The following is a 56044-nucleotide window of genomic DNA, read 5'->3' as shown; positions in this document are numbered from 1 at the left end:
GTCGGTCTCGCGCATGGACTTGGCGATGGACGTGGCGTCGACCGCGGCCTGGAGGTTGGCGTCATACGTGGCCATCAGGGGCTCCCGAGGGGTAGTCGAAGGGACGAGGTCAGGCGGGCTGCTGGGTGGCGCCGGCGTCGCCGGAGCCACCACCGCTGCCGCCGCGCGAGCGACGACGACGGTTGCGCGAGCGGGACGCGCCGGCAGGCGCGTCGGAGGAAGCAGCCTCGGACGAGCGGGCCGGGGCCTCGGTGGCCGGGGCGGCCTCAGAGGAGGAGGCGGTGCTGCGGGTGCGGGTCCGGCCGCGGTCACGGTCGCCACGGCTGCGCGGGGCACGGTCGCCACCCCCGCCACTGCCACCACGGCGGTCGCCGCGGTCACGGTCGCCACCACGGTCCTCGCGCGGCTTGCGCTCGACCGGGGCGGCGTCGACGATGCGACCCTTCGTGCCCGGCGGGATGCCCTGGTCGTGGTAGAGGTGGTCCGAGGTGGAGTAGGTCTCCTGCGGGTCCGGGAAGGGCAGGTCGAGGGTCTTGTTGATGACCTTCCACCGGGTGAGGTCGGCCCAGTCGACGAACGTGATCGCGATGCCCGAGGCGCCCGCGCGGCCGGTGCGGCCGATGCGGTGGACATAGGTCTTGTCGTCCTCGGGGCAGGTGTAGTTGATGACGTGGGAGACGCCGGCGACGTCGATGCCGCGGGCGGCGACGTCGGTCGCGACGAGCACGCGGATCTTGTCCTCGCGGAACTTCGCGAGCGCCTTCTCGCGCGCGACCTGCGCCATGTCGCCATGGAGGGGGCTGGTGCTGAACCCGCGCTCGGCCAGGTCGTCGGCGACGCGCTGGGCCTGACGCTTGGTGCGGGTGAAGACGATGATCTTGCCGGCGTCTTCGGCCTGGAGGACGCGGCCGATGATCTCGGGCTTGTCGAGGTCGTGGGCCAGGTAGATGAACTGCGCGGTCGCGGGCACCATCGTGGTGTCGTACGACGACTCGGCGCGGATGTTCATCGGGTGGCGCATGTGGGTGCGCGCCAGCGCCACGATCGCGGCCGGCATGGTGGCCGAGAACAGCATCGTCTGCCGGGTCTCGGGGGTCATGCTGAGCAGGCGCTGCACGTCGGGGAGGAAGCCCAGGTCGAGCATCTCGTCGGCCTCGTCGAGGACGACCGCGTGCACGTGGGACAGGTCGAGCGCCTTGCGGTTGGCGAGGTCGATGAGACGACCCGGAGTGCCGACGACGATGTCGACGCCGGACTCGAGCGTGTCGAGCTGGGTGTCGTAGCCGACGCCGCCGTAGACCGTCAGGACCCGGAGACCGAGGTCCTTGCTGGCGAGGTGGAGGTCGTTGGAGACCTGGAGCGCGAGCTCACGGGTCGGGGCCACGATCAGCGCCTGCGGCTTGCCCTGCGGCAGGTTGTCGTAGGCCTTGTCGGTCGACACGACGCTGCGCTGCATCACCGGGATGCCGAAGGCGAGGGTCTTGCCGGTGCCCGTGCGGGCCTGGCCGATGAGGTCGGTGCCCATGAGGGCAACCGAGAGGGTCATCTCCTGGATCGCGAACGGGGTGGTGATGCCGGCGCGGTCGAGGGCGTCGCAGATCTCGGGCAGTACGCCGAGCTCGCGGAAGGTGATGGAAGTCAGTGTCTTTCGCTTTCGTGTGGGATCAGCCAGTCAAGCCGAGTCGAATTCGGTTGCGGCTAATTCACACGTAGCCGCGCACATACGGGCCGCCGGAGGCGGCGCAAGTGAGTTCAGTCTATCGGTAGGGTCGTGCCATGCCTGCATCTCCCGAGATCGACGCCCCGGTGGCCTTCGCAGACCCGGCCTATCGCGAGGCCGTGGTCGACCTGCTGGGCGTGATCGCGTACGGCGAGATCTCGGCGTTCGAGCGGCTCGCCGAGGACGCAAAGCTCGCCCCGACGCTCGAGGACAAGCTGGCCCTCGCGAGCATGGCGGCGGCCGAGCTCCACAAGGTGCAGGCCCTGCGCGACCGGATCACCGAGCTCGGCGCCGACCCGTTCGCGGCGATGGCACCGTTCCGCTCCGCGATCGACCTCTTTCACGCCCACACCGCCCCGGCCGACTGGTCCGAGGGCCTGGTCAAGGCGTACGTCGGCGACGGGCTGGCCAACGACTTCTACCGCGAGATCGCGGCCTACCTCGACCACGACACCCGCGACCTCGTCGTCTCGTCGGTCGACACCGAGAGCAACTCGGCGTTCGTCGTCGAGGCGGTCCGCGAGGCCATTGCCGCCGACCCACGGCTGGCCGGGCGGCTGGCCCTCTGGGGCCGCCGGCTGATGGGGGAGGCGCTGATCCAGGCCCAGCAGGTCGCCGCCGACCGTGACGCCCTCACCGCCCTGCTCGCCGGCGGCATCGACCGCCCCGGCCTCGACCTGGCCGCGATCGGGCGGATGTTCACCCGCCTGACCGACCGCCATGGCGAGCGCATGGCCGAGCTCGGCCTCGCCAGCTAGGGACTGATCAGGAGCGGAAACCCACGTGTCCGCCGGCGGCGCGGCCGAGCTCGACGTAGGCGATCTTGGCGCCGGGGACGATGATGCGGCGGCCCTTGTTGTCGTTGAGGGCGAACACGCCGCCGTCACCGGACAGCGCGTCGGCGACCAGCTTCTCGACCGCCTCAGCCGTCTCGTCGGTCTCCACGACCAACTCGCGGGATGCGTACTGGACGCCGATCTTGACCTCCACAGGTCGTCTCCTTCTGCTTGTGCTTCTCAGTGTTCGTCGGTCTTGGGGTAGCCGCGGATCCCACGCCAGGCGAGGGCCGAGACGAGCGCGGCGGCGTCGGAGCGGGGGATGGCCCCGGCGTCCTTGAGCCAGAACCGCGCGCTGACCTGGGCCATTCCCACCAGCGAGACGGCCAGCAGGTACGACGCGTCGTCGGGCAGGCCGGTGTCGTCACGGATGACGTGGGCGATCAGCGCCGCGCACTCGGTCGTGACCCGCTCGACGTGCTCGCGCACGGCTGGCTCGTTGGTCAGGTCGGACTCGAAGACCAGCCGGAACGCGCCGGTGTCGAGCGCGACGTACTCGAAGAACGCGTCGACGGTCGCGCCGACGCGCAGCTTGTTGTCGTGGGTGGAGTCGAGCGCGAGGCGGCAGTTCTCGATGATCTGGTCGCAGGCGTTGTCGAGCAGCGCGAGGTAGAGCTCCAGCTTGCCGGGGAAGTGCTGGTAGAGCACCGGTTTGGAGACGCCGGCGCGCTCGGCGATGTCGTCCATCGCGGCCGCGTGGTAGCCCTGCGCGACGAAGATCTCGAGCGCCGACGAGAGCAGCTGGGCGCGGCGTTCGCGCCGGGGCATGCGGGCGCCGCGGGGGCGGGCACCCTCGACGTCGTACTGCCCTGCGCTCACCGAGTTCCCCTCACGTCGGGCCTACTACATGTCGGCGGTCTCACTGCCGCTGGCGAGCCTACTCGTTGGGAGCGAAGGTCCGGATGACGGGACGCGGCGCCCCGGGCACGCGTCGTGCGGGGAACATGAAGGGAGGTCCTCGCGTTGGACCGGAGACACCCACACGCACCACACCTGCACCGAGGAGCTATGCCGTGAGCCTTCCCGCGCTGGTCGCGCCCGCCGATGAGCTGACCATCGACGAGGTACGCCGCTACAGCCGGCACCTGATCATCCCCGACGTGGGCATGACCGGGCAGAAGCGGCTGAAGAACGCCAAGGTGCTCGTGATCGGCGCCGGTGGCCTCGGCAGCCCCGCGCTGCTCTACCTCGCCGCGGCCGGTGTCGGCACGCTCGGCATCGCCGAGTTCGACACCGTCGACGAGTCCAACCTGCAGCGTCAGGTCATCCACGGCGTCAGCGACATCGACAAGCCGAAGGGCCTGTCGGCCAAGGAGTCGATCGCCGAGATCAACCCCTACATCAACGTGGTCCTCCACGAGGAGCGCCTCGACAACGACAACGTGCTCCAGGTCTTCGAGGGCTACGACCTGATCGTCGACGGCACCGACAACTTCGCGACGCGCTACATGGTCAACGACGCGGCGTACTTCCTGAAGATCCCCTACGTGTGGGGCTCGATCTACCGCTTCGACGGCCAGGCGTCGGTCTTCTGGCCGCACGCCACCGACGAGAACGGCGAGAGCATCGACGCTCCGTGCTACCGCTGCCTCTACCCCGAGCCCCCGCCGCCGGGCATGGTCCCGAGCTGCGCCGAGGGCGGCGTGCTCGGCGTCCTGTGCGCGCAGATCGGCTCGATCCAGGTCAACGAGGCGATCAAGCTGCTCACCGGCATCGGTGACCCCGCCGTCGGCAAGCTGGTCATCTACGACGCCCTCGAGCTCGAGTGGCGCAAGCTCAAGGTGCGCAAGGACCCCAACTGCGCCCTCTGCGGCGACCACGCCACCGTCACCGAGTTGATCGACTACGAGGCCTTCTGCGGCGCGATCTCCGAGGAGGCCGCCGACGCGGCCGCCGGCTCGACGATCTCGGTGATCCAGCTCGAGCACATGCTCAAGGAGCGCGAGGAGGGTGCCCGCGACTTCGTCCTGGTCGACGTGCGCGAGCCCAACGAGTTCGAGATCAACCGGATCCCCGGCTCCGTGCTGATCCCCAAGGGGGACTTCCTCAACGGAACTGCACTAGCGCAGCTCCCCTCTGTCGACGCTGGCAAGCAGATCGTCATGCACTGCAAGTCGGGCGTGCGCTCCGCGGAGACCCTCGCCATCGTCAAGGGTGCGGGGTACGCCGACGCGGTGCACGTCGGCGGCGGGGTGGTTGCCTGGGTCAACCAGGTCGACCCCAGCCAGCCGTCGTACTGAGTAAAATCTCCTGATTACCGGGCGCCCGTCTAGTCATTTGTGACTAGGCGGGCGTAACCCGTTGGGGACTCCCTAGTTGTGCCCTGGACAGGACTCTCGGCAACGCTGCCGACCCTAAATCAGGAGGGTTATCACCAGATGCACGTCTCCCACACCAAGCGCCGCCTCGCCGGCCTCGCCGCAGCCGCCGCCAGCACCGCTCTGGGTGTCTCGATGATCGCGGCTCCGACCGCCGCCGAGGCGAAGCCCGCCCGCAACGTGACCGTCGCCTGGGCTCCCGCCGCGACCGCCGCGATCACGCCGGGCGTCCAGACCAACACTGCCGGCAGCGGACAGTGCACGGCCAACTTCGTCTTCACCGACGGTGCGGGCAACGTCTACCTCGGCCAGGCCGCGCACTGCGCGAGCACCGGCGAGGCCACCGACACCGACGGCTGCCTGGCCGACTCCCTGCCCCTGGGCACCCGGGTCACCTTCAACCGCGGCGGCTCGCTCCTGAGCTCCGGCACGCAGGTCGGCGCCGGCACCCTGGTCTACAGCTCCTGGCTCACCATGCAGGCCCGCGGCGAGTCCAATGCCGACACGTGCGCCTACAACGACTTCGCCCTGGTGAAGGTCGACGCCGCTGACGTCTCCAAGGTCAACCCGAGCATCCCGTTCTGGGGCGGCCCGACCGGCATCAACAGCACCGGCACCGCCGCCGGCGACGACGTCTTCAGCTACGGCAACTCCGGCATCCGCTTCGGCATCGAGGAGCTCTCGCCGAAGCAGGGCATCAGCCTGGGCACCACCGGCAGCGGCTGGACCCACCCGGTCTACACCGTGAGCCCCGGCGTCCCCGGTGACTCCGGCTCGGCCTTCCTCGACGGCACCGGCCGCGCGCTCGGCACCCTGTCCACGCTCGCCATCGCGCCGCTGCCCGCCTCCAACGGCGTCGGCGACCTGAGCCGCGAGCTGGCCTACGCCCAGGCCCACGGCACCATCGCGGGTCTGGCCCTGGCCAACGGCACGGAGCCCTTCTCGCCGATCCTCTGACCGACCCGGGGGACATGGGTGGCCCCGTCCGCTTCGGCGGACGGGGCCACTCCCACATTTACGGCCGGTTCCAGCGGGTACGTTGCTCGCATGCCTGACCAGGAGGCGTCTCGGACCCGGGGAGCCGGCGCGGTGGCGGGAGTACTCCTCGCCACGGTGGTGCTGCTCGGCCTGGCCACCTGGGCCGCCTCGATCGGCACCGACGACGTCGTGGGCGACGGACCCGGCGCCGGCGCGACGCTGACCCGCCCGACCGACGCCAACACCGCGTCCGGGCCGCGCTACGAGCCCCGCGGCGACACCCCGCCGCCCCGGGACGGGCACGCCGGGTGGGCGACGTTCCTGGCCCGCACCCTGATCGGTGTCGCCGTGGTGCTCGTCGCCGTCTACGTCGTACGACGTGCGCTCGACGTCGCGCGGTGGTTGCGGGGCCGCGGTCGCCGGCTCCCTGACGAGGACCCGGAGCCAGACGGCCCGAGCGCGCTCCTCGCGCAGGCCACGAGCGCCGCCGAGGCCATCCTCAGCGACGGCGAGGACCAGCGCGAGCTCCTCGAGACCGGCACCCCGCGCAACGCGATCGTCGCCTGCTGGCACCGCTTCGAGGTCCAGGCGGCCGACGCGGGGGTGCCGCGCAGGCGCTCCGAGACCTCGTCGGAGTTCACGCTGCGGCTGCTCGACCTGGTCGACGCCGACCTCGACGCGGTCGCCGTGCTCGCCCGGCTCTACCGCGAGGCCCGCTTCTCCGACCACGACCTCGGTGAGCCCGCCCGCGACGAGGCCCGCACGGCGCTGGACGCCCTGCACCGCGGCCTGTCCTCGCGCTGGGTCAGGAGCCGCAGGTGAGGCAGTGGCGGTGGCGGGTGGCGTTCCTCGTCGCCCTGCTCGTGAGCGGCTGGGTGCTGACCCAGGTCATCCTCGACATCGAGCTCGACGCGCCGCGGCTGTCCCTGATGGCGGTGCTGCTGGTCACCGCGTGGTGGCTGCTGTTCGACCAGCTGGCACCGACCGCGCCGCGGTGGGCCGTCGGACCCGCCCGGCCCGCCGTACCCCGTGGCCAGGACCTGCGCACCCAGCGCTACCTGAGCGTGATCGAGAACCACCTCGTGGCAGGCCATCCCGACCGGTCCCTCGCGACCCGGCTGCTGCTCGTCGCCGACGGGACGCTGCGGGCCCGGCACGGCGAGAGCGTGCACACGCCCGAGGGCGAGGCGATGCTCGGGGCCGACATCGTCGACCTGCTCCACCTGCCCGCCCGGCGCCTGACCAAGTCCGAGATCGAACGCTGCGTCCAGAGGATCGAGAACCTATGACCGAGCAGAGCGCCCCCCTCACCATCGCGGTCGCCGCCGAGACCGCCGGGCGGGTCCTCGCCGAGGTCCAGCGCGCCGTGGTCGGCAAGCAGGCGTCGCTGACGCTGGTGCTGACCGCCGTACTCGCCAAGGGGCACGTGCTGATCGAGGACTTCCCGGGCCTCGGCAAGACCCTCGCGGCGCGGTCGTTCGCGCAGGCGCTGGGCCTCGACTTCGCCCGCGCCCAGTTCACCCCCGACCTGCTGCCCTCCGACCTGACCGGCTCGTTCCTCTACGACCAGCGCCGCGCCGAATTCGAGTTCCGCAAGGGCCCGCTCTTCACGGGGCTGCTGCTCGCCGACGAGATCAACCGGACCCCGCCCAAGACCCAGTCCGCGCTGCTCGAGGCGATGCAGGAGCGGCAGGTGACGGTCGAGGGCGAGACCTTCGCGCTGCCCGACCCGTTCCACGTGCTCGCGACCGCCAACCCGATCGAGTACGAAGGCACCTACCCGCTCCCCGAGGCCCAGCTCGACCGGTTCCTGATGCGCGTCGCCTTCGGCTACCCCACCGCCGAGGAGGAGTACGACGTCATCGCGCGGCGCGTGGAGCGGCGACGCGAGGAAATCACGCTCGACCAGGTGACCGACGGGGAGGGGCTGCGCGCCCTCCAGGCGACCGTCGAGACGGTGCGGGTCGACCCGAGCATCGGGCGCTACTGCGTCGAGCTGGTGGCGGCGACCCGCGACCACCGCGAGGTGCTCACCGGCTCGTCCCCGCGCGGCTCGCTCGGGCTGGTGCTGGCCGCTCGCGCGTTCGCCGTGGTCCGGGGCCGCGACTACGTGATCCCCGAGGACGTCAAGGCGGTCGCCCGTGCGGTCCTGGGCCACCGGATCACGATCAAGCCCGAGCTCTGGATGACCGAGACCAGCGGCCTCAGCGTCGTCGACGACGTGCTCGGCCGGGTCGCGTCGCCGACGGCGCTCGAGGGCGGCTGATGGAGGCTCAGTCGTCCGTGTGGCGACCGACGGGGAGCCTGGCCCGGTCGGTGATCGTCGCGACGGTCGGCGTCGTCGCCTCCGTGGTCGGTGGCCGCCCGGTGCTGCTGGTCCTCGTGGCGCCGATGGTCGTGACCGCGGCGTTCGCCCTGGTCCGCCGCCCTCCGGGCCGGCCGTCCGCGCACGTCACGCTCGGGCACCGCCTGCTCCACGAGGGCCAGGGCACGCTCTCCCGGCTGGTGCTGACAGGTGCCGAGGGGGCCGAGCAGGTCACCCGCGTCGCGGCCCGCGAGCCCTACGTCCGGGTCCACCCCGCCGCCGGCCGCGCGTCGCGCCTGGTCGCGGGCGGCCCGGTCGACTTCGAGGTCAGCCCCCGCCGCTGGGGCCGCCGTACCCTGGGCGACGGCGCCGTCGCGCTCACCTCCGCCTGGGGCGGCTTCCGGTGGGGACCGGTCACGACCGGCGGCGACCGGATCTCGGTGCTGCCGACGAGCGTGCCCTACGGCTCGCGCGCCGAGTCGCCCCAGCCGCGCGGCCTCGTCGGCGCCCACCGCTCCGCGCGCACCGGCAGCGGCACCGAGTTCTCCGGGATCCGCGGCTTCGAGCCCGGTGACCGGCTGCGCCGGATCAACTGGCGGGTGTCGGCGCGCAGCGGCCGGCTCCACGTCACCACGACCCGCGCCGAGGAGGACGCCGGCGTCCTCCTCGTGGTCGACGCCCTGGCCGACCACGGCCGCTCCGACGGGGTCGACGGCGGCGAGAGCAGCCTCGACCTCACCGTGCGGGCCGCGGCCGCCGTGGCCGAGCACGCCGTACGCCAGGGCGACCGGGTCTCGCTGCGGGTGCTGGGCCGCGACTCCCGCCAGCTCGGGTACGGCGCCGGCTGGGTGCACCTGCGCCGCGTGCTCGGCGCGCTGGCCGCCGTGCAGCCCGTCGCCGCCCAGGACGGCGAGGTCGAGCGCCTCCAGCTGCGCGCCGCCGAGGGCACGATGGTCGTCGTCCTGTCGCCGATGCTGGCCGAGGTGCTCGGCACGGTCACCGCGACGGCGCTGCGTCGTGGGCTCCCGACCCTGGTCGTCGACACGCTGCCGGAGGACGCCGCGCCGGCGGTCACCCGCGGCACCGACCCGGTCGCGGCCGACCTCGCGTGGCGGCTGCGCAGGCTCGAGCGCGAGCAGGTGCTGTCCAGCCTCGCCGCGCTCGGCTGCCCGGTCGTGCCGTGGCGCGGGCCCGGCACCATCGACGAGGTGACCCGCCGGCTCGCCCGCCGCGCCCAGCAGCCGCGGGTGGTGGTCCGATGAGGCACTGGACGCCCGGCCAGTGGGTGGTGCGGCTCGTCGTGCTGACCGGCCCGTTGCTGGCGCTCTCGGCGGAGGGTCTCCAGGGCGACGGCCCGGGCTGGCCGCTCCTCGTGATCGTCGCCGCGCTGTCCGCGGCCTTCGCGCTCTACCCCGAGTCGCCCGCCGGCTCGGTGGCGTTCGTGTTGGTCCTGGCCTCGTGGTGGGAGGGCGGTGCCGGGCTCGTGGACGCCTCCGCGTTGCTCGCGGCCGCCGCCCTGATCGCCAGCCACGTCGCGGCGGTGCTCGCCGCCTACGGCCCCGACGACGTACCCCTCGACCGCGAGGTCACCCTCCTCTGGCTGGTCCGCGGCGCCGCGGTGTTCCTGGCCGCGCCGGCGGTGTGGCTGCTCGCCGACGCCCTGAGTGACCAGCCCGAGCAGGCCGGGGTCTGGGTGGCCGGTGTCGTGGCCGCGACCACCGCAGTGCTGTTCGCGATCGTCGCGGGCCGCGACCGGGAGCCGGCGTGACCGACCCGGAGGAGTACGTCGAGCTCGTGCTACAGGTCGTGGAGCGGGTGCCGCGCGGCCGGGTCACGACGTACGGCGCGATCGCGGACGCGGTCGGTGGCGGGCCGCGCCAGGTGGGCTCCGTGATGTCGCGGCACGGGGGGCCGGTGCCCTGGTGGCGGGTCGTGCGCGCCGACGGGTCGCTGCCGCCGAGCCACGAGGACGAGGCCCGGCAGCGCTACCTCGAGGAGGGCACCCCGCTGCGGCGCTCCGGGTCCGTCGACATCGTCAACGCGTTCTGGGGGCCCCAGTAGGTAGGGGGACTAGCGGAGCCGGCCGACGAACGCCGACGCGTGCCGCAGCTCGACCAGGCGCCGCTCCCAGGTCACGCCGACCACCGTGAGCAGCGTGCCCGCGAGACCGATCACGACCCACTGGGGAGTCTGCGCGACGTAGGGGGCGAGCTCGCGCAGGACGAGCACGGCGCCGACCGCCGCCCCGGTCACGAGGGGAGCGCTCCAGCGCAGCATGGTGCCGGCCAGGACGAGCGCCAGGCAGGCCACGCCGAGCAGGGCCGCACGCAGCGACACCGGGTCGGTCGCGACGACCCACAGCAGCGAGGGCACCGTCGGGAGCACGAGGCCCGGAGCCACGGCCATCGACGTGGAGGCAGTGGGGTCGCGGCGCATCCGGTCCAGACCGACCAGCACCAGGGCCACGGCCGTCGGCAGGGTGTAGGCCTCGGGCGTCTCGACGCCGAGGTCCGCGAGCCGGACCCAGGTGGCGAGCGCCAGCAGGAACCCACCCAGCCAGGCGAAGTCGCGTCGGGACTGGTGCACCACGGCGGTGGCCGTGACCAGGGCGCCGGCGACAGTGAGATGGATGGCGAGCGCGGTCGCGGAGTCGTCGGCGCTGAGCACGCTGGCCGCGGCGGCCGCGGCACCGGCGAGCATGGCGGAGGCCTCGAGCTCCACCCGCGGGCGGGCGATGGCCAGGAGGCCTACGGCGAGCAGGACCGGTACGGCGCGCTGGACGGTCTCGACGTCCGCGAGCTCGAAGGAGGACCACAGCAGTGCGGCGCCGGCCACCGGCAGGAGCAGGTCGCCGAGCGAGCTGGCGCTCGGGAAGCGGCCCCGGAACGCCATGGCCGCAGCGGCGGCGGTGGTCGCGGCAAGGACCAGCGTCATCAGCAGGTCGCTCGGGCGACCCGCCACGAGAGCGGTCCCGAGCACACCGACACCGAGGAGCGCCTCGGTCGTCCCGACGGTGGCGGTCCGGCGCAGCGCGTCGATGACCAAGGCCGCGCCGAGGACGCCGATCGCGGTGACGAGGATCCACAACGGGACCGGGTAGAGGGCGAGGGTGGCGACGGCCGCAGCGGCAAGGGACCCGGCGGCGACGGGCCACAGCCGGCGCACCTGCGGGAGGGTCAGCCACATGGCGCAGACGAGCAGGAGGGCGGCGACCGACGGCACCAGCAGGGCGGGGTTCGCCAGGTGGTCGGTGCGCCTGGTCGACTCGGCGAGGAGCACCCGGCCCGCGGCACCGGCGCTCATCACGAACGCCACGAAGGCGACCGGGACGGCGGCCAGGGTGGCCGGCACCTTGGCGATGACGGCCCAGTCGGCCGGCGCCGCATAAGAGCCGGCGGCCCAGCCGGCCACGAGGCCGAGGGCGACGAGCGTGGCGACGGTGAGCGACTCGTCGTACCCCGGCAGGGTGAGGGTGATGCTGAGCAGGCTGGCGGCCGCGGCGGCGCAGCTCACGACGGTCTCGCGGCGCCGGTCGAACCCGACGGGGAGCAGCAGCATCCCGGTCGCGGCGAGCAGGGCCCAGCCCGGGCCGGCCGCCCAGACGGTGCCGAAGGTCAGTGACCCGGCTGCCTCGAGGTTGCTCGCGGCGTTGGTGGTGAAGGCGATCCAGGTGACCGTGGCCCCGGTGAAGGCGAGCCAGGGGAGCGCCGCCAGTGCGGCCAGTCGGCCGACGGCGGCGAGGGCGGTGAAGGCCAGCACTCCGGCGCCGAGGACGACGAGGTCGGAGGTGGTGAGCTGGACGGCGGCCGCCACGCCGAGACCGAGGCCGACGGTGGTGGCCACCTGCGGTGCGACCAGTCGCGGCGGGGTGAGGGCGAGCGCGAGGGAGACCGCGGCGACGACACCGCCGACCGCGAGGACCAGTCCGTCCTGGGTCAGGTCGCCGAGCCACCCGGCGTGGTCGGCGCCGACGACGTCGAGGACCAGCAACCCGAGGGCGACGACCGTGAGGGACTCGCCGGCCACGCGCAGCCCACGCCCGCCGAGCCAGCCGCCGAGGACTCCGGTGGCGACGGTGAGGGTGACCAGGACCGCCGTACGGCCTCCGACGCCGAGCCAGGACCAGGCGACGGCCAGGAAGATCACGGCCGCGACGAGCAGGCAGGTCGCGCCGAGGCCGAGCAAGATCTTGGGGACCGACGCGGTCCGCACGCCGGTACGGCGCGGGGCGGGGACGGGCGCGGGGCGCGGCGCGGGCACGGGGTAGGCGGGGAGCGGGGCGGCGTTCGCCCGCAGCTGCGCGAGCAGGTGGTCGGCGTAGGTGAGGGTCCGGAGCAGCTCGGCCGCGAGCGGGTGCGTGAGGGGGAGGTCGCACGAGGGGCATCGAGTGGGGTTGACCGGGAGGACCGCGTGGCAGTCGGGGCAGGCGAGTGGGTCGGCGTAACGGGTCATGTACTCATCAGACTCCCGCGGCGTACCTGTGCGCGAGAGCGTGGGTACTCAGGGGGCCAGTTCGGCGAGCCGGGCCAGCGCCTGCGGGAAGATCTCGGCGGGCGGGGTGACCAGGCCGGCGCCGACCTGGCCGACGCCGGCGACCTTGCCGGCCATGCCGGTGTTGATCTGGGGCAGGATCCCGGTGCGGCAGACGCGGGTGACGTCGATGCCGGTGGGCGTGCCCTGGAACTCCAGCACCGGCACCGACCAGCGGGGGTTCTCGGCGAGCGTGATCTCGTGCATGCGCCGGGTGGTCGCGAGCGCGTCGGGCACGCTGCCGCCGACCAGGCGCACGATCGCGGGCGCGGTGGCCATGGCGAAGCCGCCGATGCCGGCGGTCTCGGTGATGGCGGAGTCGCCGATGTCGGGGTTGGCGTCGTCGGGGCCGTAGTCACCGAGGTAGAGACCGTCGGCCACCTGCGCGGGGCCGGTGAACCACTCGTCACCGGTTCCGGAGACCTGGATGCCGAAGTCGGTGCCGTTGCGGGCCATCGCCACGACCATGGTCGAGCCGGGGATGTCGCGGGCGGCGTCGAGCGCGAGCTTGCAGGCCGGCATCGCGAGGTTGAGGAAGAAGTGGTCGTTGCCGCCGACGAAGCGCAGCACCTGGGCGACGTCCTGCGGGTCGAGGCCGGCGAGGGCGAGCGCGGGGGAGAGGTCGCGCAGCAGCATCAGGGTGCCCGCGCGGTTGCGGTTGTGGGCCTCGTCGCCCATCTGGAGCATCTGGGTGAGGATCCCGGTGACGTCGACCGGTCCGCTGGTGTCGACAGTGCCGCGGACGGCCGCGCGCAGCGCCGGGCCGAGTACATCGCCCATCCAGCGCAGCCGCTTGAGCACGTCGGGGGAGTAGGCGCCGTAGCGCAGCACCTTGCCGAGGCCCTCGTTGAGGGAGCAGTGGGTACGACGCCCGGTCGCGCGGTCCTCGAGCACGAACATCCACATGCTCGGGGTGACGACGCCGGCCATCGGGCCGACCGTGCCGCGGTGGTGGCACGGCTCGAGGGAGACGCTCTTCCCGTCCTCGAAGAGGGCGACCGCGTCCTCGGGATCGTCCACAAGCCCTTCGAGCGCGGCGCCGGCCATCAGTCCGCCGCGCATCGGTCCGGACGCGCGGGCCCACTCGATCGGCGGGCCGGCGTGCAGGAACTCACCGCGCTGGAGCCCGAGCACCTCGGAGGCGGGTGCCACGTCGACGAGGTGGGCGGTCACGCCGAGCATCGCGGTGACCGCCAGCGTGTTGGCGGCGGACCGCCGGGGGTCGAGGGCGACCGTGGCGAGATCGGACTCGGTGCCGGGCATCGGGGGTCGCCAGTCGACGCGGGTGACGTCGACGGCCTGGGCCGCGATCGCGTCGGCGAGCAGGTCGACGCCGGTGGTGACGACGCTCATCGGGTCGCTCCCAACATCTCGAGGGCACGACGGGTGGCGCCGGCGTTGGACAGGTGGACCTCGGCGCCCGCCGCGGCGAGCGCGGAGCGCTGCCGGTCGAGTCCCTGAGGGTCGCCGGACGTGCCGACCAGGCTGACCACGATCGGCACGGTGGCGGCCTCGATCGCGGGTGCCAGCAGCTCGGCGGGGTCGGGCTCGGCGCCGTGGCCGAGCACCACGTCGAGCAGGATCACGCCGGTGCTGGGGTCGGCGGCGACCCGGGCGAGGTGGTCGAGGCGCAGCGTCGGGTCGATCATCGGGTGCGCGCGCCCAGCGGTGTAGGCGTCGTCGCCGAAGTCGACCACCGCGTGACCGGTGGCCAGGCCGCCGAGGTCGCTGCTCACCTGGCCGAGGGTCTCCGTCGCGAGCTGGCGCGCCTCGCCGGCGAGGGTCCCCCCGACGAACAGCCCGCGCAGCCATTTCCCGTTGACCCGCCCGAAACTTTCGGGCGGGTCAACCGTGGTCCACGTCGGGACGGGGTGGCCGAGGCGCTGGAGGACCCGCTCGGCGGCGGCGGTCAGGTCGGGCTGGCCGGGACCCAGCAGGGCGAGCTCGACCGGGGTGCCCAGCCGGTCGGCGTACTCCTGGATGGCGGTAGCCACCGCGGGCGCCGGCGGCTTGGAGACGAGCACGATCAGCTCGATCTCGGGGTCGGCGTCGAGGCGGCGCAGGGCCTCGCGGGTGGCGAGCCCGCCGACCTCGGTGCCGAGGTCGCGACCTCCGACGCCGAGGGCCGCGGTGACGCCGACGCCGGCGTGGTCGAGGAGGGCGAGCAGCTGCTGGCAGCCGGTGCCGGAGGCGGCGACGATCCCGACCGGTCCGGGGGTGACGACGTTGGCGAAGCCGAGGCCGACGCCGCCGACGATGGCGGTGCCGCAGTCGGGGCCCATGACCAGCGCGCCGCGGGTGGCCGCCGCCTGCTTGAGAGCGACCTCGTGCTCGACCGGGACGTTGTCGCTGAAGATCATCACGTCGCGGCCGGCCTCGATGGCGTCCATCGCCTCGACGACGGCGTTGGGCCCGGGCACGGAGATCAGCACGGTGGTGGCCTCGCGGTCGTCGCGCAGCGCGGTGGCGGTGGTGCGGTGGGGTGCGACCTCGGCGGAGCCGGCGGGTCGGCGGGTGCTGTCGGCGAGGGCCTGGTCGACCCCGGCGAGCACGGCATCGAGGGCATGGGGGTCGTCGAGGCGTACGGCGACCACGAGGTCGTTGACCGACGCGCCCTCGGGGATGACGAAGCCCATGCTCTCGAGGACCTCGACGTTGAGCGGGGTGGCCATCGCGACCTGCGCGGCCGCGACGCCGTCGAGCTGGGCCACCGTGCGGCTGACCTGGAGCAGCGTCACCGAGTCGGCGTAGGCGCCCGGGCGGAGCTCGACGTGGGTGGTCATGCGGCCAGAGCCATCCGCGCGCCCTCGAGCAGTCCGGCGCCCGACGAGCTGCCGACGCGCAGCAGCGCCGCCTCGGCCGCGGGCGCCGCGGGCGTGCCCCACGCGGCGAGCAGGTCGGCGACCTCGGGCAGCACCTCGCCGCGCAGCGCGCACTCGATCAGGGTGGCGGACAGGACGGTCGTGCGGTGGAGCAGCCGCGTCACCTCGGCGTCGAGGTTCGTCGTGGCGCGGCCGGCGGCCCGGTGGGCGGCGAGGTAGCCGCAGACCACGTCGTCGCCGTACGGCGTGAGGCCGTCGCCGCTGCCCACCAGGGCGGCCGCGTCGAGCGTGGTGCCGGCGAGGTGGAGCGGGCGGACCGGGACCTCGGTGCGGACCACGCGGCCGACGATCACGGGGCGGCCGTCGAGGTGCACCACCCCGCCGATGACCTCGGCGCGGCAGACGTCGGGCAGCACGTCGAGCCGGGTGCGCAGCGCGCACGGCACCTGCCAGGCGTGGCGTCCGACCACGCCGAGCGCACGGCCGTCGAGGTCGACGTAGAGGGCGTCGGGGCCCGCGTGGAGGACCCGCCGAGCGCCGTCCGGAGCGGCCCGCAGGCGTGCTGCGACGCGCCTCGGGGCGCTGGCCGGGACGGGTCGGGGCTGCGTCACGCGGCCGACGCTACTCCCCAACTGGTCTCGACCAGGGCGGCGTTCCTCCACCACGGCGGGCTCCGCAGGGTGTGTCATAGGGGCGCATGGGGGCCGTCGCCACGATCGAGGAGGGTTCTGATGTCGCAGTTCAAGTGGGAGAAGGTCGACCCCGCGCCAGGTGAGGCGGTCGCGCCGCACCAGCGGCTCGGCTGGGGCAAGACCGCAGGGCTCGGGGCGCAGCACGTCGTCGCGATGTTCGGGGCGACGTTCGTCTTCCCGGTCATCATGGGGCTCAACCCCAACCTCGCGATCCTGATGAGCGGGATCGCGACCATCTGCTTCCTGCTCATCGTCAAGGGCAAGGTGCCGAGCTACCTCGGCACGTCGGCCTCCTTCGTCGGCGGCGCGACCGCCATCTACACCTACGCAGGCGAGGGTGGGCCCGGTGGGCCGGAAGACGTCACCGGCGCGATCCTGGTCTCCGGCGTCGTGCTCGCGATCGTGGGTGTGATCGTCCACTACCTGGGCGCCGACATCGTCAACAAGATCCTGCCGCCGGTCGTCACCGGCGGCGTGGTGATGGTCATCGGCTTCAACCTGGCCGGCGTCGCCACGAGCGTCTACATGCCGGCTGACCGCTGGATGGCGATCATCACGATGACCGCGGTCATCCTGATGGCGGTCGGCCTGCGTGGCTTCCTCGGCCGGATCGCGATCTTCCTCGGCCTGATCTTCGGCTACCTCTTGTCCTGGCTGTTCGACGCCCTCTCCGTCGGAGGTGTCGCCGGCGACCGCGTCAACTGGGACAACGTTGACAAGGCCAGCTGGCTGGGCTTCCCCCGGCACACCGTCGAAGGTCTGGTGGGCAACCAGAACGAGCTCGGGAACCTCGACGCGGTGGGCTGGCACATGCCGAGCTTCTCGATCACGTTCGCGCTGCTCGCGCTCCCTGCTGTGATCGCGTTGGTGGCCGAGAACATGGGCCACGTCAAGGCCGTCAGTGGCATGACCGGGGTGGACCTCGACCCGATGATGGGCAGGGCGATCGCCGCAGACGGTGTCGGCACCGTGCTCGCCTCGTCGGTCGGTGGCTCGCCCACCACGACGTACGCCGAGAACATCGGTGTCATGGCTGCGACGCGGGTCTACTCGACGGCGGCCTACTACGTGGCGGCGCTCGTCGCGATCCTGCTCGGGTTCGTCCCGAAGTTCGGAGCGATCGTGGCGGCGACGCCGGGTGGCGTGCTCGCCGGCATCACGATCGTGCTCTACGGGATGATCGGCCTGCTCGGCGCCAAGATTTGGATCGAGAACCGGGTCAACTTCGCCAACCCGGTCAACCTGGTCCCGGTCGCGGCCGGCCTGATCCTCGGGATCGGCCTCGGCACGACCGGGTTCTTCGAGGTCACCGACAACTTCTCGCTGGGCGGCATCGCCCTAGGAACTATCGTGATCATCGTGGGCTACCACCTGGCACGCATGGTCGCGCCTGCGGACCTGGACGGCACGATGATCGCGGTCGGCACTCCCGGCGCCCACACCGAGGACCACGCGCAGCCCCACCGTCACAAGGAGGAGTAGGCCCGCGTGAAGCCCGCTCCCTTCGCCTACGTCCGCCCGGGCTCGCTGGCCGACGCGCTGAGCGCGTTGGCCGGTGACCCGGGCGCGAAGGTGCTGGCCGGCGGGCAGTCGCTGGTGCCGCTGCTCTCCATGCGGCTCGCGGCGCCGTCGACGCTGGTCGACATCAACGGGCTGCCCGGGCTGGACGCGGTCACGGTGACCGCTGACGGCGTACGGGTCGGGGCGCTGGCGCGCCACGCCGACGTGCTGGCGCACGACGAGGCCGCGCGGGTGCAGCCGCTGCTGCGCCTGGCGCTCTCGCACGTCGCCCACGCGACCATCCGCAACCGCGGTACGACGGTCGGGTCGATCGTCCACGCCGACGCGGCCGCGGAGATGCCGGTCGTGCTCACGCTCCTCGGCGGCTCGGTCGAGGTGGCCGGCCCGTCCGGCACCCGCACCATCCCCGCCACTGACCTGTACGTCGGTCCGCTCGAGACCTGCCTGGCGCAGGACGAGATCGCCACCACGGCGTTCTTCCCGGCACTCGCGCCCGGGGCGCGGGTTGCCTTCGCGGAGATCGCCCGCCGTCACGGCGACTACGCGCTCGTCGGCGCCGCCGCGCTCGTCGACGGTGACTCGGTCAGGGTCGGCTATGTGTCGGTCGGTGACGTGCCCACGGTCGTCGACCTGACCGGCGTACCCCTTAACGAGATGGCGGCCACCGCCCTCGCGCAGCTCGACCCCGCCGACGATATCCACGCCACCGCCGCCTACCGCGCCCAGCTCGTGCGCGTCCTGACCGAGCGCGTCGTAACCGAGGCGAGGACCGATGACTGAAGAACTGCTGGAGGTGCGCCTCAGGGTCAACGGGGTCGCCCACGACCTCCGGGTGCCCGCCCGGCGGCTGCTGTCCGACGCACTGCGCCACGACCTCGGGCTGACCGGCACCCACGTCGGCTGCGAGCACGGCGTCTGCGGCGCGTGCACGGTCCTGGCCGACGGGCGGCCGGTGCGCGCGTGCCTGATGTTCGCGGTGTCCGCGGTCGGGCTCGAGCTGACCACGGTCGAGGGGCTGGCCGACGTCGACGGCACGCTGAGCAACGTGCAGCAGGCGTTCGCCGAGTGCCACGGCCTCCAGTGCGGCTTCTGCACGCCGGGCTTCCTCACCACGATCACCGCCGGGCTGCGCGACAACCCGCAGCCCACGCACGACGAGGCGCGCGACATGATCGCCGGCAACCTGTGCCGCTGCACCGGCTACCAGAACATCGTGAAGGCCGTCGAGCGCGCCGCCGAGCTGGGTGCGGGGGAGACGTCGTGACCACCAAGCTGATGGGCACCGGGGTGCAGCGCGTCGAGGACCAGCGGTTCCTGCGTGGCCTTGGTCGGTACGCCGATGACGTCGCCGTCGACCCGTCGACGCTCCATGCCGCGGTGCTCCGGTCACCGCACGCGCACGCGCGCATCGTCGACATCGACGTCGCCGACGTGCTCGACGTCGAGGGCGTCCACGCCGTGTGGACCTACGACGACCTGACCGGTCCGATGGCCGAGCCGCTGCCGCTGCTCATCCCGCACCCGATGCTGACCCACGGCCGCACGCAGTACGCGTTGGCCAAGGACGAGGTCAACTACGTCGGCGAGGCGATCGCGTTCGTGGTCGCCGACGACCGCTACGTCGCCGAGGACGCGGTCGGCAAGATCAAGGTCAGCTACGAGCTCCTGCCGCCCGTGGTGGGCATCGACGCCGCCCGCGCCGCCGACCGGCTCGTGCACGACGACGTACCCGGCAACGTCGGCGCCCGCATGGAGCAGAACACCGGCGACGTGCAGGCCGCGATGGCGGCCGCGCCGCACCGGCTCACCCTCGACCTCACCGTCGAGCGCAGCGCCTGCATGCCGATGGAGGGCCGCGGCACGGTCGCGCGCTGGGACCCCGACATCGACCGGCTCCAGGTGTGGTCGTCGACGCAGACCTCGACCGGCGTGCGTGCGGTCGTCGCGGTCAAGCTCGGGCTCGACCTGCGCCAGGTCGACGTGATCACCCCCGACGTGGGCGGCGGCTTCGGCGTCAAGATCAACCATCCCTGGCCCGAGGAGCTGCTGGTGCCGCTCGCGGCACGCACCCTCGGCCGGACCGTGAAGTTCACGGAGGACCGGCGCGAGCACTTCATCTCCACCGCGCACGAGCGCGGCCAGGTGCAGTACATCGAGGTCGGCTTCGACGACGACGGACGGCTGCTGGCCCTCGACGTGAAGTTCTGGCACGACCACGGCGCCTACACGCCGTACGGCCTGATCGTCCCGATCATCACCTCCACCCAGCTGCTCGGGCCCTACAAGCCCGAGGTCTACCGCGTCGTCTTCGAGTCGCTCTACACCAACACGGTGATGGTCACGCCCTACCGCGGCGCCGGGCGGCCGCAGGGCTGCTTCGCGATGGAGCGCACCATGGACGCGATCGCCGCCGAGCTCGGCAAGGACCGCACCGAGGTGCGGGCGGTCAACTTCATCCAGCCCGACGAGTTCCCGTTCGAGCAGGGACTGGTCTTCCAGGACGGGCGAGAGCTGACCTACGACAGCGGCGACTACCCGGCCTCGCTGGAGAAGATCAAGGCCCTGATCGGCTGGGACGAGTTCCCGGCGTTCCGCGCGGAGATGGCCGCCGAGGGACGGCAGGTCGGGATCGGCCTGGCCTGCTACGTCGAGGGCACCGGCGTCGGCCCCTACGAAGGCGCGCACGTGCACGTCGAGACCTCCGGCAAGGTCAAGGTGGCGACCGGCCTCACCACGCAGGGGCAGGGACACGCGACGGTCTTCGCGCAGCTGGTCGCCGACGAGCTCGGCTGCCGGTTCGAGGACGTCGAGGTCGTCACCGGCGACACCCGCCGGATGCCGTACGCCGTCGGCACCTTCGCGTCGCGCGCCGCGGTGATGAGCGGCTCGGCGATCCACCTCGCCGCGAAGCGCGCGAAGGAGAAGGCGCTCAAGATCGCGGCGGAGGCGCTGGAGGCCTCGCCCGACGACCTCCAGATCGTCGACGGGGTCGTGTCGGTCAAGGGCTCGCCCGGCTCGTCGATCGACCTGGGCACGGTCGCCGTACTCTCCAACCCGCTGCGTTACGCCTTCGACGAGGCGTCCAAGGCGGCCACGCAGTTCACGGTCGGCGACCCCGGCAAGCCGCCGGTGGCCGAGGACGAGGAGCCCGGGCTGGAGGGCACCGACTTCTACAGCCCCGAGCGCTCGACGTTCGCGTCCGGGATGCACGCCGTGATCGTCGAGACCGACCCGCTGACGGCCGAGATCCGGATCTTGAAGTATGCCGTGGTCCACGACTGCGGCAAGCTGATCAACCCGATGATCGTGGAGGGCCAGATCCACGGCGGTGTCGCGCAGGGCGTCGGCGGCGCGCTCTACGAGCGGATGGTCTACGACGAGTCCGGTCAGCTGCTCAACGCGTCGTTCATGGACTTCCTGATGCCCTACGTCACCGAGGTCCCCGACGGGATCGACATCGACCACCTCGAGACGCCGTCGCCGCTCAACCCGCTCGGGATCAAGGGCGCCGGCGAGGCCGGCGTGATCCCGTCGGCGGCGGTGTTCGCGTCCGCGATCGAGGACGCCGAGAGCATCCCGATCACGGCGATGCCGATCTCGCCGTCCGAGCTGTTCCACCTCCGACTCACCCACGCCGAGGAGACCCCGTGAAGATCAGTGGCGCCAACGTGCTGCCCCATCCGGTCGACCGGGTCTGGGGCGCGCTGCTCGACCCGGCCGTGCTCGTGGCCACCATCCCGGGCTGCTCGCGGCTGGAGACGACCGGCGAGCACACCTACGCGATGACCGTGACCGCCGGCGTCGCCGCGATCAAGGGCACGTACGACGGCTCGTGCGCGCTGTCCGACCTCGTCGAGCGGGAGTCGCTGACGATGCGGCTCCAGGGTGCCGGCGCCCCGGGCACGATCGACGCGACCGTCGCGGTGCGCTTCGACGAGGTGCCCGAGGGCACCCGGGTCTCGTTCGACGCCGACGCGGTCGTCGGCGGCATGGTCGGCGGCGTCGGTCAGCGGATGCTCGGCTCGGTCTCGAAGCGGATGGCCGGGGAGTTCTTCGGCAACGTCGGTGAGTCGTTGACCCGCCCGAAAGTTTCGGGCGGGTCAACGGTGGGGGCTGCGGAGGGATCGGCGGCGAACGTGCCGGGGACCGTCTACACCGCGCCGCCGAGCGGGATCTCGTCGCAGGACGACTTCCTCAAGGGCGTCGTGCTCGGCGCCGGGCTGGTGCTGCTGGGCGTCGTCGCGCAGGGGTTGTTCGGCCGTCGGCGAAGATGACCGCATGAGCGAGCTGTCGGTCGAGTCGACCGCCCGGGAGATGGCGGCCGCGGTCCGGGAGCGGCGGATCTCCGCGCGCGAGCTGCTGGAGCTGCACCTCGACCGGATCGGGCAGCGCAACTACGAGCTCAACGCGATCGTCTCGCTCGACGTCGACCGCGCTCGGGCCGGTGCCGCGGCCGCTGACGAGCACCTCGCGTCCGGGGCGCCGGTGGGGGCGCTCCACGGCCTGCCGTTCGCGGTCAAGGACACCCACGCCGTGGCGGGTTGGTGCACCACCTACGGCTCACCGCTGTTCGCCGACCACGTGCCCGACGCCGACGAGCTGATCGTCGAGCGGATCCGCCGCGCGGGCGTCGTACTGCTCGGGAAGACCAACGTGCCGGAGTTCGCGGCCGGCTCCCACACCTTCAACACGGTCTTCGGGACCACGCTCAACCCGGTCGACCCGACCCGGTCGGCGGGCGGGTCGAGCGGGGGAGCGGCCGCGGCGCTCGCGTCGGGCATGGTGCCGCTGGCGGACGGCTCCGACATGGGCGGCTCACTGCGCAACCCGGCGTCGTTCTGCGGGGTGGTGGGGCTGCGGCCCTCGCTCGGGCGGGTGCCCGAGTGGCCGCTTTACAACCAGTGGGAGACCACGTCGGTCGGCGGCCCCATGGCGCGCAACGTCGGCGACGTCGCGCTGCTCCTGTCGGTGATCGCCGGGCCCGACCCGCGGGCGCCGCTCGCGCTCGGCGACCCGGGTCCGACGTTCGCGCCTCCGCTCGACGGCACGCTGCGAGGGCTTCGGGTCGCGTGGTCGCTCGACCTCGGGGGCGCGTTCGAGGTGGACCGCGAGGTGGCCGCCGTGGTCGAGGACGCCGGTCGCCTGATGGCGCGCTCCGGTGCCCGCGTCTTCGGCGCGCACCCCGATCTCGCCGCCGCCGACGACGTCTTCCGGACGTTGCGGGCCTGGCACTTCCAGGCGAAGCTCGGGCCGCTGCTGGCGAAGAACCCGACGTCCTTCAAGCAGTCGCTCGCCGACAACATCCGGGCCGGGGAGTCGCTCACCGGTGCCGACGTCGCGACCGCCTACGCACGTCGTACCGCGTTGGCGGAGACGATGCGCGTCTTCTTCCAGTCGTACGACGTGCTGGTGCTGCCGGTCTCGCAGGTGCCGCCGTTCCCGGCCGACCAGGAGTTCCCGACCGCGATCAACGGAGTCGAGATGGGGTCCTACCTCGACTGGATGCGCTCGGCCTACTTCGTCACCGTCACCGGCTGCCCGGCGATCTCGGTGCCTGCCGGTCTGACGGCTGGTGGGTTGCCGGTCGGGGTGCAGATCGTGGCTCCCCACGGCGCCGAGCGGCGGCTGCTCGAGGTGGCGGCGGCGTTCGAGGCGGCCCGCGGCGGCGCCGCATGAGTGAGGTGCTGCGCACGCCCGACGAGTGCTTCGTCGACCTGCCGGACTACCGGTTCGCGCCGCACTACGTCGACGTTGCGGCGGACGGGGTCGAGCCGCTGCGGATGCACTACCTCGACGAGGGACCCGCGGACGGGCCGGTCGCGCTGCTCCTGCACGGGCAGCCCACCTGGTCCTACCTCTACCGCACGGTGGTGCCGGTGCTGGTCGCCGCGGGGGTCCGCGTGATCGCGCCGGACAACATCGGCTTCGGCCGCTCCGACAAGCCGGCCACCGCCACCGACTACACCTTCGCCCGCCACGTCGAGTGGACCCGCAGCCTGGTCACCGGGCTGGACCTGCACGACGTCACGCTGGTCGCGCAGGACTGGGGCGGGCCGATCGGGCTGAGCGTCCTGGCCGCCGAGACCGACCGGTTCGCGCGCGTCGTCGCCGCCAACACGATCCTGCACACGGCCGACCCCGGCCTGGCCGGCCGCCTCACCTGGGCGGTGCACGGTGAGGGCGACTCGCGCGTCGTACTGGAGGAGTCGCTGGTCGACTACCTGCTCTACACCCAGCGCGCGCCCGTGCTGCGCGCCAGCGACTTCGTCGGCGCCGCGACGGTCGCGCCGCTGGCGGCCGACGTGCTGGCGGCGTACGACGCGCCGTTCCCCGAGCCGAGCTTCACCGCCGGGATGCGGCAGATGATTGCGCTGCTGCCGCTGACCCGCAACGACGTCGGCGCCCGGATCGGCCGGCGCACCATGCGGGCGCTCGAGCAGTTCGAGAGGCCGTTCGTGACCTGCTACTCCGACGGCGACCCTGCGACGCGCGGGTGGGAGACGGTCTTCCAGGAGCGGGTGCCCGGCGCCCGCGGCCGGGCGCACGTCACCATCGCCGGCGCCGGCCACTTCCTCCAGGAGGACGCCGGGGCGGAGCTCGGCCGCGTCGTCGCCGACGTCATCGCGACGACCTGAGGTCGCCGGCGGGCGTCAGGGAGTCGGGGCGTCCGCGTCGGTCGACGTGTTGGTCGGGCAGTCGGGGTTGGTGCAGACGCGGAGGTCGACGGTGCCGTCGGGGTTCTTCTCGCTGCGGACCTCCGAGGCGTCGTGGGCGCGGAGCTCGATGTCGGCTCCGCAGACGGTGCACGGCAAGTTGTCGAAGTACATGGTGGGTCCCGTCCCTAGCGCGAAGCCTGCACGCTACCCGGGCCGACGGGTCGTGTGCCTGAGGGTGCGCGGTGGCGCTCGCTGGGGCACACGACCCGCGCCCGGCGCGGACGGCGTACGTCCAGACCAGTTGTCCACAGACCCTGGGGAGAACTGTGCAGTCACGCGAGAAACCTGTGGAGAAGCGCCCCGCAACCTGTGGAGGATCGGGGAGTTTCGGTGGAACCAGAAGAATGTGACCAAAGGCCCTTGCCCGGGGGTTGCTCCGGGGCATAGAACTGACCCACGCACTCCCCTCGGGGAGAGCGGGACAGTTCGGAGACGAGGGTCCATACGGCGGAGAACCAGCTTGCTGGGGACCTGCCGCGGTAGTCGGATGATGAGGCTGCCGGGGCCGGAGGAGAAGCGCTGTCGATCGGAATGCATCATCGGACCGGTCAAAACGAAGGGCCCTTGTGACTCATACTCACGAGGGCCCTTCACCTATTTCGGGCACCTCTGGCGCCGCGACGAGAAATATCGAGAATCTCCCGAAAAACATGGGGATTCTCTCTTGCGCGAACTGCCTCAGGAGGCGTAGAACTTTCCTACGCACTCCTTCGGGGGAGCGGGATCAGCCGGAAGAGAAGGACCACACTGCGGGGCAACCCGCGGCGCTGACTGGGTGACGTAGCCAGTGGGTCCGGACACGAAGGCGGATCGGCCGGAAGCGTTACCAGTACCGGCCACCAGAAGGGCCCTTGTGACTCATACTCCCGAGGGCCCTTCGCCTATTTCTCAGGAGTCCCTGCCATGACCATCGACCTCCTCGCCGTGTACGACGACCAGCTGCGCGGCGCGGCCGAGGTGACCGGAGCCCGCAGCTGGGACCGGTCCGGCCCGCTGTGGCGCTCCAAGTACGACGACGGTGGCCTGGTGTCCTACCGCTCCCTCGCGGGCCTGGACCAGCCGGCCATCGAGGCGCTGGTGATGGAGACGATCCACCACTACGCCGCGGACCCGGAGATGGACACCTTCGAGTGGAAGACCCGCGCGCACGACGAGCCGGCCGAGCTGACGCAGTGGCTGACGGACCTGGGCTTCGTGCCCGAGGAGGTCGAGACCGTGATGATCGGCGAGGCCGCGACCCTCGTCGACGCGCCACCTCCACCGGCGGGCGTGGTGATCCGGCGCATCGACGACCACCCGGACCGCGCCGCCCTGCTCGACGCGGCGTCCGACATGCAGGCCGGGGTCTTCGGCCGCGGGGGGGACGGGGCCGAGCTGCTGGCCCGCGTCGAGCGCAGCGAGGGCAACACCGAGGTGTGGGTGGCCGAGGCCGACGGCGTCGTCATCTCCGCCGGCCGGCTCGAGATGGTGCCCGGCACCGAGTGCGCCGGCCTGTGGGGCGGCGCGACGCTGCCCGAGTGGCGCGGTCGCGGTCTCTACCGCGCGATGACGGCGGCCCGGGCGGCGTCGGCGATGCTCCGCGGCGTGCGCTACCTGCACAGCGACTGCACCGAGATGTCGCGCCCGATCCTCGAGCGGTCCGGCCTGCGCAAGGTCACCACGACCACGCCGTACATCTGGACCCTCTGAGCGATCCGCAAGGTCACGCCTACCATCGGCCCATGCTCTACCGGGTGCTCCACACCGTCGTCCCGCCCGTCGCGAAGGCGATCTGGCGGCCGACGGTGCACGGCGTGGAGAACATCCCGGCCACGGGCGGCGTGATCCTCGCGAGCAACCACCTCAGCTTCGCCGACTCGATGGTGATCCCGATCGTGGCGCCGCGGCGGGTGGCGTTCCTGGCCAAGTCCGACTACTTCACGGGCACCGGCGTGAAGGGCACGCTGCAACGTGCGTGGTTCGAGGGCATGGGGATGCTGCCGGTCGACCGCGACGACAGCAAGGCCGCGATCGCCAGCCTCGACGTCGCGCTCGAGGTGCTCGGCCGGGGCGAGGCGTTCGGGATCTATCCCGAGGGCACCCGCTCGCGCGACGGCCGGCTCTACCGCGGCCGCACCGGCGTGGCCCACCTCGCGCTGACGGCCGGCGTGCCCGTCGTACCTGTCGGGCTGGTCGGCACCGACAAGCTCCAGCCGGTTGGCTCGTCGCTGCCCAAGGTGGTGCCGGTGACGGTGTCGTTCGGCGCGCCGATCGAGGTCGTGGGGCGGTACGACGGCGTCCCTCTCGGTCGCGCGCGGCGCGAGGTCACCGACCTGATCATGGCCGCCATCGGTGAGCTGACCGGCCAGGTCCCGGCCGGCGTCTACAACGAGCGGGCGCCCGACGCCTGATCTGGTTGGATCGACGCATGCCTCGGATCAGGATCGGGATCGACACGGGCGGCACCTTCACCGATGTCGTCGCCTTCGACGAGGAGTCGGGGGCGCTGGTGACGACCAAGACCCCCTCGACGCCGAGCAACCCGGCCGACGGGTTCCTCGCCGGCATCGACAAGGTTCTGGCGCTGGTCGGGGCCGGCGGCGACGACATCGCGGCGGTCAGCCACGGCACCACGGTCGCGACCAACCAGCTGCTCGAGGGCAAGGTCGACCGGCTCGGGTTCGTGACCAACACCGGCTACGAGGCGATGCTCGAGATCGCCCGGCAGTCGGTGCCCGACGGCTACGGCAACTCCTACTTCTGGGTCAAGCCCGACCGGATCGTCCCGCGCGACCTGGTGCTCGGCGTCGAGGGGCGCCTCGACGTCACCGGCGCGGAGGTCCGGTCGTTCGACGAGGAGGGCGCCCGTGCGGTCGCCCGGTGGTTCCGCGACCACGACGTCAACACGCTCGGCGTGTGCTTCCTGCACTCGTATGCCAACCCCGAGCACGAGGAGCGCATGCGCGCGGTGCTCGCCGAGGAGCACCCCGACTGCGTGGTGTCGGTCAGCAGCCAGGTGCTGCGCGAGTACCGCGAGTACGAACGCGCGATGACCACCCTCGTCGACGCGGCCGTCAAGCCCCGCCTGTCGGCGTACGTCACCAACATCCAGCAGCGGCTGGGGGAGTACGCCGGCGACCGGGCGATCCCGTTCTACGTGATGAAGTCCAACGGCGGCGTGCTGTCGGCCGACGAGGTCGTGCACCAGCCGATCACGACGGTGCTGTCCGGCCCGGCCGCGGGCGCGCTCGGTGCTGCGCTGATCGCCAAGGTGGCCGGCTTCGACCAGGTGCTGACCAGCGACGGCGGCGGCACCTCGACCGACGTGTCGGTCGTGATCCACGGCGAGCCGACGCTGACGACCGAGGGCTCGGTGGGCGCGTTCCCCTCGAAGATCCCGATGATCGACGTGGTCACCGTCGGCGCGGGCGGCGGCTCGATCGCCTGGCTGTCGCCGGAGGGGACGCTCAAGGTGGGGCCGCAGTCGGCGGGCGCCGACCCGGGGCCACTCTGCTACGGCAAGGGTGGCCGGGACGTGACGATCACCGACGCCCATGTCTTCCTCGGCCGGATCCCGCCGCACCTGCTGGGCGGCGAGATCCCGCTGGACGTCGAGGCCGCGGACCGAGGCATCCGTGAGCTGGCCGAGCGGCTCGGGCTCACGCCCGAGGCGTGCGCGGCCGGCGTACTGGAGATCTCGGCCTGGAACCAGGCCAACGCCCTGCGCCAGGTCACGGTCAAGCGTGGGCTCGACGTACGCGACTTCACGCTGACGACGTTCGGCGGCTCCGGCTCGCTGCTGCTGTGCCGGCTGATGGACGTGCTCGGCATCCCGACCGTGCTGGTGCCGCCCAACCCCGGCAACGTGTCGGCGTTCGGGCTGCTCACCGTCGACGTCAAGAACGACTACGTCCAGACCCACGTCGCGCTGGCCGACCAGGTCGAGGCCGCCACCGTGGCCGGTCTGTACGACGACCTCACGGCGCAGGCCGCGCAGGCGCTGGCCGTGGAGGGCTTCGCGCCCGAGCAGCACCATTTCGTACGCACCGCCGACCTGCGCTACTTCGGCCAGGCCTTCGAGGTGCGGGTCCCGGTGCCGGACGGCGTGGTCGACGTGGCCGTGCTCGCCGACGTGGCCGCCGCCTTCCACGCAGCACACCGCGGCCTCTACGGCTACGACTTCTCCTGCGACCCCACCCAGCAGGTCGAGTGGGTCAACCTGCGGGTCTCCGGCATCGGCCCGATCCAGCGGCCCGAGATCACACGCCACCCCCTCGTTGACCCGCCCGAAAGTTTCGGGCGGGTCAACGTGAGGGCGGTGTGCTTCGACGCAGCCGAGGGGTTCGTCGACGCCCCGATCGTCCAGCGCTCCGACCTCGCGCCGGGTGCGGCACTGAGCGGGCCGGTGATCATCGAGGAGTTCGGTTCGACGGTGCCGATCCATCCGGGCTTCACCGCGCGGGTCGACGAGTACCTCAACATCATCGTCACGCGGGCCGAAGGAGCACAGGCATGAGCAGGCGAGCGCCGACCCAGTTCCCGTTCGGGAGCCTGACCGACGACGCCGGCGCGAGCGCCGACCCGGTGCTGGTCGAGATCGTGCAGGGATCCCTGGCCAGCGTGGAGATGGAGGTCGAGACCGCCATCGGTCGCACGTCGCGGAGTCCGATGATCCGCGACGCCCACGACTTCCGCGCCGGCATCCACGACCGGCTGCTGCGCAAGCTCACCGGCCGCTCCTACTCCGCACTGGTGCACCCGATCGCGCGCGACTTCCCGCTCGAGGAGATGCAGCCGGGCGACGTGTTCTTCCACAACGACGTCTACCGCTCCGAGGGCGGCATCGGGCACCTGCCCGACCTGTGCGTGACCGTGCCGGTCTTCGCGACCGTCGGTGGCGCACAGAAGGTGGTGGCGTTCGTGCAGGCCTTCGGGCACCACGACGACATCGGCGGCGCCGTACCCGGCTCGATGCCCAGCAACGCGACCAGCGTCTTCGCCGAGGGCCTGATGGTGCCGCCGATCAAGCTCTGGGAAGCCGGCGTGCCCAACCGGGCGGCGCTCGCGATCATGACGCGCAACAGCCGGATGCCCGAGTCGCTCGCGGCCGACCTCGACGCCGAGTGCTCGGCCTGCCTGATGGGGGCGGGGCGGCTCGGCGAGCTCTTCGACCGGTACGGCGTGGACGTGGTCGAGTCCTGCTTCGACGCGATCATCGACCGCACGACCACAACGTACCGCCGCGAGATCCTGAGCCAGATCCCCGTGGGCAGCTGGGTCTGGGAGGACTACGCTGAGCACGACGGCGTCGACGAGCCGCAGCTGCACACGCAGCGGATCACGCTGACCCGCACCGCCGCCGACGACCCGGACGGCGAGCGGATCATCCTCGACTTCGACGGCACGTCGCCGCAGGCCAAGGGGCCGATCAACCACTGCGGCGACTACAGCGACGGGGTGTTCCTCAAGAAGTGGCTGGCGCCGATCCTGCGCAACCTCGCCGAGTCGCCGGAACGGATGGCCGAGCTCGACGTCAACGAGGGCATCGTGCCGCTGATCGAGATGCGCTTCCCCGAGCCGGGCACGCTGCTGACGCCGGTCTTCCCGGCGCCGACCAACGCGCGGACGTTCGTGATCCTGCGGCTGCTCGGCGTGCTCGCCGGCGTGCTCGCCAAGGCGGTCGACGGGCGGATGCCGGCCGACCAGGAGACGATCCGCTACACCGGCGTCTACGGCGACGACCTCAACGGGCTGCCCTACCTGATGCGCGAGGTGCTCGGTGGTGGCTCCGGTGGGCGCTACTACGCCGACGGCGAGGACACCATCCACGTCGTGCCCGACTCGCGCAACCTGCCGAGCGAGTTCACCGAGGCGCGCTTCCCGTTCCGGGTGGAGGCGCTGTCGCTCGCGGTCGACAGCGGTGGCGCCGGGCAGTTCCGCGGCGGCCTGGGCTACGAGAAGCAGATCCGGATGCTCAAGGACGGCCACTTCATGTCCATCGCCGACCGGTCGATCCTGGCCTGCTGGGGCGTGCGGGGTGGGCTCGCGGGGCAGCCGTTCTCGGTCGTGATCGACCCCGGCGGCCCGGCCGAGCGGGAGGTCGACGCACTGGCCGACGCCGAGCCGGTCAGGGCCGGCGAGCTGATCCGGATCCGCACCACGGGTGGCGGCGGCTGGGGTGACCCACTGGAGCGTGACCCGGCCCTCGTCGTACGCGACGTGCGCTGGCACAAGGTCTCGCCCGCCGCGGCGCTGACGTCGTACGGCGTGGTGCTGACGGGCTCCGGCGATGACCTCGGGTACGACGAGGCGGCGACCGCGGCCGAGCGGGCGGCGCGTCCGGCAGCCAGCGAGGCGTTCTTCGACCGCGGGCCCGGCTACGCGCGGCTGGCCGGTGGGGCGTCCCACGCGCAGGTCGACCTGCTCTGATGTCGGCCCGGGTGGCGGTCGTGGGTGGCCATGGCAAGACCGGGCGTGCGGTGGTCGAGGTGCTCGTCGGCCGTGGTGCGTCCGCGGTCGCCCTCGGCCGCGCGGACCGCGACGACCTGGCGGGTGCGCTCGCCGACTGTGCGGCGGTCTACGTGATCGCGCCCAACCTGCATCCCGAGGAGCCGGCGTACGTCGCCGAGACGATCGCCGCTGCGCGCACCGCCGCCGTGGGGCGGCTGGTCTACCACTCGGTGGCCTCGCCCTACGTCCCGGAGATGCCGCACCACCTGGGCAAGGCGGTCTCCGAGGACCTGGTCCGGCGGTCGGGGCTGGCGTGGACGATCCTCCAGCCCGGCGCCTACCTCCAGAACCTCGACCTGCGTGGTCCTGTCGTCGGGGTGCCGTACGACGTCGACGTGCCGTTCGGGTTCCTCGACCTGTCCGACCTCGGTGCGGCCGCGGCGACGGTGCTGCTCGGCGACGGTCACACCGGAGCGACGTACGAGCTGGCGAGCCGGCAGGCGACGGTCCGCGAGCTCGCCGCGGAGCAGGGGCTCACGGCCGAGCGGGTCGCCGACCCGGGCAGCCATCCGTGGCTGACCGCGATGTTCGCCTACTACGACCGGCACGGCCTGCCGGTGGGCACGCTGCCGCTGCGCGCGCTGCTCGCGGACCGCCCCTAGCTCACCGCTGCCACCGGCCGCCCTCGACAGTCGACCCGTCGCAGGCTCTCGCCAATCCGCGCTGACCCGTCGCAAGTTTGCGACGGGTCAGCGCGTCGGGGCTAGGTTCGTCGCCATGAGCGAGCCGGTGGTGCGTCCAGCGACGGACGACGACGTCGAGACGATCGCCGAGATCTGGGAGCGTGGGTGGCACGACGGCCACGACGGGCACGTGCCCGACGAGCTGACCGCCGTACGCACGACCGAGTCGTTCCGCGAGCGCGCCGCCGAGCGGGTCCCGCAGACGAGAGTCGCGGTGGTCGCGGGCGAGATCGCCGGGTTCGTCGTGGTCCACGACGCCGAGCTGGAGCAGGTCTTCGTGGCCGGCGAGCACCGGGGCGCCGGCGTCGCGCAGGAGCTGATGGCCGAGGGGCTGAGTCTCGTGCGCGAGTCCGGGCACGACCAGGCCTGGCTGGCCGCGGCTGCGGGCAACGCGCGGGCCCGGCGGTTCTACGAGCGCGAGGGCTGGGTCGATGAGGGGCTGTTCGACTACGCCGCCGAGGGTCCGGACGGCCCGATTGTCGTCCCCAACCACCGCTACGTACGCCGGGTCGCGCGGCCGCCGCTGGCCGAGGCGCTGGACCTGGAGCCGCACCCCGAAGGCGGCTGGTACCGCCAGACGTGGGCCTCGCCGGTCACGGTCACGCTGCCCGACGGCAGGGAGCGGCCGACCGCCACGCTGATCTACTTCCTGCTGCCCGCGGGGGAGTCGTCGGCCTGGCACCGGGTGTCGTCCGACGAGCTGTGGCTCGCGCACACCGGCGCGGTCACGCTCGAGCTCGGCGGCTACGGGCCGGCGCCGGAGACGGCCGCGGCCACGACGAGCAGGGTCGACCTCGACCACCCACAGGCGCACGTGCCATCAGGTGTCTGGCAACGCACTGTCCCCGGCAACGCGGACGCGCTCGTGAGCTGCCTGGTCTCGCCCGGCTTCGACTTCGCCGACTTCGAGCTGGCCGAGTGAGCCGGACTAGGGTCGCGACATGAGGGTCCTGCTCGCACTCGGTGGCAACGCCATGACCAACGCCGAGGGGCGCGCGCGCCCGGAGGACCAGATCGCCGCCGCCGAGGTGGCGGCCGGGGCCGTCGCCGGGCTGATCGCGGCCGACTGGGAGGTCGTGATCACGCACGGCAACGGCCCCCAGGTCGGCAACCTGCTGGTCAAGAACGAGCTCGCTGCCGCGGTCGTGCCGCCCGTCCCGCTCGACTGGTGCGGCGCGCAGACCCAGGCCACGCTGGGGTTCGTGCTCATGAACGCCCTCGACGCCGCCCTCGCGGCGCGTGGCGTCGACCGTCGTACGGCGACCGTGGTGACGCGCACACTCGTCGACGGCGACGACGCCGGCTTCACGACGCCGACGAAGCCGATCGGGCGCTTCCTGCCGGCCGGGGAGGCGGCGGTGCTGGTCGAGCACGGCGAGGTCTGGGAGGACCGCGGCGAGAAGGGCTGGCGCCGCTTGGTCGCCTCCCCGGAGCCGGTCGAGATCCTCGACGCGCCGGCCGCGCAGGCCCTGATCGAGGCGGGGTTCGTGGTCGTCGCCAACGGCGGCGGCGGGATCCCGGTCGTCCGGGACGGGGCCGACGGGAGCAGGCTGCGCGGGGTCGAGGCGGTCATCGACAAGGACCTCGGTGCCGCGCTGCTCGCCGAGACGGTGGGTGCCGACGTACTCATCATCGCGACCGACGTGCCCCATGCGGTGCTGCGCTACGGCACGCCGGATGCCGAGCAGCTGGGCGAGGTCACCGTGGCGGAGCTGCGCGGCTACGCCGACGAGGGCCACTTCGCCAGCGGCTCGATGGGGCCGAAGGTCGACGCGGTGTGCCGCTTCGTCGAGCGCACCGGCAGACGTGGTGTGATCACCAGTCTGGACAACATCATCTCCGCCGTGGACGGTGGAGCCGGCACGGTCGTCACACCATCCGCAGTGCCCATCTAGGGCCCGCGTAGGTCCCGAAAGGACACCCCATATGCCTTCCGCCATCGAAGTCCGCAAGGTCCCGATCCACTCCGTCGCCGACGCGAGCGAGCTCGCGAAGCTGATCGACGACGGGGTGATGGCCGCCGACCGCGTGATCGCGATCATCGGCAAGACCGAGGGCAACGGCGGCGTCAACGACTACACCCGGATCATCAGCGACCGGGCGTTCCGCGAGGTGCTCATCGAAAAGGGCGCCCCCGCAGACCAGGTCAAGCAGGTCCCGATCGTGTGGTCCGGCGGCACCGACGGCGTGATCAGCCCGCACGCGACGATCTTCGCGACCGTGCCCGACGGCGAGGTCGAGCCGACCGACGAGCCGCGGCTGACCGTCGGCTTCGCGATGAGCGAGGTGCTCATGCCCGAGGACATCGGTCGCGTCGCCATGGTGTCCAAGGTCGCCGAGGCCGTGAAGGTCGCGATGGAGCGCGCGGGCATCACCGACGTGGCCGACGTCCACTACGTGCAGACCAAGACGCCCCTGCTGACCGTGCACACGATCCGCGACGCCAAGTCGCGCGGGAAGACCGTGTGGACCGAGCACACCCACGAGTCGATGGACCTCTCCAACGGCTGTACGGCGCTCGGCATCGCCGTCGCCCTCGGCGAGATCGACATGCCGACCGACGCCGACGTCATGCACGACCGCTCGCTCTTCTCGGCGGTCGCGTCGTGCTCGTCGGGCGTCGAGCTCGACCAGGCGCAGGTGGTCGTGGTCGGCAACGCCCGCGGTGTCGGCGGCCGCTACCGCGTCGGCCACTCGGTGATGAAGGACGCGCTGGACGCCGACGGCATCTGGGAGGCGATCCGCTCCGCCGGCCTCGAGCTGCCGGACCGCCCGCGCACCGAGGACCTCGACGGCCGCCTGGTCAACGTCTTCCTCAAGTGCGAGGTCTCCCAGGACGGCCAGGTCCGAGGACGACGTAACGCCATGCTCGACGACTCCGACGTCCACTGGCACCGCCAGATCAAGGCCGCCGTCGGTGGCGTCACCGCAGCCGTCACCGGCGACCCCGCGGTCTTCGTCTCCGTGTCGGCCGCCCACCAGGGTCCCGACGGCGGCGGCCCGGTCGCCGCGATCGTCGACCTGGGCTGATTCGCGGCCCGTCCGGCGTACGTCGTCAGGCGGTGCCGTCGAGCCAGGCGTCGTCGAGCCGGCGACCGGAGAAGGCCGCCAGGCGGTGGTAGACGGGGGCGTCGTCGGGGGCCTCGACCTCCTCGGCGAAGGCGTCGCCGCGGTTGTCGGGGGTGAGGCCGTCGGCCATCAGCGCCAGGCCACGGTCGGCGACGCTCTCGTCGAGCTCGGCCGACTGGCCGGTGGCCCGGGCGAGGTCCCAGGTGTGGACGGCGAGCTCGGCGGTCTGCATGTCGGCCGCGCGTTCGTCGGTGGCGTCGCCCTGCTGGTGCCACAGGTGGATCAGGTCGTCGGCCGCGGTCCGGAAGGCCGCCGCAGGGTCGCCGGCGACCGGCGGGTCGGTGGCCCAGTCGGGCTGCTCGCCGCGCACCATCGCGGCGAACTTGCCCGGCGTCGCCACGAGGTGGCGGATCAGCCGTTCGACGTCCCAGCCTTGGCACGGCGTCGGTTGCGAGTGCTGGTCGGGGTGGACGGCGGCGAGCACGTCGCCGGCCTGGTCGAGGGCCCGGGAGAGCACCACGACGGCTTCGTAGGGACTGGTCATGGTCGTTACCTCCTCCTCCCACGCTACGCGCATTTCGGGGCGCATCCCGGCTGTCGGTGGGGTGTGATGAGGTGGTGCTCGTGACCGCGTCGACCTACCACCTCGTGCGGCCGGAGACCGCCGTCGACGTCCCGGTCCTCGACGAGCAGCAGCGGCGGGTGGTCGACCACCCGGGCGGTCCGCTGCTGGTCCTGGCCGGCCCCGGCACCGGCAAGACCACGACGCTGGTCGAGGCGATCGTCCGGCGCGTCGAGGAGGGTGCGCGGCCCGACCAGATCCTGGCGCTGACGTTCTCCCGCAAGGCCGCCGAGCAGCTGCGCGACCGCGTCACCGCGCGGCTCGGCCGCACGATGCAGACCACGCTCAGCTCGACGTTCCACTCCTTCGCCTACGGCCTCGTGCGCCGGTTCTCGCCCGCCGACCTCTACGCCGCCCCGCTGCGGCTGCTCTCGGCGCCGGAGCAGGACGTCGTCCTCCAGGAGCTGCTGACCGACGCGCCCGAGTCGGTGCGCTGGCCCGACGCGCTCCGGGAGGCCGTCGGCACCCGCGGCTTCGCGCGCGAGGTCCAGGCCGTTATCGGCCGGGCCCGCGAGCGCGGGCTCGACCCCGACCAGCTGGTCGACCTCGGCCGCCGCGAGCAGGTCCCGGAGCTCGAGGCAGCCGGGCTGTTCCTCCAGCAATACCTCGACATCCTCGGCGACCAGTCCGCCATCGACTACCCCGACCTGATCGCGCGCGGCGTGATCGAGGCCGAGCGCCACCGCGACGTCCTGCGCGCGCAGCTGCGCCACGTCTTCGTCGACGAGTACCAGGACACCGACCCCAGCCAGGTCGCACTCCTGCGCGCCCTCGCCGGCGACGGGCGCGACCTGACGGTCGTGGGCGACCCCGACCAGTCCATCTACGGCTTCCGCGGCGCCGACGTGCGCGGCATCCTCGACTTCCCGGCCGAGTTCCGCACCCGCGACGGCGAGCCCGCCGACGTCGTCGCGCTCGGCACGACGCGCCGGTTCGGCTCGCGGCTGCTCACCGCGTCGCGCACCATCGCCGCGTCGATCTCGGTGAGCGGCTCGATCCCGGCCGAGCAGTACGCCGCCTTCCGCCACCCCGAGCCCGCACCCAACGACCTGGGGCCCGGCGTGGTCGAGGTGCTGACCTTCGACACCGCGCGCGCCGAGACGGAGAACGTCGCCGACCTGCTGCGCCGCGCGCACCTCGAGGACGGCATCGGCTGGTCCGACATGGCCGTGCTCGTGCGGTCCGGCCGCTCCTCCATCCCGCAGCTGCGCCGGTCACTGACCGCGGCCGGGGTCCCCGTCGAGGTGGCCAGCGACGACACGCCCCTGGTGCGGGAGCCGGCCGTCGTACCCCTGCTCGCGACGCTGTCCGTGATCGTCGACGCCGAGGTCGACGACCCGACCGCCGACGACTTCGTCGGAGCCGACCGTGTCGAGGGGCTGTTGACCTCGCCCCTCGGCGGCCTCGACGCGACCGACGTACGCGCGCTCACGCGAGCCCTGCGGGCCCGCGAGCCGGGCGCCCGCGCGCGTGACCTCGTACGACGTGCCGTGCTGGACGCCACCATGCTCGACGGTGTCGAGGGCGAGGCCGCCCGGCGAGCGGCTCGGCTCGCGGCGCTGGTGCGGGAGGGCCGTGCCGCCCTGGCCGACGGCGCCACGGTCGAGGAGGTCCTCTGGATCGTGTGGGAGGGCTCCGACTGGGGGCGGCGGCTGCGCGGCGCCACGCAGACCGGGGGTCCGGGCGCCCGGCTGGCCCACCGCGACCTCGACGCGATCTGCGCGCTCTTCGACAACGCCGCCAAGGCCGAGGAGCAGAAGGGCCACACCAGCGTCTCGTCGTTCCTCGCCACGCTGCGCGCGCAGGAGATCCCCGGCGACACGCTGGCCGACCGGGGCGTGCGGGGCGAGGCCGTGCGGCTGCTCACCGCCCACCGGTCCAAGGGCCTGGAGTGGCGCCTGGTGGTGGTCGCCCACGTGCAGGAGGGCGCGTGGCCCGACCTGCGCCGCCGCGACTCGCTGCTCGGCGCCGACCGCATCGGCCGTGACGAGATCCTCCCGCCCCTGTCGCGGCGGGCGATGCTGGCCGAGGAGCGCCGCCTGTTCTACGTCGCCTCCACGCGGGCCCGCCAGCGCCTCGTGGTCACCGCGGTCAAGTCACCCGATGACGACGGCGAGCAGCCGTCGCGCTTCCTCGACGAGCTCGGCCGGCCGCCCGTGCACCGCATCGGCCGCCCGCCCCGCCCGCTGTCGATGGCCGGACTGGTCTCCGAGCTCCGCCGCACCCTCGCTGACCCCGCCCAGCCCGAGCCGCTGCGCAAGGCCGCCGCCCGCCGGCTGCGCGCCCTGGCCGCGACCGACGTACACGGCCGCCCGGTGGCGCCGCAGGCCGACCCCGTCACCTGGTGGGGGCTGCGGGCGCCCACCCGCGCCGAGCGGCCGGTGCGGCCGGCTGAGGAGCCGCTCACGCTGTCGGCCAGCGCGCTCGACGGCCTGCTCACCTGCCCCGCCCAGTGGTTCCTCACCCGTGAGGCCGGCGGTGAGGTCGTCAGCTCCGCCAGCCAGGGCTTCGGCAAGATCGTGCACGCCGTCGCGGAGCGCATCGCCAAGCGCGAGGTGCCGCTCGACGCCGACCTGATGGCGCTGGTCGACGAGGTGTGGGGTCGCATGGAGTTCCGCACCCCCTGGTCGAGCGACCGCGAGCGCGAGGCCGTCGCCCAGGTCCTCGGGCGCTTCGTCGCCTGGCACGCCCAACCCGACGCCCGCACCGTGATCGCCGTCGAGCCCAAGATGCGGGCCGAGGTCCGGTTGCCCGACGGCCAGGTGGTCCGGCTCCACGGCTACGCCGACCGACTCGAGCTCGACGAGGACGGCCGGGTGGTGGTGGTCGACCTCAAGACCGGCAAGTACGCACCGACCGGCCCCGAGGTGGTGCGCCACTCCCAGCTCGGCCTCTACCAGCTCGCCGTCGACCACGGGGCCGCCGACGAGCACGTCCCCGACCGCGACGGGCCCCTGTCGTGCGGCGGCGCCGAGCTGGTCCAGCTCCGCGGCGGCGACACGCTGCCCAAGGTCCAGCACCAGCCGCCGCCGGCCGCGGGGGAGCCGCGCCTGGTCGAGGAGCAGCTCATGCAGGCCGCCGCCACGCTGCGCTCCGAGGAGTTCGTGGCCCGCCCCGGCAAGCACTGCGAGCGCTGCTCGTTCCAGCCGATCTGTCCCGACAAGGCCTCCGGGTCGGTGCTGTCATGACCGCCACCCGGCCGGCCCTCGCGATCGACACCCCCGAGCAGCTGCGCGAGCTGCTGGACGCCGACTTCACGTTCAGCGATCCGCAGTTCGCGGCGATCACCGCGCCGCTCGAGCCGGCCGTGGTGATCGCCGGCGCCGGCTCGGGCAAGACCACGGTGATGGCGGCCCGGGTCGTCTGGCTGGTCGCCACCGGCAGGGTGTCGCCGGCCCAGGTGCTGGGCCTGACCTTCACCACCAAGGCGACCGCCGAGCTCCAGACCCGGATCCGCGACAGCCTGCGTCGGGCGGGCCTGCTGCCCGACCGCTCCGCACCGCGCGGCGACGACGAGGACGAGGTCGAGGAGCCGACGGTCTCGACCTACCACTCCTACGCCTCGTCCCTGCTCTCCGAGCACGGCCTGCGCATCGGTCACGAGCCCGACACCCGGCTGATCGCCGACGCCAGCCGCTACCAGCTGGCGACCCGGGCGGTGCAGCGCTACACGACGCCGGTGGCCCACCTCAGCGACTCCCCGAAGCACGTCGTGCAATACCTGCTGGCGCTCGACGCCGAGATGAGTGAGCACCTCGTCGACCCCCAGCAGGTCCTCGACCTCGACGCCCGCCACCGGCCGCTCTTCGAGGCCGGCATGGCCACCGAGCACCGCAAGACCTACCGGGAGAAGAACGAGAAGGCGATCCTGGCCGGCGACCGCCGGGCCGAGCTGGTCGGGCTCGTGCGCGCCTACCGCCGGCTCAAGACCCACCTCGGGCTGATGGACTTCTCCGACCAGATCGCGCTCGCCGCCCGGCTGGCCGCCGAGTGCCCCGAGGTGGGGGTGATCGAGCGCGAGAAGTTCCGCGTAGTGCTCCTCGACGAATATCAGGACACCTCCGTCGCCCAGGCCCTAATGCTGAGCCGGCTCTTCTCCGGCCCCTCGACCGGGCGCGGGCACCCCGTGACCGCGGTCGGTGACCCCAACCAGGCCATCTACGGCTGGCGCGGCGCCTCGGTCTCCAACATCCTCGAGTTCGGCGCCGACTTCCCGGCCGCCGACGGGAGCCGGACCTCCTACCCCCTGGTGGTCAACCGGCGCTCCGACGCCCGGATCCTCGCCACCGCCAACCACCTCGCGGCCGAGCTCTACGACACCCGCGACGACCTGCTCCCGCTCGAGCCCAAGCCCGGTGCCGCCGACGGCGAGGTCCGCGCGATCGTCCACGAGACCTACGAGGACGAGCTGGCCTGGCTGGCCGAGCGGGTGCTGGAGACCCACGCCGCCCTCGCCGCCGCCTCCGAGCGCCCCGCATGGAGGGAGATCGGGGTCCTCACCCGCGACAACTCCCACGCCGCCGCGGTGTTCGACGCGCTCTCCGCGCGTGAGATCCCGGTCGAGATCGTCGGCCTCAAGGGGCTGCTGCGGCTGCCCGAGGTCTCCGAGGTCGTGGCCACCCTCAACCTCGTCCAGGACGTCACCGCCAACGCCGCGCTGCTCACGCTGCTGGCCGGGCCGCGCTGGGCGGTCGGGCCGCGCGACCTGGCGCTGCTCGGGCGGCGGGCCGGCGAGCTGGCCGGCTCCCGTGCGGGCGGCGAGGCGTTCGCCGACGTACAGGACCAGCTGGCCGCGGCGGTCGAGGGCGCCGACCCCACCGAGATCGCCTCCCTCTGCGACGCCCTCGACGACCCGGGCGAGCTCGACTACTCACCCGAGGCGCGTGAGCGGTTCGGCCTCCTGGCCGACGAGCTGCGCCGCCTGCGGTCCGCGATCGGCGATCGGATCCTCGACCTCGTACGCCGGATCATCGACGCGACCGGCATCGACGTCGAGCTGGCCTCCTCCGTGAGCCCGGCCGCGGCCGCCCGCCGCGACAACCTCGACCTGTTCGTCCAGGCCGTGGCGGAGTTCCAGGCCGTCGACGGCCAGGTCACGCTGTCCGCGCTGCTGGCCTGGCTCGAGGCCGAGGATGAGTTCGGGCAGGGCCTCGACGTCGCCACCCCCTCCGAGGCCGACTCGGTCAAGCTGCTGACCGTCCACCGCGCCAAGGGCCTGGAGTGGGACGCCGTCTTCCTGGTGGGCGTGACGGAGAAGAAGTTCCCCAACGAGCGGGGCCGCCCGAGCTGGCTCACGGTGCCCTCGGTGATGCCGACCGAGCTGCGCGGCGACGCCCGCGACCTGCCCCAGCTCGCCGGGCACACGCCCGCCGACCTGATCGCCCTCGCCACCGCGGCCAAGGCCCACGAGAGCCTCGAGGAGCTGCGGCTGGGCTACGTCGCCTGGACCCGCGCGCGCCACCACCTCTCGGTCTCCGCGTGGCGCTGGGCCGCCCACCTCAAGGGCGGCCTCGGCCCCTCGCGCTACCTCGTCCGCACCCGCGAGGCCATGGCTACGTGGGGTGGCGAGCCCGACGCCTGGCTCGCGCTGGTCGCGAAGGGCGAGACCAGTCCCTACGCCGACCAGGTCGTCGACCAGACCTGGCCCATCTCCCACCACACGCCCGAGGTCGTACGCCGTACCGAGGCGGCCGCGTGGGTGCGCGCGGCCGACCCCGACGCGACCGACGACATCGAGGACGTCCTCCAGCTCGACCGCGTCCAGCAGTGGGACGACGAGATCGCGCGGCTCCTGGCCGAGGCGTCGCGTGACCGGACCCCCGACATCGCCGTACCCCTGCCGTCGAGCCTGTCCGCCACGTCGCTGGCGAAGCTGCGCGACGACCCCGACACGTTCGCTCGCGACCTCGCCCGGCCGATGCCGCGACCGCCGTCGTCGGCGGCGCGGTTCGGGACCCGGTTCCACGCCTGGGTGGAGGCGCGGTTCGGCCAGCAACTGCTGCTCGACCCCGACGACCTGCCCGGACGTGCCGACACCGGGATCGAGGACGACGCCGACCTGCGGGAGCTGATCGCGCGGTTCGAGTCGGGCCCGTTCGCGGAGCGGCCGCCACTGGAGATCGAGCCGTCGTTCGCGCTGGTGCTCGACGGGCAGGTGGTCCGCGGGCGGATCGACGCCGTCTACCGGGAGGGCGACGGGTTCCTCGTCGTCGACTGGAAGACCAACCGCGCGCAGACCGCAGACCCGCTCCAGCTCGCCATCTACCGGCTCGCGTGGGCCGAGCTGCACGACGTCCCGCTGGAGCAGGTGCGCGCGGCGTTCTACTACGTGCGCACGGGCGAGCTGGTCGAGCCGGGTGAGCTGCCGGGCCGCGACGACCTCGAGAAGCTGCTCAGGCCGTAGCCGCCTCGGCCCGGTCGAGCCACTGGTCAAGCCACTGGGCGACGCCGCGCGCCGCCGTACGGCCGGCCCGGTTGGCGCCGATCGTGCTCGCCGAGGGCCCGTAGCCGACCAGCTGGACCCGGGGGTCGGCGACGGCGGTCGTGCCGTCGAGCTGGACGCCACCGTGGGGGCTGCGGAGCCCGAGCGGGCCGAGGTGGGTCACCGCGGGACGGAAGCCGGTGGCCCACAGGATCACGTCGGCCGGCTCGAAGGCGCCGTCGGGGAAGCGCACCCCGGCGGGCTCGACCCGGGCGAACATCGGGTGTCGGTCGTAGGCGCCGAGCCGCTCGGCCTCCAGCTCCTGCGGCCGCAGCATCAGCCCGGTCACGCCGACGACGCTGGTCGGGGGGAGTCCCTGCCGTACCCGCTCCTCGACCAGCGCGACCACGGCGCGGCCCACCTCGGGCGTGAACTCGTCGGTACGCCACACCGGCTCGCGGCGGGTGACCCAGAGGGTGTCGGTGACCAGCGCGATCTCGCCCAGCAGCTGGACCGCGGACGCGCCACCGCCCACCACGACGGTGCGCCGGTCGCGGAAGTGCTCGGCGCCGGGGTAGTCGGCGGCGTGCAGCTGCTCGCCCGCGAACGTCTCCATGCCGGGGTAGCGCGGCACGAACGGGTGGCGCCAGGTGCCCGTGGCGTTGACGAGGGTGCGGCTGGTCCAGCGACGCCCGCCCGCGTGGGTGACGAGCACCCCGTCGTCGTCGGTGACCCGGTCGACGCGGACCGGCCGGACGACGGGCAGGTCGTGCGCGCGCTCGTAGGCGGCGAAGTACGCCGGCACGGCCTCGTTGGCGCGCAGCCCTGACTCTCCGGGCGCCTCGGAGCCGGGCAGGGCCGCGACGCCGTGCACGTCGCGCATGGTCAGGGAGTCCCAGCGGTGCTGCCAGGCGCCGCCGGGTGCGGGGTCGGCCTCGAGCACGACGTGCGAGAGCCCGCGGCGGCGCAGGTGGTAGGACGCGGAGAGGCCGGCCTGGCCGGCGCCGATCACGAGCGAGTCGAGGATCTCCACACCGGGCTCAACGCCCCGGGGCGCTGGGTTATTGCGTGCGGAGGCTGGCTTCGAGGGCGATCTCGACCATGGGGGCGAACGTCTGCTCGCGCTCCTGCGAGGTGGTCTCCTCGCCGGTGACGATGTGGTCGGAGACGGTGCAGATGGCCAGTGCCCGGCGGCCGTGCTTGGCGGCCAGCGTGTAGAGCGCGGCCGCCTCCATCTCGACCGCCAGCACGCCGTAGTCGACCATCCGGGCGGTGAGCTCGGGGCGGGCGGCGTAGAACGAGTCGCTGCTGAACAGCAGCCCCACGTGCACCCGGCCCTCGAGGTCGTCGCGCAGGTCCGCGGCGGCGGCCGCGTCGCGCAGCAGCCCGAAGTCCGCGACCGGCGCGTAGTCGAGCCCCTCGAACGCGATCCGGTTCATCGAGGAGTCGGTGCAGGCACCGGACGCGATCACGACGTCGCGGATCGCGAGCCGCTCGGTCAGCGCGCCGCAGGAACCGACGCGCACGACCGACTGCACGTCGTACTCCGTGAAGAGCTCGTTGACGTAGATCGCCAGCGACGGCTGCCCCATGCCGGAGCCCTGCACGGACACGCGCTGGCCGCGCCAGGTGCCGGTGAAGCCGTACATGCCACGGACCTCGGTGTAGCACCGGGCGTCGTCGAGGAACGTCTCCGCGATCCAGCGGGCCCGCAGCGGGTCGCCGGGCATCAGGACGACGGGAGCGATGTCGCCGGGCTGGGCGCCGATGTGGGTGCTCATGGACATGGACCCTAGAACTAGTTTGTCGTCGTGACGTATCCGCACCTCGAGCTCTCCGCCAACGCCCACGATCGGGCCGGCCAGCGACGCACCGACGACGCCTGGATCGACGCCCACTGGGCCGACCTGGAGACGCGGGTGCTCGTGGTCTCCGGCACCCGGGTGCGCCCGCGCGACGGCGCCCTCGACTGGGTTGCGCCGAGCGAGGCGCCCGACGGGGTCCGGGTCCTGCTCGGCGACCGCGACGGGCGCACGTGGTTCGCCGTGATCACCGACGCCGCGCTCGCCAAGGCGGAGCAGGGGGAGTGGCACCCGCTCCGAGGGCTGCTGCCGCTCCTGTCCGGTGACGCCGTGGCTGCGGCGCCGCTGGTCTTCCACGCCCTCGGGCTCGCCGAGTGGCACTGGGCGACACGGTTCTGCCCGCGCTGCGGCGGGACGCTCGCGCCGGCCGCCGCGGGCCACGAGCTGCGGTGCACGCAGTGTGGCAAGGCGCAGTTCCCGCGGACCGACCCCGCGGTGATCATGCTCGTCACGCACGGCGAGCCGGGCAGCGACGACGAGCGCTGCCTCCTCGGCCGGCAGGCCGTCTGGCCCGCTGGGCGCTTCTCCACGCTGGCCGGCTTCTGCGAGCCGGGCGAGACGCTCGAGGACGCCGTACGGCGTGAGGTGGCCGAGGAGGTCGGGGTCCGGGTGGGGGAGGTGACCTACTTCGGCAACCAGCCGTGGCCGCTGCCCGCCAGCCTGATGCTCGGGATGATCGGGCGCGCCGAGACCACCGACATCGTGGTCGACCAGGACGAGATCGAGGCGGCCCAGTGGTTCACCCGCGCCGAGATGCGCGAGCAGGCCGAGTCGGGCGTCCTCGTGCTCCCCGGCGGGGTCTCGATCAGCCGCTCACTCGTCGAGCACTGGTACGGCGGCCCGCTCCCCGGCTCCTGGTGACGTTGACCCGCCCGAAACTCACCGGTCAACGTGAATGATCGGAAGTACGAGCGCAGCGAGTACTTCCAATGGAGTGACGAAGTCACTCCACGGTCAGGCGAGAGAGGCGATCTTGTCCTTGACCTGGGCCAGGGAGGGGTTGGTCTGGGCGGTGCCGTCGGTGTAGACGAGGGTGGGGACGGTCTGGTTGCCGTTGTTGGCCGACTCCACGATCTGCACGGCCTCAGGCACCTGCTCGATGTCGACCACGTCGTAGCTGATGCCCTCGCGGTCGAGCTGGCTCTTGAGGCGGTGGCAGTAGCCACACCACGGGGTCGTGTACATCGTGAAGCTGCTCATCTGGGACTGTCGCCTCCGGCGTCTAGGGTCGAACCTGTCACTGATCAAACCATCCCCACCCAGGAGTTGTTCCTTGTCGCAGGCCTTCGACGGCGCCCCGGCCACCGACCTGCTCGCCGCGCTCGATCCCGAGCAGCGCCAGGTCGCCGAGGCGCTCCGTGGCCCCGTCCGAGTGCTGGCCGGTGCCGGCACCGGCAAGACCCGGGCGATCACCCACCGCATCGCCTACGGCGTCGCCACCGGCGTCTACGCCCCGCCCGAGGTCCTCGCGGTCACGTTCACCACCCGCGCGGCGGGTGAGATGCGCGGCCGCCTGCGCGTCCTGGGCGCCGGCGCGGTCCAGGCCCGCACGTTCCACTCGGCGGCGCTGCGCCAGCTGCGCTACTTCTGGCCCCACGTCCACGGCGGCGAGCTGCCGACGCTGATCGAGTCCAAGATCGGCCTGCTGGTGACCGCGGCCCGGCGACAGCGGCTCAACACCGACCAAGCGCTGCTGCGCGACCTCGCCTCCGAGGTCGAGTGGGCCAAGGTCAGCAACGTCCACCCCGACGACTACGCGCGCCTCGCCGACGCCCGCGGCCGCTCGGTGGCCGGCCACGACTCCGAGACCGTCGGCCGTGTCTTCGCCGCCTACGAGGAGGTCAAGCGCGGGCAGGGCCGCATGGACATGGAGGACGTGCTGCTGCTCACCGCGGGCATGCTCGCCGAGGACGAGCGGGTCGCGGCGCAGGTCCGTCGGCAATACAAGTGGTTCGTCGTCGACGAGTTCCAGGACGTCTCCCCGATCCAGTCGGCGCTGCTCGACCTGTGGCTGGGTGGCCGCGACGAGATCTGCGTGGTCGGCGACCCGGCGCAGACGATCTACTCCTTCGCCGGCGCCAACGCCGACTACCTCACCAACTTCCCGGCCAAGCACCCCGGCGCGACGTCGATCGAGCTGGTGCGCAACTACCGCTCCACGCCGCAGGTCGTGGCCGCGGCCAACACCCTGCTCGCGTCGTCGACCACCACGTCCGTCGAGCTGCGCGCCCAGCGGCCCGCCGGTCCGGCGGTCACCTACACGCCCGCCCCCGACGAGGTCGCCGAGGCGCAGCAGATCGCGACCCGCATCCAGGCGCTGCGTGACGCCGGTCGCGCCCTGGCCGAGATCGCCGTGCTGTTCCGCATCAACGCCCAGTCCGAGGCCTACGAGGAGGCACTCGCCGACCGCGGCATCCCCTACGTCATCCGCGGTGCCGCCCGCTTCTTCGACCGGCCCGAGGTGCGCGAGGCGGTCACCCGGCTGCGCGGCGCCGCCCGCTCCGGCGACGGCGGCGACGACCTGCTCGACCTGGTCAAGGCCACCCTCTCCGGCATGGGCTGGGCGCCCGACGCACCCACCGGGCGCGGTCAGACGCGCGACCGCTGGGAGTCCTGGCAGGCCCTGGTGAGCCAGGCCGAGCAGTTCGCCAAGACCCCCGGGGCGACCCCCGGGGCCTTCGTCGACGACCTGGACCGCCGCGCCGCCGAGCAGCACGCCCCGGTCGCCGAGGGCGTCACGCTCTCGACGTTCCACGCCGCGAAGGGCCTCGAGTGGGACTCCGTGTTCCTCTGCGGCCTCCAGGACGGCACGCTGCCGATCACCTACGCCGACACCCCGGCCGCGATCGAGGAGGAGCGGCGCCTGCTCTACGTCGGGATGACCCGGGCCCGGATCGACCTGGCGCTGTCGTGGGCTCAGGCCCGCAACCCCGGCCAGGCCGCCCGGCGCAAGCCGTCGCGGTTCCTCGACCCGCTGCTGCCGGCAAGCGCCCGCAAGGAGCCAGCGGGCGCCAAGGCCCGCAAGGTCGCCAACTGCCGCGAGTGCGGCAAGCCGCTGCGGACCGGCGCGGAGAAGAAGCGCGGGCGCTGCGGCGACTGCCCGGCGTCCTACGACGAGGCGCTGTTCGAGCGTCTGCGCGAGTGGCGCAAGGAGCGCGCGGGGGTCGACGAGGTGCCGGCATTCGTGATCTTCACCGACGCCACGTTGCAGCTCATCGCGGAGCACAAACCCCAGTCCCAGCAGGCTTTGCTGCGCATCAGCGGGGTCGGTGAGTCCAAGCTCGAACGCTACGGCGACGACGTCCTGGCACTGGTGGGCTAGACCGATCCGAGGAATCTCCAGAAATACTCATAAAATCGTTTGCTCATTACATTGCGGGGACGGTAACTTCTCCGACATCAGCAACTGCGCATCACGGTCCTGACAAGACCGGCGCCCAACGAACCGAAGGAGGTGGCCCAGTGATCACCAACACCTACATGACGACGACCCCGTCCATCCAGGGAGCTCCGTCCGGCTTTGGCATGCCCGCTTGCGGCCACAACGCCTTCGGTGCCCCGGTGACGGGCCAGCGGTCTGTCGATCTCCGCACGAATGAGATCGCCCGCCGTGCCTTCGCCGTCAAGGGACACGTGGCGCTCGTCGTCGCCGACGTCCCGGGGATCCACGCCTGGAGTCCGCCCATCTGTTGATCACCAACAGATCGGCTCACCTCCAGGCCGCGGAACCCTCCAAGGGATCCGCGGCCTTTGTCTTTCCTCAAAGGCCTCTGATCCCCGCAACACCAGCTACACCCACCGCGATCAGGTCACAGACAGGAGGTGAAAACCATGACCATCAGCGTTCTCGACCGCACCGCTGGGGCTCTCCTTCCGGGGAGCGAGTGGGAGGCGACCCAGGAGATGACCCTGGGCTTCCTCCACGACCAGGCCGGTCAGGTGGAAGAGGAGCGGCTGCCCTGCCGGGTCAACGATCCCGAGCTGTGGTTCGCCGAGTCCCCGTCCGACGTGGAGTTCGCCAAGGCGTTGTGTCAGGACTGCCCTGTCCAGACCCTCTGCCTCAGCGGAGCCATCGACCGGCGTGAGCCCTGGGGCGTCTGGGGCGGTGAGCTGTTCCTCCAAGGAACCGTGATCCCCCGCAAGCGTCCGCGCGGCCGGCCCCGCAAGAACGAGGTCGCCGCGTAAGCGGCTGCCTGTCCCGACCAGAGCAGCTCCTAGGAAAGCACCACCACACACCATGACCCTGAACTTGAACTGGAGTACCGACATGAACCACCTGATGCAGCAAGACCTGGCGCGTGCGCATATGACCGCGCGCCTGGGAGAGGCGCAAGAGTTGCGCATGGGCAACCGGATTGCCCGTGCTCGCCGGCTCAGCCGCAAGGCTGAGCAGGCTGCGCAGCAGGCACGCCTCGCCCTCGCTCGCGCTCTGTAGGACCGGGTGATCGGTCAGATCACCTCCACCCTGATCGCGGGTGAACCCGGAGCCGGGTACGACGAACCCTCGTCGTGCCCGGCTCCTTCCCATTTCCTCCGGTCTCCGGTCGCGGACCAGGGCTAGCCTCGCCCCATGGCCACGTGTGACTTCTGCGGTCGCGAGGAGCCCGACGAGGCCGCGACGCTGACGTGGACAACCGCCACCGAGCGCGGGCGGCGCCGGGTCTACTGCGACACCTGCTCGCGCGAGCACCTGCGCGCAATGGAGGGCAAACTCGACAGCGAGTGGTGGTAGCCAGCCCTCAGCCGGTCAGAGCGGACCGGCCGATCACGTCCCAGGCGCAGCCGCAGTGCGGGTGCCGTGACCACTGCCGGGTGACCGGTGCCTCGGTCGGGCCGATGTGGTGCGTCGCCGACCAGGTCGAAGGCTGGTCGCCCTCCACGAAGCGCAGCAGGTCGCGTACCGCCCAGCCCACCGCGATGGCCACCAGGGTCGGGTCGCTCGGCGGGCCCTCGGCGCCCGGCGGGGTGGCGACCTGCTCGACCACCAGGGCCCGACGCGGGTCGGTCTCGGCGAGGTGCGCGTCGACGCAGCGCAGGCACGCGGTCAGGCCCGGCACCACGAACGGCCCGAGCAGGGGAGCGCCCAACGCACCGCGCAGCAGCAGGTGCGGGGTGCCCTCGCGGACCAGGTCGTCGAGCGCGGCGCGCGGCACCTCCCCGGACGAGGCCACCAGCCACACGTCGGCGAGGTCGTCGGGCCCCGCCACGCTCGCGCCGCACTGGCGCAGGAGCCGCTCGGCGCTGTCGACGACTTCGCGGGGGCCGAGCACGCCGACCTGAGCCGCACCGCGGGCCGCCAGCCGTGCGCCCGCGGCCGGGCCGAACTGCGCCCGGGCCACCTCCGAGGCTCGCCCGGAGCCGCCGGCCTCCACGAGGGCGTCGGCCCGGCTCAGCGCGTGCAACGTGGTCCAGGTGGTGGGGTCGAGCTCGGGCAGCGGCTCGCCCGCGGCCACGGCGTCGAGGAGGCGGCGTACCTCCGGCAGATCGGGTACGACGACCCGGTGCGGCGGGTCGAGCCCGACCTGGAGGTGCGTGGCGTCGTGGCGGGCCACGGCGAGCCCGGGGCGCAGGGCCGGACGCTCGGGGAGCCCAGGGATCGGGGGACGCACGGCCATGGCCTCAGCGTGCCACCGGGCGGTGCACTGGTGCGGAGCTCATCCACAGGCCCGCAGGACCCCGAGAACGCCAGCGGCGGCACCACCCGAGGGTGATGCCGCCGCTAAGCGTGTGGGGCGTGTCAGTCGATGCTCACGCCTTGCCGAGAATGCGGTTGAGGTTGGTGCTGCAGACGGGGCACACGGCCTTGGCCATGCGGGTGCCCTTGTCGTTCACCCTCACCTCGCCTTCGGCCTCGCGCTTCTCCTTGCACTTCACGCAGTAGAACTCGCCGCTCCAGGTCTCCGCCATGACGGCCTCCTTGCCTAGTTACTCACTCGGTCGTCGCGACGGGGATCGATCGGGGAAGCCCGTCGGAAGTCCGGCAACGGGTGTCGCCGAACCGATTCGACCCTACGGCACGCGGGCTCGCAGGCGTAACAGGCTCCCGGCGCGCCGAAAATCGTGGATTTCGGGCTCAGTAGGGTTCGGGCATGCCTGAGCTCACTCACCTGCGCCTCGAACGCCCCTCCGAGGGCGTCGCGCTGCTGGTCCTCGACAACCCCGACCTGCGCAACGCCATGTCCGACGAGATGACCCGGTCGTGGGTCTCAGCGGTCGACGAGCTGGCCGCCGACCGCACCGTCCGCGTCGTGGTGGTCACGGGGGAGGGGTCGGCGTTCTGCTCGGGAGGCAACACCGGCTGGATCGCCAGCGAGCCCGACGCGACCGTCGACCTGCTGCGCACCCGGATGATCGCGTTCTACCGCGCCTGGCTGTCGATCCGGAGGCTCGAGGTCCCGACCATCGCCGCGGTCAACGGGGCTGCGGTCGGCGCCGGCCTGTGCCTCGCGCTGGCCTGCGACCTGCGCTACGCCGCGTCCGGCGCCAAGCTCGACGTCCCCTTCGTCAGGCTCGGGATGCACCCGGGCATGGCCGCGACGTACCTCCTGCCCAACGTCGTCGGGCCGGCGGTCGCGCGCGACCTGCTGCTCACCGGCCGGATGGTGGAGGCCGACGAGGCGCTGCGCCTGGGCCTGGTGGCGGGCGTGCACGCGCGCGAGACCTTCCTCGACGACGTGCTGGCGACGGCGGCGGGGATCGCCGCGACCGCCCCGATCGCGAGTCGGCTCACCAAGCTGGCGCTGGCCGACGGCGGCCACGCCGACGTGGAGTCGTGCCTGCAGTGGGAGGCCCTGGCCCAGCCGGTGACGCTCGCGACCGCCGACCTGCAGGAGGGCATCCGGGCGAGCCAGGAGCGGCGGCCGCCGGTCTTCACCGGCCACTGAGACCTGCTCAGACAGGTAGAGGCCCCCGCTTCGCGTCCCGACACTTGCCTTCCCCTTGCGAGTGTCGGTCGGCGCCCCGGGGGCCTCGTCCGACCCGAACGCTAGGGAGCCGGGTGCCCCGGGTCAATGCGACCGCGGGTCACGCTGTGGATAACCCTGTGGACAACTCTGTGGATAACTTGCCTCCGCCGGTGGAAACCGGGCGATCTGCCGGGAGGGACCTGTGGAGGACACGCCCGAGGCGGGCGCCCGCGAGGCCCTGACCTGGGAGAATGGTCCTCCACCGGGTGTGGAGGAAAGATTCTCGACAGATTTCACGAAGCAATCGCCGCGAAGGAGCACCTGGATGAGTCAGTACGCCGCCGGCCCGGTCGCGGCTCTGCGCCGGATCGCGTTCCTGCTGGAACGCGCCCGCGAGGACACCTACAAGGTGAAGGCCTTCCGTGGGGCCGCCGCGACGATCCTGCCGATCCCTGACGACGAGCTGGCCCGCCGGGTCGACGACGGCACGCTCACCGAGCTCCCGGGCGTGGGCGCGAGCTCGGCCAGGGTGATCGCCGCCGCCGTGCGGGGCGAGGTGCCCGAGCGGCTGGCGAAGGCCGAGAGCGAGCTCGCCGGGCCGCTGACCGACGGGGGAGGCGACGGGCTGCGGGCGCTGCTGCGCGGCGACCTGCACTCCCACTCCGACTGGTCCGACGGCGGCTCCCCGATCGAGGAGATGGCGTTCACCGCGATCGAGCTCGGCCACGACTACCTCGTGCTCACCGACCACTCGCCGCGGCTCACCATCGCCCACGGCCTCAGCGCCGAGCGGCTGACCCGGCAGCTGGGGGTGGTCGAGGCGGTCAACGCGCACCTCGCGGGCAGCGGCTTCACGCTGCTCAAGGGGATCGAGGTCGACATCCTCGACGACGGCTCCCTCGACCAGACCGACGAGCTCCTCGACCGGCTCGACGTCCGCGTCGCGAGCGTGCACTCCAAGCTCAAGATGGACGCGGCGGCGATGACCCGTCGGATGGTCGGCGCGGTCCGCAACCGGCACACCAACGTGCTGGGCCACTGCACGGGCCGACTGGTCACCGGCGGGCGTGGCACCCGCGGGCAGTCGCAGTTCGACGCCAAGGCGGTCTTCGAGGCCTGTGCGGAGCACGACGTCGCGGTCGAGATCAACTCCCGACCCGAGCGACGGGACCCTCCGACCAAGCTGCTGGAGCTCGCCCGCGACACCGGCTGCCTGTTCTCGATCGACTCCGACGCCCACGCCCCGGGGCAGCTCGACTTCCTGGTGCTCGGCTGCGAGCGGGCCGAGGCGGCGGGCATCGACGCCGACCGGATCGTCAACACCTGGCCTCGAGAGCGCCTCCTGGCGTGGGCGCGCAAGTAGATTCATCCCCATGGACGACGCCGAGGTGGAGGTACGCCGCTCCAAGCGGCGCCGCCGTACGGTCTCGGCCTACCGCGACGGCAACCGGATCGTGGTGCTCATCCCGGCCTCGCTGAGCCGCCGCGAGGAGGCCGAGTGGGTCCGGACCATGGTGCAGCGCATCGAGAAGTCCGAGCGCCGCCGGCGACTGAGCGACGACGACCTGATGGAGCGGGCCTGGGACCTCAGCAACCGCTACCTCGGCGGGCTCGCCGCTCCCGAGTCGGTGCGCTGGGTCGAGAACCAGAACACCCGCTGGGGCTCGTGCACGCCGGGTGACCGCACGATCCGGCTCTCCGCGCGCCTCCAGGCGATGCCCGGCTGGGTGATCGACTACGTGCTCGTCCACGAGCTCGCCCACCTGCTCGAGTCGGGGCACGACGCGGCGTTCTGGGCCTGGGTCGACCGCTACCCGCGCTCCGACAAGGCGAAGGGCTACCTCGAGGGCTGGTCGGCCGCGGCCCGGCTCGAGCCGCCGCCGGGCTCCGACGTCGACTGAACCCGCCCGAGCGCCAGCGCGACCAGCTCCACCAGATCGGGCTCCGGGTCGGGCAGTGTCTCGACCGGCCACCAGGCGACGTCGAGCGACTCCTCGCTGACCGCGTGGACGGCGTCGGCCCCCGCGACCGACAGGAACCTCACGTCGAGGTGGTGCACGTCGCCGCCCGGTCCGCAGAACGGCACCGCGTGCTCGCTCAGCTGCACCGGCACCGGGTCGATGACGAGACCGACGAGGCCGGACTCCTCGCCGGCCTCCCGCAGGGCGGCGCCGGCCAGGGTGGCGTCGGCCGGCTCGCAGTGGCCGCCGAACTGGAACCAGCGACGCGCCTTCGCGTGCAGCGTGAGCAGCACCCGGGTGTGGTCGTGGCTGAGCACGAGCGTGCTCGCTGTGAGGTGGTCGGGCACGCAGGCGCGCGTCATCCCGTCCGGGTGCGCGTCGAGGTGGGCGACGTAGCGCTCCCGGAGCGCGGCCTGCTCACGCGTGGGCGCGGCCCAACTCGCGAGCGTGGCCCGCGCGTCGGCGTGGAGCACTTCTGGGGAGAGCGTCACTCGCCGTCGAGCAGCTTGCGCAGCTCGGCGTCGAAGTCGTTCTCGGTCAGCGACTCGGGGGCGGCGGCGTCCTCACGGAAGCCGAGCGGGTCGTCGAGGTCGGCCGAGGTCGGCAGCAGGTGCGGCGAGAGCCAGACCCCGTCGCGGGCCTCGATGCCCTGGCGCTGGCGCAGCGAGCCCCACAGGGTGGAGGCGTCGCGCAGCCGGCGGGGGCGCAGCTCGAGGCCGACCAGGGCCGCGAAGGTCTCCTCGGCCGGACCGCCGGCCGCACGCCGGCGGCGTACGGCCTCCTGAAGACGCAGCGCCGCGGGCATCCGCTCGGCGGTGGCCTGGCTGACGACCTCGTCGACCCAGCCCTCGACCAGGGCGAGCGCGATCTCGAGCCGCTCGAGCGCCGCCTGCTGGGCGGGCGACTTGGGCAACTCGAAGAGACCGCCCTCCAGCAGCTGCTGCATGGACTCGGGGTTGGCCGGGTCGATGCCGCGCATCTGCTCCTCGATCCGGCTCTGCAGACCCTCGGCGTTGATCTCGAGGCCGCGCGCGTAGTCGGTGACCGCACCGAGGAGGTGGTCGCGAAGCCAGGGGGCGTGGGCGAACAGCCGCTGGTGGGCGGCCTCACGCAGCGCGAGGTAGAGGAGTACGTCGTCCTCGGAGACGTCCAGGCCGTCGGCGAAGGCGGCCACGTTGGCAGGGACGAGTGCGGCCAGACCGGGGGTCGACAGCGGCAGGCCGATGTCGGAGGCGGTGAGGACCTCGCCGGCCAGGCTGCCGAGGCCGGAGCCGACCTGGTTGGCGAGCATCGCGCCGATCGCCTTGCCCAGGATGCCGATGATCGGGCCGGCGGCTGCCTGGGCCTCGGGCGGCAGCGCCTGGCTGACGCCCTTGACCGACTGCTCGGCGACCGGCTCGACCAGGCCCTTCCACACGTCGAGGGTCGAGACGATCCACTCGGCGCGGCTCCAGGCCGCGGTCGTCTGGACGGCCGACGGGATCTCGGTGGCGCCGTCGAGCCAGTGGTCGGCGAGCCGGACGGCGTCGGCGACGGCGTCCTTCTGCTTCTGGGTGGGGCTCGGGTCAGGCGTCTGGGCGACGGTCTTGCGGGCGACGTCCTCGGCGACGGACCAGTTGAGGGCGCCGTCGTAGGGCTGCATCATCGCCTGGATCTGGCCCATGATCTGGCCGAGGTCGGGCATACCGGCCATCCCGCCACCCAGTGCGCCGCCGAGGCCGCTGGCGCTGAAGAACTGCTCGAAAGGCGTGCCCTTGAAGGGGTTCTGGCCCTCGTCGGGCGCCTCGTCCGGGCCGTCGCCGGGTCCTGTGCTCATGGGGCCACGGTACTGCGGTTCGACAAGCCGTAAGGTCGGCGTGTGGCCAATCCCGCCGTCCGCCTCGTCGACCTCCGTGACACGCCCCTGAGCGTCGAGGAGGTCACCGCTGTCCTCGACGACCCGACCGACGGCGGCGTCACTGTCTTCATCGGGCGCGTGCGTGACCACGACGCAGGCAAGGGCGTCACCGGCCTGGACTACTCCGCCCACCCCACCGCGCTCGACCGGCTGCGACAGGTGTGCGACCAGGTGGCCGACTCCTTCCCGGTCAACGGGATCGCCGCGGTGCACCGGGTCGGCCGCCTCGAGATCGGCGACATCGCCGTCGTCGTGGCCGCCTCCGCCGCGCACCGGGGCCAGGCCTTCGACGCCTCCCGCGCCCTGATCGACAACCTCAAGGCCGAGGTGCCGATCTGGAAGCACCAGGTCTTCAGCGACGGCACCGAGGAGTGGGTCGGCGCGCCCTGAGCGGACCCGGCCGCGCCGCGTCCTACTCTCGAGGGGTGGAGATCCTGCTCTGGCTCGTGCCCCCGGCCGCCGCCACGGTCGTGGCGATGGTGTGGGTGGGCTGGCTCGGCCGCGAGGGGCGTGGCGAGGTCGACCGCGAGGTCGCCGTACGCCGGCTCGGTGAGGCGCTCGAGAGGCAGTCCAAGGCGCCCCGGTACGCCGCCGGCAACCCGGCGCGCGACCGCAGCACCGGCATCGCCGTACGACCCTCGCGCGCGGCGCCGCTGCGGTCCGTCCCGCCGCCCGCCGACGAACCACCCCAGCGCCGCGTCTCCTGAGCGGGATTCGGGTCCCGGACCGCGAGCCGGCACGCTTGGCCGGGGTGAGAGGGTGGCGCCATGAGCCAGCGCCTGATCGCCGCGATGATCGCGGCACCGCTGGTGCTCGGACTGCTGGTCGTGGCGGCGTTCCTGCCGCTCGACTACGTCACCTACTCGCCGGGCTACACCGTCGATGTGCTGGCGGAGTCCGACGGCGCCGAGATCATCCAGGTCGACGGCCACAAGACCTACCGCGACGACGGCGAGCTGCGGATGACGACCGTGCTGGTCTCGCTGCCCAAGGACAAGGGTGAGTGCGCCGGCGGCTGCAAGAACCTCTACGAGCTGATGGCGACCTGGGCGGGCTCTGACGACGCCGTCTACCCCTACGACGCGGTCTACAGCGACGACGAGACCCCCGAGTCCAACGACCGCGAGGGCGCGGTCTCGATGGTCACCTCCCAGGACGCCGCCATCGCGGTCGCGCTGCGCGAGCTCGGCATCAAGACCAAGCCGGCCGTGGAGGTCAGCTTCGTCGAGGCCGGGATGCCGGCCGAGGGCAAGCTCCTCGCCCGCGACGTCCTGCTCAAGGTCAACGGAGTGCCGCTCAAGGACGCGCAGCAGCTCGTCGACGCGGTCTCCGGGACGCCGCAGGGAGACGACGTCACGCTGTCGGTACGCCGTGGCCGCACGGTCAGCGACGTGTCGGTCACGCCTGAGCTGGTCTTCGACGAGGAGACCGGCGAGAACGTGCAGCGCATCGGCATCACGCCCGGCAACGGGTTCCTGTTCCCCTTCGACGTGCGGGTCAACATCGACCCCAACATCGGCGGCCCCAGCGCGGGCCTGATGTTCTCCCTCGCGATCTACGACACCCTGACCCCCGGCTCGCTCACCGGCGGCGGCGTCGTCGCCGGCACCGGTGAGATCGCGGCCACGGGCCAGGTCGGGCCGATCGGTGGCATCCAGCAGAAGATCGCCGGCGCCCGCGACGACGGCGCCAAGCTG

The 56044-nt window shown here is 72.6% G+C and carries 55 protein-coding genes (2 of these 55 only partly in view); 38 read left to right on the top strand and 17 right to left on the bottom strand.

Translation table 11 applies throughout. The features are described 5' to 3' along the window. Together BLR90_RS17895 and BLR90_RS17890 are read right to left on the bottom strand one after the other, a co-directional pair. A protein-coding gene (locus BLR90_RS17895) for a hypothetical protein (RefSeq protein ID WP_091026590.1) crosses the window boundary here: on the bottom strand, window positions 1–75 show its 5' end (the start). The gene continues 165 nt to the left of window position 1, outside the view; only the first 75 of its 240 coding nucleotides appear in the window; it begins with the start codon at window positions 73–75; the stop codon falls past the left edge of the window. Between the two features lie 34 nt (window positions 76–109). Further along, on the bottom strand, window positions 110–1546 hold the full coding sequence (locus BLR90_RS17890; RefSeq protein WP_425433647.1) for a DEAD/DEAH box helicase: 1437 nt from the start codon (window positions 1544–1546) through the stop codon (window positions 110–112). 230 nt (window positions 1547–1776) lie between these two features. Between BLR90_RS17890 and BLR90_RS17885 the strand changes: the two genes are divergently transcribed. Continuing rightward, a complete protein-coding gene (locus tag BLR90_RS17885; RefSeq protein WP_091026588.1) occupies window positions 1777–2478 on the top strand; it encodes a ferritin-like fold-containing protein in 702 nt (233 codons plus the stop codon). Window positions 2479–2485: 7 nt separating this feature from the next. On the opposite strand, the gene BLR90_RS17880 is transcribed toward BLR90_RS17885, so the two are convergent. Then, window positions 2486–2710, bottom strand: coding sequence for a DUF3107 domain-containing protein (locus BLR90_RS17880; RefSeq protein WP_091026587.1), 225 nt, complete (start codon window positions 2708–2710; stop codon window positions 2486–2488). Window positions 2711–2736: 26 nt separating this feature from the next. Continuing rightward, window positions 2737–3324 (bottom strand): TetR/AcrR family transcriptional regulator, encoded by a 588-nt coding sequence (locus tag BLR90_RS17875; protein ID WP_091026586.1) that lies wholly within the window; start codon window positions 3322–3324, stop codon window positions 2737–2739. A gap of 245 nt (window positions 3325–3569) precedes the next feature. Between BLR90_RS17875 and moeZ the strand changes: the two genes are divergently transcribed. The 8 genes from moeZ to BLR90_RS17835 all read left to right on the top strand — a co-directional run bounded on the left by moeZ (window position 3570) and on the right by BLR90_RS17835 (window position 10218). After that, window positions 3570–4796 (top strand): adenylyltransferase/sulfurtransferase MoeZ, encoded by a 1227-nt coding sequence (gene moeZ / locus BLR90_RS17870; protein ID WP_091026585.1) that lies wholly within the window; start codon window positions 3570–3572, stop codon window positions 4794–4796. 138 nt (window positions 4797–4934) lie between these two features. Next, window positions 4935–5831 (top strand): chymotrypsin family serine protease, encoded by an 897-nt coding sequence (locus BLR90_RS17865; protein WP_091026584.1) that lies wholly within the window; start codon window positions 4935–4937, stop codon window positions 5829–5831. Between the two features lie 90 nt (window positions 5832–5921). Further along, a complete protein-coding gene (locus tag BLR90_RS17860; protein ID WP_091026583.1) occupies window positions 5922–6674 on the top strand; it encodes a DUF4129 domain-containing protein in 753 nt (250 codons plus the stop codon). Beyond that, on the top strand, window positions 6671–7141 hold the full coding sequence (locus BLR90_RS17855; protein ID WP_143016258.1) for a hypothetical protein: 471 nt from the start codon (window positions 6671–6673) through the stop codon (window positions 7139–7141). Before BLR90_RS17860 ends, BLR90_RS17855 begins: the two co-directional genes overlap by 4 nt. After that, window positions 7138–8118, top strand: coding sequence for an AAA family ATPase (locus BLR90_RS17850; RefSeq protein ID WP_091026581.1), 981 nt, complete (start codon window positions 7138–7140; stop codon window positions 8116–8118). The genes BLR90_RS17855 and BLR90_RS17850 overlap by 4 nt, the downstream gene beginning before the upstream one ends. Beyond that, entirely contained in the window at window positions 8118–9419 is a 1302-nt protein-coding gene (locus BLR90_RS17845) for a DUF58 domain-containing protein (RefSeq protein ID WP_091026580.1), read from the top strand. Before BLR90_RS17850 ends, BLR90_RS17845 begins: the two co-directional genes overlap by 1 nt. Further along, the gene (locus tag BLR90_RS17840; protein ID WP_143016257.1) at window positions 9416–9925 is read left to right on the top strand and encodes a hypothetical protein; all 510 of its coding nucleotides are present in this window, start codon (window positions 9416–9418) and stop codon (window positions 9923–9925) included. Before BLR90_RS17845 ends, BLR90_RS17840 begins: the two co-directional genes overlap by 4 nt. Beyond that, window positions 9922–10218, top strand: a complete 297-nt coding sequence (locus BLR90_RS17835) for an MGMT family protein (RefSeq protein WP_091026578.1) — start codon at window positions 9922–9924, stop codon at window positions 10216–10218. The genes BLR90_RS17840 and BLR90_RS17835 overlap by 4 nt, the downstream gene beginning before the upstream one ends. A 9-nt stretch (window positions 10219–10227) precedes the next feature. On the opposite strand, the gene BLR90_RS21160 is transcribed toward BLR90_RS17835, so the two are convergent. Genes BLR90_RS21160 through BLR90_RS17815 form a run of 4 tightly spaced genes read right to left on the bottom strand, consistent with a single transcriptional unit; the run spans window position 10228 to window position 16120 of the window. After that, complete coding sequence (locus BLR90_RS21160) at window positions 10228–12609, bottom strand: SCO7613 C-terminal domain-containing membrane protein (protein ID WP_091026577.1); 2382 nt, start codon at window positions 12607–12609, stop codon at window positions 10228–10230. Between the two features lie 48 nt (window positions 12610–12657). Continuing rightward, a complete protein-coding gene (locus BLR90_RS17825) occupies window positions 12658–14040 on the bottom strand; it encodes a YlbE family protein (RefSeq protein ID WP_091026576.1) in 1383 nt (460 codons plus the stop codon). After that, window positions 14037–15470, bottom strand: coding sequence for an AllF/FdrA family protein (locus BLR90_RS17820; protein WP_091026575.1), 1434 nt, complete (start codon window positions 15468–15470; stop codon window positions 14037–14039). The genes BLR90_RS17825 and BLR90_RS17820 overlap by 4 nt, the downstream gene beginning before the upstream one ends. Then, window positions 15467–16120 carry an oxamate carbamoyltransferase subunit AllH family protein gene (locus tag BLR90_RS17815; protein WP_218029442.1) on the bottom strand — a complete coding sequence of 218 codons (654 nt, stop codon included), beginning with the start codon at window positions 16118–16120 and terminating at the stop codon, window positions 15467–15469. The genes BLR90_RS17820 and BLR90_RS17815 overlap by 4 nt, the downstream gene beginning before the upstream one ends. Window positions 16121–16240: 120 nt before the next feature. Between BLR90_RS17815 and BLR90_RS17810 the strand changes: the two genes are divergently transcribed. Genes BLR90_RS17810 through BLR90_RS17780 form a run of 7 tightly spaced genes read left to right on the top strand, consistent with a single transcriptional unit; the run spans window position 16241 to window position 24357 of the window. Then, entirely contained in the window at window positions 16241–17683 is a 1443-nt protein-coding gene (locus BLR90_RS17810; protein WP_091026573.1) for a uracil-xanthine permease family protein, read from the top strand. A gap of 6 nt (window positions 17684–17689) precedes the next feature. Then, window positions 17690–18502, top strand: a complete 813-nt coding sequence (locus BLR90_RS17805; protein WP_091026572.1) for an FAD binding domain-containing protein — start codon at window positions 17690–17692, stop codon at window positions 18500–18502. Next, window positions 18495–18986, top strand: a complete 492-nt coding sequence (locus tag BLR90_RS17800; RefSeq protein ID WP_091026571.1) for a (2Fe-2S)-binding protein — start codon at window positions 18495–18497, stop codon at window positions 18984–18986. The genes BLR90_RS17805 and BLR90_RS17800 overlap by 8 nt, the downstream gene beginning before the upstream one ends. Next, a complete protein-coding gene (gene cutA, locus BLR90_RS17795; RefSeq protein ID WP_091026570.1) occupies window positions 18983–21373 on the top strand; it encodes an aerobic carbon-monoxide dehydrogenase large subunit in 2391 nt (796 codons plus the stop codon). Before BLR90_RS17800 ends, cutA begins: the two co-directional genes overlap by 4 nt. Continuing rightward, window positions 21370–21996 carry an SRPBCC family protein gene (locus BLR90_RS17790; RefSeq protein WP_091026569.1) on the top strand — a complete coding sequence of 209 codons (627 nt, stop codon included), beginning with the start codon at window positions 21370–21372 and terminating at the stop codon, window positions 21994–21996. Before cutA ends, BLR90_RS17790 begins: the two co-directional genes overlap by 4 nt. Before the next feature lie 4 nt (window positions 21997–22000). After that, the gene (locus BLR90_RS17785) at window positions 22001–23398 is read left to right on the top strand and encodes an amidase (RefSeq protein ID WP_091026568.1); all 1398 of its coding nucleotides are present in this window, start codon (window positions 22001–22003) and stop codon (window positions 23396–23398) included. Then, window positions 23395–24357 carry a haloalkane dehalogenase gene (locus BLR90_RS17780; RefSeq protein WP_091026567.1) on the top strand — a complete coding sequence of 321 codons (963 nt, stop codon included), beginning with the start codon at window positions 23395–23397 and terminating at the stop codon, window positions 24355–24357. The genes BLR90_RS17785 and BLR90_RS17780 overlap by 4 nt, the downstream gene beginning before the upstream one ends. Window positions 24358–24372: 15 nt before the next feature. Here the strand turns inward: BLR90_RS17780 and BLR90_RS21155 are convergent, their stop codons facing one another. After that, window positions 24373–24549 (bottom strand): hypothetical protein, encoded by a 177-nt coding sequence (locus BLR90_RS21155; protein ID WP_170254365.1) that lies wholly within the window; start codon window positions 24547–24549, stop codon window positions 24373–24375. A gap of 792 nt (window positions 24550–25341) precedes the next feature. Here BLR90_RS21155 and BLR90_RS17775 point away from each other — a divergent pair. The 8 genes from BLR90_RS17775 to bar all read left to right on the top strand — a co-directional run bounded on the left by BLR90_RS17775 (window position 25342) and on the right by bar (window position 34640). Further along, window positions 25342–26127, top strand: a complete 786-nt coding sequence (locus BLR90_RS17775) for a GNAT family N-acetyltransferase (RefSeq protein WP_091026566.1) — start codon at window positions 25342–25344, stop codon at window positions 26125–26127. A 32-nt stretch (window positions 26128–26159) separates the two neighbouring features. After that, complete coding sequence (locus BLR90_RS17770; RefSeq protein WP_091026565.1) at window positions 26160–26828, top strand: lysophospholipid acyltransferase family protein; 669 nt, start codon at window positions 26160–26162, stop codon at window positions 26826–26828. Window positions 26829–26845: 17 nt separating this feature from the next. Continuing rightward, window positions 26846–28933: a hydantoinase/oxoprolinase family protein gene (locus BLR90_RS17765; protein WP_091026564.1), complete on the top strand. Its 2088-nt coding sequence runs from the start codon at window positions 26846–26848 to the stop codon at window positions 28931–28933. Next, on the top strand, window positions 28930–30846 hold the full coding sequence (locus tag BLR90_RS17760; protein ID WP_091026563.1) for a hydantoinase B/oxoprolinase family protein: 1917 nt from the start codon (window positions 28930–28932) through the stop codon (window positions 30844–30846). The genes BLR90_RS17765 and BLR90_RS17760 overlap by 4 nt, the downstream gene beginning before the upstream one ends. After that, complete coding sequence (locus BLR90_RS17755) at window positions 30846–31529, top strand: SDR family oxidoreductase (protein ID WP_091026562.1); 684 nt, start codon at window positions 30846–30848, stop codon at window positions 31527–31529. Before BLR90_RS17760 ends, BLR90_RS17755 begins: the two co-directional genes overlap by 1 nt. Window positions 31530–31644: 115 nt before the next feature. Continuing rightward, a complete protein-coding gene (locus BLR90_RS17750; RefSeq protein WP_091026561.1) occupies window positions 31645–32532 on the top strand; it encodes a GNAT family N-acetyltransferase in 888 nt (295 codons plus the stop codon). A 19-nt stretch (window positions 32533–32551) separates the two neighbouring features. Next, window positions 32552–33505 carry a carbamate kinase gene (locus tag BLR90_RS17745; RefSeq protein ID WP_091026560.1) on the top strand — a complete coding sequence of 318 codons (954 nt, stop codon included), beginning with the start codon at window positions 32552–32554 and terminating at the stop codon, window positions 33503–33505. Window positions 33506–33536: 31 nt separating this feature from the next. Next, window positions 33537–34640, top strand: coding sequence for a barbiturase (bar, locus tag BLR90_RS17740; RefSeq protein ID WP_091026559.1), 1104 nt, complete (start codon window positions 33537–33539; stop codon window positions 34638–34640). A gap of 25 nt (window positions 34641–34665) precedes the next feature. Here the strand turns inward: bar and BLR90_RS17735 are convergent, their stop codons facing one another. Beyond that, a complete protein-coding gene (locus BLR90_RS17735; protein WP_091026558.1) occupies window positions 34666–35223 on the bottom strand; it encodes a TIGR03086 family metal-binding protein in 558 nt (185 codons plus the stop codon). A gap of 80 nt (window positions 35224–35303) precedes the next feature. Between BLR90_RS17735 and BLR90_RS17730 the strand changes: the two genes are divergently transcribed. Next, window positions 35304–38489, top strand: coding sequence for an ATP-dependent helicase (locus BLR90_RS17730; protein ID WP_245715378.1), 3186 nt, complete (start codon window positions 35304–35306; stop codon window positions 38487–38489). Next, window positions 38486–41704: an ATP-dependent helicase gene (locus BLR90_RS17725; protein ID WP_091026556.1), complete on the top strand. Its 3219-nt coding sequence runs from the start codon at window positions 38486–38488 to the stop codon at window positions 41702–41704. Before BLR90_RS17730 ends, BLR90_RS17725 begins: the two co-directional genes overlap by 4 nt. On the opposite strand, the gene BLR90_RS17720 is transcribed toward BLR90_RS17725, so the two are convergent. After that, a complete protein-coding gene (locus BLR90_RS17720; protein WP_091026555.1) occupies window positions 41694–42755 on the bottom strand; it encodes an FAD-dependent oxidoreductase in 1062 nt (353 codons plus the stop codon). The genes BLR90_RS17725 and BLR90_RS17720 overlap by 11 nt on opposite strands. Window positions 42756–42783: 28 nt before the next feature. Next, window positions 42784–43503: a purine-nucleoside phosphorylase gene (gene deoD / locus BLR90_RS17715; RefSeq protein ID WP_091026626.1), complete on the bottom strand. Its 720-nt coding sequence runs from the start codon at window positions 43501–43503 to the stop codon at window positions 42784–42786. 30 nt (window positions 43504–43533) lie between these two features. Here deoD and nudC point away from each other — a divergent pair, with 30 nt between their 5' ends. Continuing rightward, window positions 43534–44445 carry an NAD(+) diphosphatase gene (gene nudC, locus BLR90_RS17710; RefSeq protein ID WP_091026554.1) on the top strand — a complete coding sequence of 304 codons (912 nt, stop codon included), beginning with the start codon at window positions 43534–43536 and terminating at the stop codon, window positions 44443–44445. A gap of 93 nt (window positions 44446–44538) precedes the next feature. On the opposite strand, the gene BLR90_RS17705 is transcribed toward nudC, so the two are convergent. Further along, window positions 44539–44784: a mycoredoxin gene (locus BLR90_RS17705; protein WP_091026553.1), complete on the bottom strand. Its 246-nt coding sequence runs from the start codon at window positions 44782–44784 to the stop codon at window positions 44539–44541. A 73-nt stretch (window positions 44785–44857) separates the two neighbouring features. Here BLR90_RS17705 and BLR90_RS17700 point away from each other — a divergent pair, with 73 nt between their 5' ends. From BLR90_RS17700 to BLR90_RS21150, 5 genes are all read left to right on the top strand, one after another. Next, complete coding sequence (locus tag BLR90_RS17700) at window positions 44858–46906, top strand: ATP-dependent DNA helicase UvrD2 (protein ID WP_091026552.1); 2049 nt, start codon at window positions 44858–44860, stop codon at window positions 46904–46906. Window positions 46907–47046: 140 nt separating this feature from the next. Next, window positions 47047–47277: a hypothetical protein gene (locus tag BLR90_RS17695; protein WP_091026551.1), complete on the top strand. Its 231-nt coding sequence runs from the start codon at window positions 47047–47049 to the stop codon at window positions 47275–47277. A 138-nt stretch (window positions 47278–47415) separates the two neighbouring features. Beyond that, window positions 47416–47769 carry a WhiB family transcriptional regulator gene (locus tag BLR90_RS17690; protein ID WP_091026550.1) on the top strand — a complete coding sequence of 118 codons (354 nt, stop codon included), beginning with the start codon at window positions 47416–47418 and terminating at the stop codon, window positions 47767–47769. Between the two features lie 82 nt (window positions 47770–47851). Further along, on the top strand, window positions 47852–48019 hold the full coding sequence (locus BLR90_RS17685; protein WP_245715377.1) for a hypothetical protein: 168 nt from the start codon (window positions 47852–47854) through the stop codon (window positions 48017–48019). 135 nt (window positions 48020–48154) lie between these two features. After that, entirely contained in the window at window positions 48155–48316 is a 162-nt protein-coding gene (locus tag BLR90_RS21150; protein WP_170254364.1) for a hypothetical protein, read from the top strand. Window positions 48317–48323: 7 nt separating this feature from the next. On the opposite strand, the gene BLR90_RS17680 is transcribed toward BLR90_RS21150, so the two are convergent. Together BLR90_RS17680 and BLR90_RS21145 are read right to left on the bottom strand one after the other, a co-directional pair. Further along, the gene (locus BLR90_RS17680) at window positions 48324–49199 is read right to left on the bottom strand and encodes a hypothetical protein (RefSeq protein ID WP_091026548.1); all 876 of its coding nucleotides are present in this window, start codon (window positions 49197–49199) and stop codon (window positions 48324–48326) included. A 133-nt stretch (window positions 49200–49332) separates the two neighbouring features. Continuing rightward, window positions 49333–49491, bottom strand: a complete 159-nt coding sequence (locus tag BLR90_RS21145) for a DUF5679 domain-containing protein (RefSeq protein ID WP_091026547.1) — start codon at window positions 49489–49491, stop codon at window positions 49333–49335. A 182-nt stretch (window positions 49492–49673) separates the two neighbouring features. On the opposite strand from BLR90_RS21145, the gene BLR90_RS17670 reads away from it, so the two are divergent. From BLR90_RS17670 to BLR90_RS17660, 3 genes are all read left to right on the top strand, one after another. Continuing rightward, window positions 49674–50468: an enoyl-CoA hydratase/isomerase family protein gene (locus BLR90_RS17670; protein ID WP_091026546.1), complete on the top strand. Its 795-nt coding sequence runs from the start codon at window positions 49674–49676 to the stop codon at window positions 50466–50468. Between the two features lie 346 nt (window positions 50469–50814). Continuing rightward, window positions 50815–51852: a PHP domain-containing protein gene (locus tag BLR90_RS17665; protein WP_091026545.1), complete on the top strand. Its 1038-nt coding sequence runs from the start codon at window positions 50815–50817 to the stop codon at window positions 51850–51852. A 10-nt stretch (window positions 51853–51862) separates the two neighbouring features. After that, window positions 51863–52390 (top strand): M48 metallopeptidase family protein, encoded by a 528-nt coding sequence (locus BLR90_RS17660; RefSeq protein ID WP_091026544.1) that lies wholly within the window; start codon window positions 51863–51865, stop codon window positions 52388–52390. Here the strand turns inward: BLR90_RS17660 and BLR90_RS17655 are convergent. Further along, window positions 52327–52923, bottom strand: coding sequence for an NUDIX hydrolase (locus BLR90_RS17655; protein ID WP_245715376.1), 597 nt, complete (start codon window positions 52921–52923; stop codon window positions 52327–52329). The genes BLR90_RS17660 and BLR90_RS17655 overlap by 64 nt on opposite strands. 14 nt (window positions 52924–52937) lie before the next feature. After that, a complete protein-coding gene (locus BLR90_RS17650; RefSeq protein WP_091026542.1) occupies window positions 52938–54266 on the bottom strand; it encodes a zinc-dependent metalloprotease in 1329 nt (442 codons plus the stop codon). A gap of 42 nt (window positions 54267–54308) precedes the next feature. Between BLR90_RS17650 and BLR90_RS17645 the strand changes: the two genes are divergently transcribed. The 3 genes in view from BLR90_RS17645 to BLR90_RS17635 are tightly spaced (at most 60 nt apart) and all read left to right on the top strand, a layout consistent with a single transcriptional unit that may run on beyond the window. Continuing rightward, the gene (locus tag BLR90_RS17645) at window positions 54309–54737 is read left to right on the top strand and encodes a molybdenum cofactor biosynthesis protein MoaE (RefSeq protein WP_091026541.1); all 429 of its coding nucleotides are present in this window, start codon (window positions 54309–54311) and stop codon (window positions 54735–54737) included. Window positions 54738–54772: 35 nt separating this feature from the next. Next, window positions 54773–55054: a hypothetical protein gene (locus tag BLR90_RS17640; protein WP_170254363.1), complete on the top strand. Its 282-nt coding sequence runs from the start codon at window positions 54773–54775 to the stop codon at window positions 55052–55054. Window positions 55055–55114: 60 nt separating this feature from the next. Further along, window positions 55115–56044, top strand: the 5' portion of a protein-coding gene (locus BLR90_RS17635) for a YlbL family protein (RefSeq protein WP_091026540.1). The gene runs 159 nt beyond the window's last position; only the first 930 of its 1089 coding nucleotides appear in the window; its start codon is at window positions 55115–55117; its stop codon lies beyond the right edge, outside the window.

The organism is Nocardioides szechwanensis, from assembly GCF_900103935.1.
In the GTDB taxonomy this organism is placed as follows: Bacteria; Actinomycetota; Actinomycetes; order Propionibacteriales; family Nocardioidaceae; genus Nocardioides; species Nocardioides szechwanensis.
The sequence above is the reverse complement of the archived record's forward strand: the minus strand, read 5'-3'. Positions and strand labels throughout refer to the sequence as shown.

What these genes read in the sequence shown, in the direction of transcription:
- BLR90_RS17890 (WP_425433647.1), bottom strand. Translation starts at nt 1,546, where the DNA reads ATGACCCTCTCGGTTGCCCTCATGGGCACCGACCTCATCGGCCAGGCC.
- BLR90_RS17885 (WP_091026588.1), top strand. Translation starts at nt 1,777, where the DNA reads ATGCCTGCATCTCCCGAGATCGACGCCCCGGTGGCCTTCGCAGACCCG.
- BLR90_RS17875 (WP_091026586.1), bottom strand. Translation starts at nt 3,324, where the DNA reads ATGCCCCGGCGCGAACGCCGCGCCCAGCTGCTCTCGTCGGCGCTCGAG.
- BLR90_RS17865 (WP_091026584.1), top strand. Translation starts at nt 4,935, where the DNA reads ATGCACGTCTCCCACACCAAGCGCCGCCTCGCCGGCCTCGCCGCAGCC.
- BLR90_RS17860 (WP_091026583.1), top strand. Translation starts at nt 5,922, where the DNA reads ATGCCTGACCAGGAGGCGTCTCGGACCCGGGGAGCCGGCGCGGTGGCG.
- BLR90_RS17850 (WP_091026581.1), top strand. Translation starts at nt 7,138, where the DNA reads ATGACCGAGCAGAGCGCCCCCCTCACCATCGCGGTCGCCGCCGAGACC.
- BLR90_RS17845 (WP_091026580.1), top strand. Translation starts at nt 8,118, where the DNA reads ATGGAGGCTCAGTCGTCCGTGTGGCGACCGACGGGGAGCCTGGCCCGG.
- BLR90_RS17840 (WP_143016257.1), top strand. Translation starts at nt 9,416, where the DNA reads ATGAGGCACTGGACGCCCGGCCAGTGGGTGGTGCGGCTCGTCGTGCTG.
- BLR90_RS21160 (WP_091026577.1), bottom strand. Translation starts at nt 12,609, where the DNA reads ATGACCCGTTACGCCGACCCACTCGCCTGCCCCGACTGCCACGCGGTC.
- BLR90_RS17825 (WP_091026576.1), bottom strand. Translation starts at nt 14,040, where the DNA reads ATGAGCGTCGTCACCACCGGCGTCGACCTGCTCGCCGACGCGATCGCG.
- BLR90_RS17820 (WP_091026575.1), bottom strand. Translation starts at nt 15,470, where the DNA reads ATGACCACCCACGTCGAGCTCCGCCCGGGCGCCTACGCCGACTCGGTG.
- BLR90_RS17810 (WP_091026573.1), top strand. Translation starts at nt 16,241, where the DNA reads ATGTCGCAGTTCAAGTGGGAGAAGGTCGACCCCGCGCCAGGTGAGGCG.
- BLR90_RS17800 (WP_091026571.1), top strand. Translation starts at nt 18,495, where the DNA reads ATGACTGAAGAACTGCTGGAGGTGCGCCTCAGGGTCAACGGGGTCGCC.
- BLR90_RS17785 (WP_091026568.1), top strand. Translation starts at nt 22,001, where the DNA reads ATGAGCGAGCTGTCGGTCGAGTCGACCGCCCGGGAGATGGCGGCCGCG.
- BLR90_RS17780 (WP_091026567.1), top strand. Translation starts at nt 23,395, where the DNA reads ATGAGTGAGGTGCTGCGCACGCCCGACGAGTGCTTCGTCGACCTGCCG.
- BLR90_RS21155 (WP_170254365.1), bottom strand. Translation starts at nt 24,549, where the DNA reads ATGTACTTCGACAACTTGCCGTGCACCGTCTGCGGAGCCGACATCGAG.
- BLR90_RS17775 (WP_091026566.1), top strand. Translation starts at nt 25,342, where the DNA reads ATGACCATCGACCTCCTCGCCGTGTACGACGACCAGCTGCGCGGCGCG.
- BLR90_RS17770 (WP_091026565.1), top strand. Translation starts at nt 26,160, where the DNA reads ATGCTCTACCGGGTGCTCCACACCGTCGTCCCGCCCGTCGCGAAGGCG.
- BLR90_RS17765 (WP_091026564.1), top strand. Translation starts at nt 26,846, where the DNA reads ATGCCTCGGATCAGGATCGGGATCGACACGGGCGGCACCTTCACCGAT.
- BLR90_RS17760 (WP_091026563.1), top strand. Translation starts at nt 28,930, where the DNA reads ATGAGCAGGCGAGCGCCGACCCAGTTCCCGTTCGGGAGCCTGACCGAC.
- BLR90_RS17755 (WP_091026562.1), top strand. Translation starts at nt 30,846, where the DNA reads ATGTCGGCCCGGGTGGCGGTCGTGGGTGGCCATGGCAAGACCGGGCGT.
- BLR90_RS17750 (WP_091026561.1), top strand. Translation starts at nt 31,645, where the DNA reads ATGAGCGAGCCGGTGGTGCGTCCAGCGACGGACGACGACGTCGAGACG.
- BLR90_RS17745 (WP_091026560.1), top strand. Translation starts at nt 32,552, where the DNA reads ATGAGGGTCCTGCTCGCACTCGGTGGCAACGCCATGACCAACGCCGAG.
- bar (WP_091026559.1), top strand. Translation starts at nt 33,537, where the DNA reads ATGCCTTCCGCCATCGAAGTCCGCAAGGTCCCGATCCACTCCGTCGCC.
- BLR90_RS17735 (WP_091026558.1), bottom strand. Translation starts at nt 35,223, where the DNA reads ATGACCAGTCCCTACGAAGCCGTCGTGGTGCTCTCCCGGGCCCTCGAC.
- BLR90_RS17725 (WP_091026556.1), top strand. Translation starts at nt 38,486, where the DNA reads ATGACCGCCACCCGGCCGGCCCTCGCGATCGACACCCCCGAGCAGCTG.
- deoD (WP_091026626.1), bottom strand. Translation starts at nt 43,503, where the DNA reads ATGAGCACCCACATCGGCGCCCAGCCCGGCGACATCGCTCCCGTCGTC.
- BLR90_RS17705 (WP_091026553.1), bottom strand. Translation starts at nt 44,784, where the DNA reads ATGAGCAGCTTCACGATGTACACGACCCCGTGGTGTGGCTACTGCCAC.
- BLR90_RS17690 (WP_091026550.1), top strand. Translation starts at nt 47,416, where the DNA reads ATGACCATCAGCGTTCTCGACCGCACCGCTGGGGCTCTCCTTCCGGGG.
- BLR90_RS17685 (WP_245715377.1), top strand. Translation starts at nt 47,852, where the DNA reads ATGAACCACCTGATGCAGCAAGACCTGGCGCGTGCGCATATGACCGCG.
- BLR90_RS21150 (WP_170254364.1), top strand. Translation starts at nt 48,155, where the DNA reads ATGGCCACGTGTGACTTCTGCGGTCGCGAGGAGCCCGACGAGGCCGCG.
- BLR90_RS17680 (WP_091026548.1), bottom strand. Translation starts at nt 49,199, where the DNA reads ATGGCCGTGCGTCCCCCGATCCCTGGGCTCCCCGAGCGTCCGGCCCTG.
- BLR90_RS21145 (WP_091026547.1), bottom strand. Translation starts at nt 49,491, where the DNA reads ATGGCGGAGACCTGGAGCGGCGAGTTCTACTGCGTGAAGTGCAAGGAG.
- BLR90_RS17670 (WP_091026546.1), top strand. Translation starts at nt 49,674, where the DNA reads ATGCCTGAGCTCACTCACCTGCGCCTCGAACGCCCCTCCGAGGGCGTC.
- BLR90_RS17665 (WP_091026545.1), top strand. Translation starts at nt 50,815, where the DNA reads ATGAGTCAGTACGCCGCCGGCCCGGTCGCGGCTCTGCGCCGGATCGCG.
- BLR90_RS17660 (WP_091026544.1), top strand. Translation starts at nt 51,863, where the DNA reads ATGGACGACGCCGAGGTGGAGGTACGCCGCTCCAAGCGGCGCCGCCGT.
- BLR90_RS17650 (WP_091026542.1), bottom strand. Translation starts at nt 54,266, where the DNA reads ATGAGCACAGGACCCGGCGACGGCCCGGACGAGGCGCCCGACGAGGGC.